At 40.6% G+C, this 57,671-nt stretch carries 49 protein-coding genes and 2 pseudogenes (2 of these 51 cut by a window edge); 44 read left to right on the forward strand and 7 right to left on the reverse strand.

Annotated elements, in window-relative coordinates; all coding sequences use genetic code 11:
- The 8 genes from prfB to A2G56_RS00295 all read left to right on the forward strand — a co-directional run.
- Positions 1-238, forward strand: a protein-coding gene (prfB, locus tag A2G56_RS00255) for a peptide chain release factor 2 (RefSeq protein ID WP_099091443.1); it begins 858 nt to the left of the window's first position. Within the gene, positions 1-238 belong to an annotated coding region that runs on past the window's edge; the region does not span the whole gene.
- A gap of 500 nt (positions 239-738) precedes the next feature.
- Positions 739-1,431 (forward strand): cell division ATP-binding protein FtsE, encoded by a 693-nt coding sequence (gene ftsE / locus A2G56_RS00265; RefSeq protein ID WP_062712278.1) that lies wholly within the window; start codon positions 739-741, stop codon positions 1,429-1,431.
- Positions 1,424-2,356, forward strand: coding sequence for a permease-like cell division protein FtsX (ftsX, locus tag A2G56_RS00270; RefSeq protein ID WP_062707408.1), 933 nt, complete (start codon positions 1,424-1,426; stop codon positions 2,354-2,356). Before ftsE ends, ftsX begins: the two co-directional genes overlap by 8 nt.
- Positions 2,357-2,601: 245 nt before the next feature.
- Positions 2,602-5,361, forward strand: coding sequence for a class I SAM-dependent DNA methyltransferase (locus A2G56_RS00275; protein WP_062707411.1), 2,760 nt, complete (start codon positions 2,602-2,604; stop codon positions 5,359-5,361).
- On the forward strand, positions 5,354-7,276 hold the full coding sequence (locus A2G56_RS00280; RefSeq protein ID WP_062707414.1) for a DEAD/DEAH box helicase: 1,923 nt from the start codon (positions 5,354-5,356) through the stop codon (positions 7,274-7,276). Before A2G56_RS00275 ends, A2G56_RS00280 begins: the two co-directional genes overlap by 8 nt.
- Positions 7,276-7,560 (forward strand): hypothetical protein, encoded by a 285-nt coding sequence (locus A2G56_RS00285; protein WP_062707417.1) that lies wholly within the window; start codon positions 7,276-7,278, stop codon positions 7,558-7,560. The genes A2G56_RS00280 and A2G56_RS00285 overlap by 1 nt, the downstream gene beginning before the upstream one ends.
- On the forward strand, positions 7,553-8,419 hold the full coding sequence (locus tag A2G56_RS00290; RefSeq protein ID WP_062707420.1) for a GIY-YIG nuclease family protein: 867 nt from the start codon (positions 7,553-7,555) through the stop codon (positions 8,417-8,419). Before A2G56_RS00285 ends, A2G56_RS00290 begins: the two co-directional genes overlap by 8 nt.
- Positions 8,420-8,765: 346 nt before the next feature.
- Positions 8,766-9,329 (forward strand): hypothetical protein, encoded by a 564-nt coding sequence (locus A2G56_RS00295; protein ID WP_062707424.1) that lies wholly within the window; start codon positions 8,766-8,768, stop codon positions 9,327-9,329.
- A gap of 211 nt (positions 9,330-9,540) precedes the next feature.
- Here the strand turns inward: A2G56_RS00295 and A2G56_RS00300 are convergent, their stop codons facing one another.
- Both A2G56_RS00300 and A2G56_RS00305 read right to left on the reverse strand, forming a co-directional pair.
- Positions 9,541-10,224 carry an alpha/beta hydrolase gene (locus A2G56_RS00300; protein ID WP_237334419.1) on the reverse strand — a complete coding sequence of 228 codons (684 nt, stop codon included), beginning with the start codon at positions 10,222-10,224 and terminating at the stop codon, positions 9,541-9,543.
- Positions 10,225-10,286: 62 nt separating this feature from the next.
- A complete protein-coding gene (locus A2G56_RS00305; RefSeq protein ID WP_062707431.1) occupies positions 10,287-10,922 on the reverse strand; it encodes an MBL fold metallo-hydrolase in 636 nt (211 codons plus the stop codon).
- A 139-nt stretch (positions 10,923-11,061) separates the two neighbouring features.
- Between A2G56_RS00305 and A2G56_RS00310 the strand changes: the two genes are divergently transcribed.
- The 3 genes from A2G56_RS00310 (at position 11,062) to A2G56_RS00320 (ending at position 14,196) form a co-directional block, all read left to right on the forward strand.
- Positions 11,062-12,240, forward strand: a complete 1,179-nt coding sequence (locus A2G56_RS00310; RefSeq protein ID WP_062707433.1) for an ATP-grasp domain-containing protein — start codon at positions 11,062-11,064, stop codon at positions 12,238-12,240.
- 95 nt (positions 12,241-12,335) lie between these two features.
- Positions 12,336-13,091, forward strand: coding sequence for an esterase family protein (locus A2G56_RS00315; protein WP_062707436.1), 756 nt, complete (start codon positions 12,336-12,338; stop codon positions 13,089-13,091).
- 148 nt (positions 13,092-13,239) lie between these two features.
- Entirely contained in the window at positions 13,240-14,196 is a 957-nt protein-coding gene (locus A2G56_RS00320) for an NAD(P)-dependent oxidoreductase (RefSeq protein ID WP_062707439.1), read from the forward strand.
- A 195-nt stretch (positions 14,197-14,391) separates the two neighbouring features.
- Here the strand turns inward: A2G56_RS00320 and A2G56_RS00325 are convergent, their stop codons facing one another.
- Positions 14,392-15,222, reverse strand: a complete 831-nt coding sequence (locus A2G56_RS00325; protein ID WP_062707443.1) for an alpha/beta hydrolase — start codon at positions 15,220-15,222, stop codon at positions 14,392-14,394.
- A 146-nt stretch (positions 15,223-15,368) separates the two neighbouring features.
- On the opposite strand from A2G56_RS00325, the gene A2G56_RS00330 reads away from it, so the two are divergent.
- The 6 genes from A2G56_RS00330 to A2G56_RS00355 all read left to right on the forward strand — a co-directional run bounded on the left by A2G56_RS00330 (position 15,369) and on the right by A2G56_RS00355 (position 31,416).
- Positions 15,369-15,662, forward strand: coding sequence for a rhodanese-like domain-containing protein (locus A2G56_RS00330; RefSeq protein ID WP_062707447.1), 294 nt, complete (start codon positions 15,369-15,371; stop codon positions 15,660-15,662).
- A gap of 59 nt (positions 15,663-15,721) precedes the next feature.
- On the forward strand, positions 15,722-18,169 hold the full coding sequence (locus A2G56_RS00335; RefSeq protein ID WP_082785076.1) for a bifunctional DnaQ family exonuclease/ATP-dependent helicase: 2,448 nt from the start codon (positions 15,722-15,724) through the stop codon (positions 18,167-18,169).
- Between the two features lie 109 nt (positions 18,170-18,278).
- Positions 18,279-19,460 carry a pyridoxal phosphate-dependent aminotransferase gene (locus A2G56_RS00340; protein ID WP_062707453.1) on the forward strand — a complete coding sequence of 394 codons (1,182 nt, stop codon included), beginning with the start codon at positions 18,279-18,281 and terminating at the stop codon, positions 19,458-19,460.
- Between the two features lie 131 nt (positions 19,461-19,591).
- A complete protein-coding gene (gene asnS, locus A2G56_RS00345) occupies positions 19,592-20,938 on the forward strand; it encodes an asparagine--tRNA ligase (RefSeq protein ID WP_062707456.1) in 1,347 nt (448 codons plus the stop codon).
- A gap of 912 nt (positions 20,939-21,850) precedes the next feature.
- A complete protein-coding gene (locus A2G56_RS00350; protein ID WP_062707458.1) occupies positions 21,851-30,991 on the forward strand; it encodes a GA-like domain-containing protein in 9,141 nt (3,046 codons plus the stop codon).
- Between the two features lie 239 nt (positions 30,992-31,230).
- Positions 31,231-31,416: a hypothetical protein gene (locus A2G56_RS00355; protein WP_062707461.1), complete on the forward strand. Its 186-nt coding sequence runs from the start codon at positions 31,231-31,233 to the stop codon at positions 31,414-31,416.
- A gap of 80 nt (positions 31,417-31,496) precedes the next feature.
- On the opposite strand, the gene A2G56_RS00360 is transcribed toward A2G56_RS00355, so the two are convergent.
- Positions 31,497-32,264 carry a MerR family transcriptional regulator gene (locus A2G56_RS00360; protein ID WP_062707466.1) on the reverse strand — a complete coding sequence of 256 codons (768 nt, stop codon included), beginning with the start codon at positions 32,262-32,264 and terminating at the stop codon, positions 31,497-31,499.
- Positions 32,265-33,399: 1,135 nt separating this feature from the next.
- On the opposite strand from A2G56_RS00360, the gene A2G56_RS00365 reads away from it, so the two are divergent.
- Positions 33,400-34,038, forward strand: coding sequence for an SDR family oxidoreductase (locus A2G56_RS00365; protein WP_062707469.1), 639 nt, complete (start codon positions 33,400-33,402; stop codon positions 34,036-34,038).
- Between the two features lie 621 nt (positions 34,039-34,659).
- On the opposite strand, the gene A2G56_RS00370 is transcribed toward A2G56_RS00365, so the two are convergent.
- A complete protein-coding gene (locus A2G56_RS00370; RefSeq protein WP_335339161.1) occupies positions 34,660-35,022 on the reverse strand; it encodes a DUF3397 family protein in 363 nt (120 codons plus the stop codon).
- Positions 35,023-35,194: 172 nt separating this feature from the next.
- On the opposite strand from A2G56_RS00370, the gene rplK reads away from it, so the two are divergent.
- The 8 genes from rplK (at position 35,195) to A2G56_RS00410 (ending at position 41,550) form a co-directional block, all read left to right on the forward strand.
- Positions 35,195-35,620 (forward strand): 50S ribosomal protein L11, encoded by a 426-nt coding sequence (rplK, locus tag A2G56_RS00375; RefSeq protein ID WP_018380860.1) that lies wholly within the window; start codon positions 35,195-35,197, stop codon positions 35,618-35,620.
- 101 nt (positions 35,621-35,721) lie between these two features.
- Positions 35,722-36,411: a 50S ribosomal protein L1 gene (gene rplA, locus A2G56_RS00380; protein ID WP_062707475.1), complete on the forward strand. Its 690-nt coding sequence runs from the start codon at positions 35,722-35,724 to the stop codon at positions 36,409-36,411.
- A gap of 388 nt (positions 36,412-36,799) precedes the next feature.
- Positions 36,800-37,525 carry a UMP kinase gene (gene pyrH, locus A2G56_RS00385; RefSeq protein WP_062707478.1) on the forward strand — a complete coding sequence of 242 codons (726 nt, stop codon included), beginning with the start codon at positions 36,800-36,802 and terminating at the stop codon, positions 37,523-37,525.
- Between the two features lie 18 nt (positions 37,526-37,543).
- Positions 37,544-38,101, forward strand: coding sequence for a ribosome recycling factor (gene frr / locus A2G56_RS00390; RefSeq protein WP_062707481.1), 558 nt, complete (start codon positions 37,544-37,546; stop codon positions 38,099-38,101).
- A 97-nt stretch (positions 38,102-38,198) separates the two neighbouring features.
- Complete coding sequence (gene cvfB, locus A2G56_RS00395) at positions 38,199-39,056, forward strand: RNA-binding virulence regulatory protein CvfB (RefSeq protein ID WP_062707484.1); 858 nt, start codon at positions 38,199-38,201, stop codon at positions 39,054-39,056.
- Between the two features lie 147 nt (positions 39,057-39,203).
- A complete protein-coding gene (msrA, locus tag A2G56_RS00400) occupies positions 39,204-39,713 on the forward strand; it encodes a peptide-methionine (S)-S-oxide reductase MsrA (protein WP_062707486.1) in 510 nt (169 codons plus the stop codon).
- Entirely contained in the window at positions 39,710-39,925 is a 216-nt protein-coding gene (locus A2G56_RS00405) for a YozE family protein (RefSeq protein WP_062707489.1), read from the forward strand. The genes msrA and A2G56_RS00405 overlap by 4 nt, the downstream gene beginning before the upstream one ends.
- 566 nt (positions 39,926-40,491) lie before the next feature.
- A complete protein-coding gene (locus tag A2G56_RS00410) occupies positions 40,492-41,550 on the forward strand; it encodes a PhoH family protein (protein ID WP_062707492.1) in 1,059 nt (352 codons plus the stop codon).
- 83 nt (positions 41,551-41,633) lie between these two features.
- Here the strand turns inward: A2G56_RS00410 and A2G56_RS00415 are convergent, their stop codons facing one another.
- Together A2G56_RS00415 and A2G56_RS00420 are read right to left on the reverse strand one after the other, a co-directional pair.
- Positions 41,634-42,893 carry an ISL3 family transposase gene (locus A2G56_RS00415; protein WP_062707495.1) on the reverse strand — a complete coding sequence of 420 codons (1,260 nt, stop codon included), beginning with the start codon at positions 42,891-42,893 and terminating at the stop codon, positions 41,634-41,636.
- A 181-nt stretch (positions 42,894-43,074) separates the two neighbouring features.
- A complete protein-coding gene (locus tag A2G56_RS00420; RefSeq protein WP_062707498.1) occupies positions 43,075-44,280 on the reverse strand; it encodes a mechanosensitive ion channel in 1,206 nt (401 codons plus the stop codon).
- Positions 44,281-44,484: 204 nt separating this feature from the next.
- Between A2G56_RS00420 and ybeY the strand changes: the two genes are divergently transcribed.
- From ybeY to A2G56_RS00505, 18 genes and pseudogenes are all read left to right on the forward strand, one after another.
- Entirely contained in the window at positions 44,485-44,982 is a 498-nt protein-coding gene (gene ybeY, locus A2G56_RS00425; protein ID WP_062707501.1) for an rRNA maturation RNase YbeY, read from the forward strand.
- On the forward strand, positions 44,963-45,364 hold the full coding sequence (gene dagK, locus A2G56_RS00430; protein WP_062712281.1) for a diacylglycerol kinase: 402 nt from the start codon (positions 44,963-44,965) through the stop codon (positions 45,362-45,364). The genes ybeY and dagK overlap by 20 nt, the downstream gene beginning before the upstream one ends.
- Positions 45,365-45,426: 62 nt before the next feature.
- Positions 45,427-46,326 carry a GTPase Era gene (gene era / locus A2G56_RS00435; RefSeq protein WP_062707503.1) on the forward strand — a complete coding sequence of 300 codons (900 nt, stop codon included), beginning with the start codon at positions 45,427-45,429 and terminating at the stop codon, positions 46,324-46,326.
- A 419-nt stretch (positions 46,327-46,745) separates the two neighbouring features.
- A complete protein-coding gene (locus A2G56_RS00440; protein ID WP_062707507.1) occupies positions 46,746-47,132 on the forward strand; it encodes a bleomycin resistance protein in 387 nt (128 codons plus the stop codon).
- 12 nt (positions 47,133-47,144) lie between these two features.
- Positions 47,145-47,537 (forward strand): annotated as a pseudogene (locus tag A2G56_RS00445) (NUDIX domain-containing protein).
- Between the two features lie 11 nt (positions 47,538-47,548).
- Positions 47,549-48,084 (forward strand): annotated as a pseudogene (locus tag A2G56_RS10015) (NUDIX domain-containing protein).
- A 450-nt stretch (positions 48,085-48,534) separates the two neighbouring features.
- Positions 48,535-49,365 (forward strand): DNA-formamidopyrimidine glycosylase, encoded by an 831-nt coding sequence (mutM, locus tag A2G56_RS00460; RefSeq protein ID WP_062712284.1) that lies wholly within the window; start codon positions 48,535-48,537, stop codon positions 49,363-49,365.
- On the forward strand, positions 49,362-49,964 hold the full coding sequence (gene coaE, locus A2G56_RS00465; protein WP_082785077.1) for a dephospho-CoA kinase: 603 nt from the start codon (positions 49,362-49,364) through the stop codon (positions 49,962-49,964). Before mutM ends, coaE begins: the two co-directional genes overlap by 4 nt.
- The gene (locus A2G56_RS10870; RefSeq protein ID WP_237334420.1) at positions 49,951-50,115 is read left to right on the forward strand and encodes a hypothetical protein; all 165 of its coding nucleotides are present in this window, start codon (positions 49,951-49,953) and stop codon (positions 50,113-50,115) included. Before coaE ends, A2G56_RS10870 begins: the two co-directional genes overlap by 14 nt.
- Before the next feature lie 42 nt (positions 50,116-50,157).
- Positions 50,158-50,601, forward strand: coding sequence for a DUF6198 family protein (locus A2G56_RS00470; protein ID WP_237334421.1), 444 nt, complete (start codon positions 50,158-50,160; stop codon positions 50,599-50,601).
- Positions 50,602-50,711: 110 nt separating this feature from the next.
- Positions 50,712-50,825 (forward strand): helicase HerA-like domain-containing protein, encoded by a 114-nt coding sequence (locus A2G56_RS11120; RefSeq protein WP_418080408.1) that lies wholly within the window; start codon positions 50,712-50,714, stop codon positions 50,823-50,825.
- A gap of 371 nt (positions 50,826-51,196) precedes the next feature.
- Positions 51,197-52,408, forward strand: coding sequence for a multidrug efflux MFS transporter (locus tag A2G56_RS00475; protein WP_062707519.1), 1,212 nt, complete (start codon positions 51,197-51,199; stop codon positions 52,406-52,408).
- Entirely contained in the window at positions 52,409-52,555 is a 147-nt protein-coding gene (gene rpmG / locus A2G56_RS00480) for a 50S ribosomal protein L33 (RefSeq protein WP_062707522.1), read from the forward strand.
- 44 nt (positions 52,556-52,599) lie between these two features.
- A complete protein-coding gene (gene secG, locus A2G56_RS00485; RefSeq protein ID WP_062707525.1) occupies positions 52,600-52,836 on the forward strand; it encodes a preprotein translocase subunit SecG in 237 nt (78 codons plus the stop codon).
- A gap of 78 nt (positions 52,837-52,914) precedes the next feature.
- Positions 52,915-55,248, forward strand: coding sequence for a ribonuclease R (gene rnr, locus A2G56_RS00490; protein WP_062707527.1), 2,334 nt, complete (start codon positions 52,915-52,917; stop codon positions 55,246-55,248).
- Positions 55,249-55,257: 9 nt separating this feature from the next.
- On the forward strand, positions 55,258-55,728 hold the full coding sequence (gene smpB / locus A2G56_RS00495; protein WP_062707530.1) for an SsrA-binding protein SmpB: 471 nt from the start codon (positions 55,258-55,260) through the stop codon (positions 55,726-55,728).
- Between the two features lie 685 nt (positions 55,729-56,413).
- The gene (locus tag A2G56_RS00500) at positions 56,414-57,385 is read left to right on the forward strand and encodes a LacI family DNA-binding transcriptional regulator (RefSeq protein WP_062712287.1); all 972 of its coding nucleotides are present in this window, start codon (positions 56,414-56,416) and stop codon (positions 57,383-57,385) included.
- A gap of 145 nt (positions 57,386-57,530) precedes the next feature.
- On the forward strand, positions 57,531-57,671 hold the 5' portion of the coding sequence (locus A2G56_RS00505; protein WP_062707533.1) for an ABC transporter permease. It continues 774 nt past the right edge of the window; only the first 141 of its 915 coding nucleotides appear in the window; the start codon lies at positions 57,531-57,533; the stop codon falls past the right edge of the window.

Below are 57,671 nucleotides of genomic sequence, written 5' to 3' on the forward strand. Positions count from 1 at the left end.
GATGCTGCAAGCTAAACTTTATCAAATGGAGCAAGAAAAGAAAGCTGAAGAAGTGGATGCCCTAAAAGGTGATAAAAAAGAAATTACATGGGGCAGTCAGATTCGTTCGTATGTTTTTACCCCTTATACCATGGTTAAAGATCATCGAACTAACTTTGAAGTGGCACAAGTCGATAAGGTTATGGATGGTGACATCGAAGGTTTTATCGATGCTTACTTGAAATGGCGTATGGATTAGTTGTTGGTAATGCTTAATGGTTGAAAGATGACTAGGAACTCGTCAAGAACTGTCCTTTGACATCTTATAGAAAGGCATTGAGCACAGTCTTTAGGCTTATTTATTGCTTCTTTGAACTTATAAAAAGGAAAAGATGCAAGTTCAAGTGAATTGAACTCGAGCGAAAAGCTAGTGAAAATAAGACAGCCCGTCTTATGTGCGAACACCTGTCGTTCTCCTGTTTTTCCTCTGCTTTTAACGCTCTTAGTATCTTTTAAAACGAATAAGGGACTAACTTCCTTCGAAAAAAGATAAAACCCCTATGACTCTACGAGTTATCGACAGTTTTCCTATTTTTCATCGGAAGTTTTCGAGGGATCGAATCATCCCCTTGTATTTTACGAAAGGAATTGAGCATAGCCCATAGGCTTGGAGTTTAGATAAATCAGTTTGTGTCTGGAACACTGAAGTGATTTTCTAAAATTCAGTTGCCTAATGATGGGCTTTTGCATCTTATTATTATGGCTTTAATTGAATTAAAGGATGTTTCTAAGAAATATCGTCGTTCCACAACAGCTCTTCGTCATGTCAGTGTCTCTGTGAATCAGGGAGAGTTTGTTTACATTGTTGGTCCTTCAGGAGCTGGTAAATCAACTTTTATCAAACTCTTGTACCGTGAGGAGAAGTTGTCCAGCGGATCTCTCAAAGTTGGCGAATTTAACTTGGCTAAAATGAAAAAACGCCAAGTTCCCCTCTTACGTCGTTCTATCGGTGTTGTGTTTCAAGACTACAAATTGTTAGAACGTAAAACCGTTTTTGAAAATGTTGCTTTTGCCATGGAGGTTATTGGTGAAAAGCGTAAACATATTAAAAAACGCGTGACTGAAGTTTTAGAACTTGTTGGTCTAAAACATAAAATGCGGTCTTTTCCCAATCAGCTATCTGGTGGAGAGCAGCAACGTGTTGCGATTGCGCGTGCGATTGTCAATAATCCTAAGGTTTTGATTGCAGATGAACCAACAGGTAACTTGGACCCTGAGATTTCTATGGAAATTATGCAGGTACTTGAGCGTATCAATCTTCAAGGAACAACGGTTTTGATGGCTACTCACAATGCACAGATTGTTAACCATTTACGTCATCGTGTCATTGCGATTGAAGATGGAAAAATTGTTCGTGACGAAGAAGAAGGAGAGTACGGCTATAATGATTAGAAACTTTTTCAGACATTTATGGGCATCTATCAAGAGTTTAAAACGTAATGGTTGGATGACCTTTGCAGCAATGTCAACAGTGTCTATTACTCTGATTTTGGTAGGTATTTTTGCTGGAGTTCTTCTTAACACCGAGAAATTAGCGTCAGGGATTGAGGATAACATTCAGGTCAACGTTTTCTTGAATGTGGATTCGACTGATGCTCAAGAAACGGTCAAAGATAGCTCAGGCAAAAAGATTGTGAATAAGGACTATCACAAGATTTATGACCAGCTTAAAAAAATTGAAGGTGTTCAGGCTATCGAATACTCAAGTAAAGATGAACAATTAGAGGATTTGAAGGCCAAGATGGGAGATTCTTTCTCAGAAGTCTTTGATGAAGAAGCTAACCCACTTTACGATGTTTATTATTTGAAAACCAAGTCACCTGAAGATGTAAAAAAAGTTGCTCGTGCAGCAGAACAGCTAGGCGGTATTGATTCTGTGGAATACGGCGGTGCAGATACAGAGCGTATCTTTAACCTTGCTAAAATGGTTCGTATTTGGGGACTTGTTGGGACAGGCATTCTCATTTTAGTGGCTATCTTCCTCATCTCAAATACCATCCGAGTAACAATCTTCTCACGTAGTCGTGATATCGAAATCATGCGTTTGGTAGGTGCCAAGAATTCTTATATCCGAGGTCCTTTCTTCTTTGAAGGCGCTTGGATTGGTTTGCTTGGCTCCATCCTACCAGCAGCCTTGGTGTCATACCTTTATATCATTGCTTATAACTACTTGATGAAAGGTCTTGTGCAGCAAAATCTAAGCCTGTATAAACCAGACTTAGCGATTCCTGTGGGTGTTGTTGCTATGGTTCTTATCGGAATTGTCATTGGATCACTCGGATCAGTTCTATCCATGAGACGGTTCTTGAAGATTTAACAGTTTGTTGTGATAATGATCACAAATATTTTAAAAAAGAAAGTGCATGCTAGAGTCGTGCACTTTTTTAATGTCTTAGAAATCGCGATATACTACACTATATCAGGTATATAGGGATATTGACATATCCCTATATACCTACTAATAACTAATCAGCAAAGAAAAAATATTTTGGGGCTCGGCCCTTATTGAGTTCAGCACCGCATCTGTTGGTGCTTTTTTGTTAGTAAAGTGTAGGAGCGAAAATGGCAAATAGATTAAATATTACTGTGATTGAAGATAAAACAAAAGAAATGTTAGAAACATTAAATCAAGAAACGTTTTTCTATGATTTTTTAGCCTTGTATCAGTTTCCTAAAGCGACTTTGACACGCTTGCGTAAGGAAAACGGCAATCATGTTAAAAATAAGGCTTTGTTCGAAGTGCTTAAGAGTGGTCAGTCGGTGGTTGCAAGAGTTGCTGAGATTGAAAAAGAGTTTCTAAGTAAAAGGTCTAAACCACGTTTTATTATCGTTACCGACTTTAAAGAATTGGCAGCAAAAGATACGAAGACAGGTGATAGTTTGTCAATTTCTTTTTCAGAACTTCCTGCTTATGTAGAATTCTTTTTACCTTGGAATGGGATCGAGAAAGTCGATTATGCTAAGGAAAATCCTGCTGATATCAAGGCAGCAGAACGTTTTACTAGGCTTTATGACGAGTTAAGAAAAATCAATCAGTTTGACGATCAGACTACTGAAGAAAAAGAATTCAACCTTTTTTTGATTCGTTTGCTTTTCTTGTTATTTGCAGAAGATACAGAAATCATGAAGAAAGGCATTTTCACCAATGCGATCAAAACTCGTTCCTATGAAGATGGTAGTGACTTGAATAACCTCTTTAACCAGATTTTTGCTAGTTTGGATGTAGAAAATCGTGAGTCGCAAGTTAGGTGGCTACAAGATTTTCCTTATGTTAATGGAAAATTATTCACCAAAGCCCATACCAATTTAAGATTTGACCGAAAAACCAGAAAACTTATCCTCGAAGCCGGCGAATTGCTCAATTGGAACGACATCAATCCGGATATCTTAGGTGCTATGATCCAAACTGTGGCCAATAAGGAGCATCGCTCTAGTGCAGGCATGCACTATACCAGTGTGGAAAATATCCTAAAGGTGATAAAACCTCTCTTTCTAGACGATTTAGAGAAAGCCTATGAAACGATTGCAACGAAAATCAATGACAATGAAGATAAGGACATCACAGATCTGACCCGTCAGTCTAATCGTCGAGACTATTTAAAAGAGCTAGAAGATCTTCATGACCGTATCGGTGCCATCAAGTTTTTAGACCCTGCCTGTGGGTCAGGTAATTTCTTGATTATCACTTACAAGGAAATTCGTCGTCTTGAAATAAAGTTGCTCAAAACAATGCGTGAACTCCGTCAAGATGGCACAATTGACTTCTTTGAGACTTCAAAAATTTCTCTTAATCATTTCTACGGTATCGAGTTAGATGACTTTGCTCATGAGGTGGCTCGTCTTTCCCTATGGATTGCTGAGTATCAGATGAATTTAGAAGCCGAAAAAGAAATCAATCTTCAAGCAGCCTTCCTACCTCTACGGGATGCTGGAAATATCACGCAAGGCAATGCTTTGCGGCTAGACTGGAATGAAGTTCTTCCGCATACAACTGATGACGAGATTTATATCATTGGCAACCCGCCGTATATTGGAAGTAGGTTACAGTCTAAGGAACAAAAAGAGGATTTACGACTATCTATCGGTGAGGAGTATCAATATAGAAGAATGGATTACATTGCTGCTTGGTTTTTCAAGGGAATTCACTTTATTCAAGGATTGCATGCCAAGTTAGCTTTTGTATCAACCAATTCTCTTTTTCAAGGAGAGCAGGTCGCCATTGTTTGGGAGTCTTTGCTGAATATTGCAGAAATTGAATTTGCCTATACTTCCTTTAAGTGGGGCAATAGCGCTGCCCATAATGCTGGAGTAACAGTTGCTATCGTTGGGATTAGTAATAAAACTCACAGCGAGAACAAAAAGCTCATCTTTACAGAAACGCAAGAAAGAATGGAAGCTGACCTCATCTCGCCTTATCTTACAAAAGCAAAGGAAACTGTGTTGGTGAGGAGTAAGAGACAGCCTATTTCAGATTTACCAGCTATGGTATTTGGTAGTATGCCACGTGATGGTGGATATTTGCTGATTGAAAATAAACAAAAATATTTGGAGATTATTGACAGAAATCCAGAACTCAAGTCTTTTATCAAACAGTATGTAGGGAGTGAAGAATTTATCAATAATAAAGTTAGATACTGTTTTTGGCTTAATGAATGTCAATACCAACAGGTTAAAGACAATTCTATTATTCAACAGAGGGTTTCCAATGTCCGAAATAGTAGATTAGCAAGTTCTGCTTTATCAACTCAATTAGCAGCAGAGTATCCATATGCGTTTGTACAAAAAGGAGAGTGGGAAAAGGCCTATCAAGATTATTTGAATTCAGATGAAACAGAATTTTTGCAAATCATCGTCCCAGCTGTGTCTTCTGAAAATCGTGATTATGTTCCTATGGGATTTGTAGGAGAAGAAACTATTGTATCTAACGCAACTTATGTGATTTACAACGCCCCTATCTATCTTCTAGGCTTACTTCAATCTCATCTCCACATGGTCTGGTTGCGTGCGATTGGAGGAAAATTAGAGACACGGTATCGTTACTCGGCAGGACTGGTCTATAATACTTTTCCAGTACCAGACTTATCAACCCATCGGAAGAATAGAATAGAAGATAAAGTCTGGGAGATTTTGGATTTACGAGAAGAGTTGGGAGGCACTCTTGCAGACTTGTATCATCGTGACACCATGCCTGAAGTGTTGAGGCAAGCACATCAAGAGCTGGACGAGCTGGTTGAAAAAGCCTACAAGGAAACACCATTTAGAAATGATGAGGAACGTCTTAGTCATCTTCTCAAGCGCTATAAGGAGATGACAGATGAGTAAAGTTTTTGAAGTTTCGTACGGTCAGAAAAAGACCTCCGTTAATACCAATGAACTAGGGATGCGGGAGATGCAGGCGCGTGTGTATGAAAAGCGTGCTAGCCGCCATCTCTTGGTCAAAGCACCGCCAGCTTCTGGCAAATCACGCGCTCTAATGTTTATCGCCCTTGATAAGCTGAAAAATCAAGGCTTAAAAAAAGCGATTATTGCAGTACCTGAACGGTCCATTGGTAAGTCCTTTCGATCAACCAAACTATCCCAGTACGGCTATTATTGGGACTGGGTCGTTAAAGAGGAGAATAATCTAACCACTGCAGGAACAGCTAGAAGCAAAGTGACTGCCTTTGTCAACTTCATGGACTCAGAAGATTCGACAGATGACGTTCTCATCTGTACCCATGCGACACTTCGCTTTGCTTCAGAGCAGCTAGATGTCAGTAGTTTTGATGGTTGCCTCCTTGCTATTGACGAGTTTCATCATGTGTCTCAAGATGATAATTCTGTTTTAGGTAATGTTCTTAGAGAAGTCCTTCAAAAGTCCACGGCTCACGTCTTTGCCATGACAGGTTCCTACTTTCGAGGAGATAGCATTCCTATTCTTGAGCCAGCTGATGAGGCACGTTTTAACCGTGTGACCTATACTTATTACGAGCAGTTGGAAGGCTATCAGTATCTTAAATCTTTTGGAATGACTTATAAATTCTATCGAGGACGCTATCTTGATGCTTTGCCTGATTTGGTAGCTGACTTTATTGATAAAAAGACAATTATCCATATTCCTAATGTTAATTCTGGCGAATCAACCAAAGACAAATATGGTGAAGTGGATGAGATTTTGGATCTTCTTGGGGACTATCTCAGAAAAGATGAACATGGCATTATCCATCTAAGAACATCTACTGGAAAGATTTTAAAAATTGCTGACTTAGTTACCGAAGAGGGGCGTGATATCGTGGCATCCTATCTCGATAGTATGACTGAACTGGATGATTTGGATATGATTATCGCTCTGGGTATGGCAAAAGAAGGATTTGACTGGCCCTTTGCGGAGTATGCCTTGACTATAGGATATCGGTCTAGCTTGACTGAAATTGTTCAGATTATCGGACGAGTGACTAGGGACTCAAGCAATAAGACAGAGGCTATTTTTACAAACCTCATAGCTGAACCAGATGCCGAAGATAGTGAGGTGCAATATTCTGTTAATAATATCATGAAAGCTATTACAGCTAGTCTTCTCATGGAAAATGTCTTATCCCCATCTTTTACCTTTAAAACTAAAGATCGAAAAGATCAAAAAGCTAAAGGAGCAGAGATTTTTATCAAAGGACTAGCCAAACCGTCAACACCTCAGGTGGAACAAATTATCCAACAGGATTTAATAGAGCTTAAGGCGTCAACCTTGCAAGATGAAGTGGTTCAGGCAGCTATCGCAGCTGGTGCTGATAGCAAGGTCATTAACAAACAGTTAATCCCTCGTGTGATCGCAACGCAATACCCTCAACTCACTCAAACTGAAGTTGAAGAAATCAGGCAGCATCTCGTTGCTGACCTTAACTTATCAAATGCGACACGAGATAAAGAGAACAATCAATTGCTTAAAATGGCAGATAAATTTGTCAATATTGATGAGTTAGACATTGATTTGATTGATAAGGTTAATCCCTTTCAACGGGCTTACGAGGTGCTTTCTCGTGGCGTAGATAGTAGGACCTTAAGTCTAATTGCCCGTGTTTTTGATAGTAAAAAGGTAGAGTTTACTGAAGATGAATTGCGCATGCTTTATCCTAAAATCAAGGCTTTTCAGGCAAAACATGGGCGCTCGCCACAGCGAAATGCCAAGGCAATAGATGAACAACGTCTCTATTTTGCCCTTGCCAAACTAGAGCAACTTCGTCAGGAAAGGAGAAATGGTTAATGACCAATTTTGCGACATTAGAGGATATCTTCACTGATCCTGATTTTGAAGGATTGGTGGCTGGAATTAAAACAGCCCCCATCAATCGTAGAGACCCTGAAATTGAAAAATTTATGGAAATCATTGATTGGGTTAAAAACAATGGTCGAGAACCACAGAAAACCATTAACATGGCAGAGCGCTCCCTTTTTTCACGTCTTAAAGGAATTCGTAACAGCGAAGAAAGACGGGCTAAGGTTTTAGCTTATGATACAATAGGTTTGTTGGGAGAAAACCATGATTGATTTGGATGACATTTTAAATGACGATAGTCTTTTCGAAGATTTTGAATCGGATGATAGCTTATTCAACACTAAACGTTATCGCCGAACAGTAACAGCTGCAGATAAAGTGGCAACACGTCAGCGGGTTAAGTCTGGTTTTGATTACTATCAGAGACTTTTTCAAGCCGTACAAGCTGATATTGCTAGTGGCAAACGACAGATTATCTCTATCTCAAAGGTTGAGATTAGTCAAAAAAGTCCGATTAAACAGGGCAATTTTTACATTGACAATGGTATCATGCTTTACGTCAATAAGATTTACAATCCCAAAAATGGTCAGGAAGTTTCCGAATCTACCAATCGAAAGTATAAGGTTCATACTGTCTATGCCAATGGAACAGAAAACCATATTTGGCTCTTGAGTTTGATTTCCTCTTTGTATGACAAAAAACGCTCTGGTCAATTAGTGACGGAGCGTTTGGAAGACATTTCACTATTGAGTAATCAAGAGACGGATTATCGGACAACAGGCTATATATACGTGGTGAAGTATGCTGGGCAAGATCAACAATTGTTGCAAATGAAAAATCTCTATAAAATTGGTGTTGCCACTAATATCAAGCAACGTTTGGCAAATACCGTTAATGAAGCAACTTACCTCTTTGCACCGGTTACTTTAGTAAAATCTTTTGAAATCCAAAATATCGATGCTAGAAAAATAGAAACATATTTGCATCATACTTTAGCTGACAAAAGAATTGAATTATCGACAATTTCACCGCGAGGAAAAGAAATTAAGATAAATGAGTGGTTTATTGTCAATTTAGATGAAATTGATTCGATTATCAATAAAATGATAGTTGAGGTGCAAAAGCAGTAAAAAGCTGAAAATAATAAAGTGGTATATAGCCAGTCTTAAGCATAAAAAACAAGGGGGAGAAATGAAAAAGGTGGATGTGGACAATTAAAACATAGAGTGGTTAAGCAATTGGAAATGACTAAAGATACGGTCCACAGTGTATGACGGAAAATCTTAGAAGAATAAACAGTGAAATGAGATGTTCAGCTACCTTGAACAAATACATATACTTTAATCAAGCGGCTAACTGACCAAGATGATTTGAATGGAGGTATGAAGAAGTGAAATACAAACTTTATGATGATGTTGATGATACTTTGACTATGGCTTTGAAGAATTTTATGATGATGAAGAATAGGGTGACACTATGGAATGGGATGTAATAATTATTGTAAGTATATGTTTATTTATATATAAAGGTATTATTTACCTTTTTCATCCACCAAAAAAGGTGGATGAAAAACCTTGGGAAAAGTATGGAATAGAAACCTTGCCAAATGGTGAACCCCCAGTGGGAATTTATGTTTCAGGCGACACTTGGCCATATGAAAGTGTATTTCCCTATTATTATAAAACTAAGGAAGAATTTTATGGGATTGATGGTCATTTTTTTAGCAGCTTACCTATGGATGGTAAGAAAATATATATAGATTTATCAACAGGGATGTCATATATAGAGCATGACCATAGGCTTATCGCAGGTAGGATTGAGAGACCTAAAGATTTTATGGCTATTGGTAGGGTTAAAACTGACTATGAACTAGAAAAAGAGAAAAGGAAACTAATTAAAAATTGGTATAAAGAGATGGATGCGATTAAAGATGAAATCCTTTACGATGAAGTTATAACTGAAAGAGATAAAGAAAAATTAATGAAACAATGGAAAAATAAATTGGGGAAAGGTAAATATGAATCTACTAAACTTGACTAGTCATGATATTGTGATTTTTGATTGGAACACTAACAAACCAATTAAGACTATTAAAAAGACTGAACATATTTTAAGCGCACAAAAACGTGTAGATTGGCACGCCCCCTAGAGGGGTAACTTAAAGATAAATTAGAGCTGTCCTCTATCTGTGCACACACTCAAAAAACCTTTTATGTATGGAAAGGATTTCCCCCCTCCAGAAATGATAGTATCAAAAAACGGCACCTAAGTGGGTGTCGTTTTTGCTTGTCTTAATAAAGGTGATGATGGCGTTGACGATTTCTTGTCGTTGTTTAGTATTGGAAATGCTAGCTTTGCCATCTTTGGCCTGCTTGCCGTAATCACCAAATCCAGCGTGATTACCCCTTTCAATGGTAGTGTAGCTAGTGTTTTTAGGTAAGCGTCTTTGAGCTTTTTGGTAGGATTTTTGATTGAGTACCTTGTCTTGACTGGCTCTAACAGATAAGACAGCTAAGTCCTTTTTGGACAAGTCCGTTTTATCAGAAGGGTAACTAGCCAGTAGGATCAAGCCTTTGGTATCTGTTGAAAAATCCTCTACTGTTTGCGCAGCAATCACACCACCTAAGGAATGACCAGCTAGATAGACTGGAGCATGGGCTAGCTTATCCTTTAGTTGTTTAGCGCGATTACCAGATAAGATAGCAAGATTGAGAGGGGAATCAAGCAAGTAGACATCAAACCTCTCTTTAGCAAGGTCAGCTGCGAGTGGCGCGTAAGCCTCTTCCTCAACAAGTGCCCCTTGAAAAAAGATTAGTGATGCTTGAGTTTTCCCTTTAGCCTTAAAATAAAGGCTGTGGTCAACTGGCTTGGCTTCTTGGGCCATTGTCTTAGCAGCTGGACTGGCTGTATAAGTTTTGTTTTGCAGTACAATCAAAAGACCAGCTAGTAGTACCAATATTAGCAAACAAATGCTTAGAAGGATGTTCTTAAATCGTCTCATCGAAAGTAGGGGTTAAGATTTTTTTCGTGGGCAATGGTTGTGCTTTGACCATGGCCAGGGTTGACGGCGAAGTGATTGGGTTGCGTGAAGAGTTCTTGACGAATACCTGTGATTAGGTCGTCAAAATTCCCAGTGGGCAAGTCTGTTCGTCCGATGGTTTCTTTGAAGAGGGCATCACCGGAGAAAATAGTTTCTTCCTCAGCGAAGATAAAAGAGACACTGCCCCAAGAGTGACCAGGTGTTGGAACAACTGTGAACGCAAACTCCCCAATCTGGTAAGGTTGACGCAATTGAAATATCTGCTCAGCAGGCGCTACCACAACATCTTCTAAATCATCATGACGAGGAAGTCCAGATAGGTTGTCTTCTGGGGATTGCAACCAAGAAGCTTCTTGCTCTGAGACATAAAGAGGCGGCTGGTTAAAATGCTCACGTACCGCTTCAACACTTAAAATATGGTCATAATGGGTATGAGTCAGCAGAATGGCTAGAACAGGCTTGTTCAAGTCTGTTAGGCGCTTCTCTATTTTTTCCCAATCGCTTCCAGGATCAATGACCAAAAGACCACTTTCAGTTTCTAATAAATAGGTATTTTCACCAGCTATGGTGTTAACAAGTTTGTGTGTTTTCATAGCAATAGTGTATCAAAAAAAGCCTTATCAGGGTATTTTGGACGATTATTTCTTTTGTTTTCTAAATTTTCAGAAAAATCAGTGGATTTTTCCAAGTGACTGTGTTACAATAACGCTAACACTTTTAAGAGGAGTTGTTATGGCAGATAAATTGAATTTTGTAATGATTTCACCGCATTTTCCCGCTAATTTTGAGACCTTTGCTCACCGTTTATATGAGAGCGGTATTAACACGCTGGGTATAGCGGATGTGCCCTATGAACAGTTATCAGAAGGTCTTCGACAACATTTGACTGAGTATTATCGTGTGGATGATATGCAGGATTATGATCAAGTTTACCGTGCGGTGGGTTATTTTGCTCATAAATATGGCCGGATCGATCGGGTAGAGTCGCATAATGAATTTTGGTTGGAGTTGGATGCTAGATTACGTACGGATTTTAATGTTTTTGGTTTTAAAAATGAGGACATGCTGGCGATTAAAACCAAACGCCAAATGAAGGAAGTCTTTCGTCGTCAAGGGTTAAAAGTGGCAGCTGGTGATACGTTTAAGACGGATCAGGAAGCTAAGGAGTTGGCTCAAAAACTTGGCTTTCCTATTATTGTCAAACCCAATTCAGGTGTTGGTGCCTCAGATACTTATAAGTTGACAAGAGCTGAAGAGTTGGCTCACTTTTTGGCTCAGCGCTCCTTGGATGTTGATTACATCATGGAGGAGTTTATAGCTGGTGATATTATTACTTTTGATGGTTTGGCGGATCACGATGGCAGGATTGTTTTTTACTCTAGCTTAGAGCATTCAGAAGCAGTCTTAGACACTGTTGTCAACGGTACGGATATGTATTATTTCCTCCCTCGTGACATCGATCCTGAACTGGTTGCACTAGGTAAAAAGTGTGTCTCAGCTTTTAACATCAAAGAACGTTTCTTCCATTTTGAATTTTTCCGTATCAAGGAAACTGAAGAAATCATCCCGCTTGAAGTGAATTGTCGTCCGCCTGGTGGTTTAACGATTGACATGTGGAATTATGCTAATGATTTTGATATTTTTAAAGAATACGTCAACGTGGTCAAGGAAAATCGTTTTAAAGCTGACAGTCATCGACCTTACAATGTTTTCTATATTTCACGTCGTGATGATATGACCTATAAACACAGTCTAGATGAGATTCGTCATTACTTTGGTCAGCATCTGGTTACGATAGCTTCTGTTCCCGGAGTTTTTTCGGCTATTATGGGGAAAGACGGAATCATTGGCCGTTGCCCTGATCGAAAAACCATGAGGGACTTGATCCGTTATGCCCAAGAAAAGGTTTAGGATTTTTCTAAAAGATGCTAAAACCTTGTTAATTGAACGCTTTGTCATTTAGTGATTGCTTTTTGACAACCATCCACACATTAGAAAGTCTTAATATGAAATTTGAACGTCGTAGTCAGTGGTCAAGAGAACTTGGTCAAGAAATGCCTTTTAATGTCTATGGACATGCCGGAAAACCTGTTGTCGTTTTTCCATCTTCGGGTGGCAGTCATGAGGAATATGCTGATTTTGGCATGATTGAAGCTTGCCAATCATGGATTGACCGCGGATTGGTGCAATTTTTTACGCCAGATTCTTATGATGCAGAGTCTTGGTTGCATTTTGGGAAATCAGGTCATGATAAGGCACTTGCCCATGAAGCTTATGAGCGTTATATTGTCAATGAGTTAGTCCCTCTTATCCGTAATGAGACGAGGTGGCAGGGTGGTCTTTTAGTGACAGGTTGTTCAATGGGCGGCTATCATACGGTTAATTTTGCTTTAAAACATCCTGATTTGTTTGATGTTGCTGTTGCCCTTTCAGGGGTTTATGATGCTAGATTTTTTACTGGTGAGTTTGGTGATGACCAAGCTGTTTATTTTAATTCACCAATTGATTACTTATGGCAGCAAAAAGATTCTTGGTTCTTGGACCACTATCGTCAAAATCGGATGATTGTTGCCGTAGGTCAGGGTGCCTGGGAAGAGCCTCATGTCTATGATACCAGACGTTTGGAAGAAGCTTTCGCAGCCAAAGACCTTCCAGCTTGGGTTGATTATTGGGGACAAGACGTTGCCCATGACTGGGAATGGTGGCGTAAGCAAATGCCTTTCTTTCTGGGCAAGTTAGAAGAAGAAGGTCGTTTGGCCTAGTCGGTGATTGAAGCGCAAAACTTGGAAGTGCAGTACCTTCAATGGCTAGATGACTAGGCTAAGCTTTGGAGTGCAGCTCAAAGGTTTCCGTTTGGGAAGCCTTTTCTTTTTTGATACAATAATGTGAAGAAGGAAGTGAGGTTTTGATATGAACAAAGCTAAAATCGTTATTTTGGGGCAACCCTTGGAAGAGGGGTTAAGAGACTTAAAAGAAAGCTTTCAAGTAGATCAAGCTCCTTTGGAAAACACACGGGACTGGCTTTTAGAACATCTATCAGACTATGATGGTCTCTACACGACTCAGCTGCCAGTTGACAAGGAAATCATCGATGCGGGAACCAATCTAAAAATCATCTCGACTCATAGCGTTGGTTTTGACCATATTGACATTGATTATGCTAGGGAAAAGGGGATCGTAGTGGCAAATTCGCCTAAGGCTGTGATGGTTCCGACAGCTGAATTAGCTGTAAGCTTGATGCTCGCTTGCATGCGCAATGTTGCCTTCTTAGACCGTCGCTTACGTGATGGGGAGTGGGTGAATACTTCTCTGCCAGCTGGACTGAGTCATGGATTAAATGGAAAAACGGTTGGTATTTTTGGTTTTGGTCGTATTGGTCAAGAAGTGGCAAAAATGGTGCAAGCTTTTGGAGCAAAGGTTATTTACAATAAACGCAGCCCATTATCCAAAGCCGAGGAAGAGGCTTTACAGGTTTCTTATCGCGATTTTGAAGAGTTGTTGGCAGAAGCTGATGTCATTAGTCTCCATGCGCCAGCAACTGATGATACCAAAGGCCTCTTTAATGCAGAAACCTTTAGGAAGATGAAAAAAGGTGCCTTTTTAGTCAATACGGCTCGTGGGTCACTAGTAGATGAAGACGCTATGATAGCAGCTCTTGCATCAGGCCAATTATCCGGTGCTGGTTTAGATGTCTATGAGGTTGAAGGACAATCGCATCCAGAACTTAGCAGATTAGATAATGTGGTCATGACCCCTCACTCTGGCTCAGCTACCTGGGATGCTCGTCTCAAGCTTTCTCGAGAAACCGCTCAAAACATCATTTCCTATCTAGAAGATGGAAAGATTATTAATCAAGTCAATACCTAACGAAAAGCACTGAATCAAAAAGCCGACTCAACCCTGTGGTCAAGCCGGTTTTTTGATGTCGAGCGCTAGCTACTTTGTTTATAGGCCCTAACTTTGCAAGGTGATACTCAATAACAATCAAAAGTCGAGCAGGCGATGCTGATACAGATAGAACCGAGGTTCATCACATCCAGTCGACAATGTCTACTTTTGATTTTAGAGGAGCATAAATTGCAAGAATTCTGGGAAATGATCAGCCCAGCACTTTTCGTGATGTATTTCATTGGCCATGATGTTGAGTTTGATATTGTCCATACTGGTTCCCGTTTTGAGTAGGGATTGATAGTAATGAAGCGTGCAGTCAATGTAGCGTTGGTTCATGTTAGAAGCAAACGTTTCATCAACCTCATCGCCTTCAAGTGTCCCGACTTGGATATAAACCTTGCTGGATTTTGCTAAGGGATGATGGTCACAAAAACGTAAAAAATCACGTTCGCTAAACCAAGAAGCTAAGGAAAAAACACCGAGATTGCCAAAGATATCCGGATAGGCAGCCCCCATGTAGGCAGTGATAATACCACCCATAGATGAGCCAGCAAGGAGGGTGTGTTCAGAGTCTGTCATGGTACGATAGGTCTTATCAATAAAGGGTTTAACGGTATTAACCACCCACTCGCCGTAGGCCATACCGTCTCCCCCCACACTAGCTGTTTCAGGGGTTGTTCCAACATCAGTCATCCATGGCGCATACTCGTTAAGACGATTGTCACCACCGTTATCAATGCCTACCACGATTAGCTTGGGTAGTTCTTTGTGGTTTTTAATAGTGGGGATGACCTTCCAAGAATAGCCAGAAAAGGATTCCTTACTGTAAAAGATATTTTGCCCATCGTGCATATATAAAACGGGGTAAGAAGCCCAATCTTCCTTGTGATAGTCTTTTGGCAGAAGCACACGGATACGACGTTCTTCATCGTAATAGGGCACATGGAGATAGTGTTCTTCCATTTCTAGATAATAATTGTTAAGTCGGGTTTGTTTGGTCATGGCAGCCTCTTTTTCAGAATAATCTTGAAACTAATTATACCATATTTCCAGGTTGAAAGACTGGTAACGCTTTTTCTTGGTGGTGGGTGAGGATGTTAAAATCTTGGTTCATTTGCTACAATGGAAGAGAAGAAATGAGGAGAAAGATGACATTAAAAGATGCTATTGTAAATGGACAGGCGCTCTTAATCGACGTTCGTCGTTCAGAAGAATTTAGGGAAAAGCACATTAAAGGTGCTCGACATATTCCTGTTGATCAGATTGAAGCAGGCCAACTGGATGTGGACAAACATCAAAAGATTTACCTGCATTGCATGTTAGGGCCGAGGGCAGATCGAGCTGAAGCAGCGCTAAAAGCAGCAGGTTATACAGATGTTCACAACTTAAGGACCTTGGCAGCAGTGGAAAAATTGGGATTGGAAACGGAGTCTCAAGAATAAAGGTTTTAAGTGACCTTCCTTCCCAATACTAGCTTATTTTTTGGTATAATTTTACTGTTATGACTAAGTCCAAGCAAAAATATGCCGTGATTGATTTGGAAGCAACAGGTGCTTCTATCACGGCTCAAATTATTCAAGTAGGGATTGTGATTATCCAAGGGGATAAGATCATCGACACTTATCAAACAGATGTGAACCCACATGAACCCTTGTCTGAACACATTGTTCAATTAACAGGGATTACAGACCAGCAGTTGGCCAAGGCTCCTGATTTTTCGCAAGTGGCGCGTGACATTTATGAGCGCATCCAAGACTGCGTTTTTGTAGCGCATAATGTTAAGTTTGATGCGAATCTGCTATCAGAGCAGCTTTTTATGGAAGGATTTGACTTGTACACGCCCAGGGTTGACACCGTCGAGTTGGCACAGGTCTTTTTCCCAACTATGGAGAAGTATTCTCTAGGAGAATTGACCAAAGCCTTAGGCATTCCTTTAAAAGATGCCCATACGGCTATCGCGGATGCCCAAGCAACAGCCCAACTTTTTTTCAAAATTCGCGAAAAGATTGCCAGCCTTCCAAGTTTAACCCTTGAGAAGATCAAATCTTATGCTGATCACTTAATCTTTGAGTCGCGTCTTGTGATTGACGAGGTTGCTTTGGATAAGGATTTTGATCAATCCCTCTATCAAGAAGTCGCAGGCATCTTGATACGAAAACCACAATCAGGTATCGTAGAGAGAAGATACTCTCAGGATTTTGCGACAAACATGGCCTTGTTAGGGCTCGACAGTCGTCCTAAGCAGGAAGCTTTTGCTGAAGCAATGTTACAAGAAGATAACGATGTTCAGTTTATTCAGGCGCAAGCAGGCATAGGAAAAACCTATGGCTATTTGGTATCCTTACTGGCGAAAAATGAGCAACAAAAGGTAGTCGTTTCTGTACCAACGAAATTGCTGCAAGATCAAATAGCCGCCCAAGAAGCTAAACAGTTGCATGAGATTTTTGGTACCCCCTACCAGAGTTTAAAGGGCCCTGCCAATTATCTGAAATTGGATGCTTTCAAAGCTTCCTTGGAACAAGAAGACGACAATCGCTTAGTCAATCGGTATAAGATGCAACTATTGGTCTGGTTATTGGAAACTAAAGACGGCGATCTTAATGAAATCAAACAGCAGCAGCGTTTACAGTGGTATTTTGACAGCCTTCGACACGATGGCAATCTCAGCGCTCACTCGCTTTTTGCCCAGGATGATTTTTGGTTCAGATCTTATGAGAAAGCAAAAGCAAGTCGTCTCGTCATTACCAATCATGCCTATCTGTTGACACGTCTGGAAGATGATCCTAGTTTGATTAAAGGAGCTCATTTGGTGATTGATGAGGCCCAGAAATTCTTTTTAGCATTGGAAGACTTCTCTCATGCCCAAGTGAATCTTTTAGAGACGATGACCAAACTAGAGGACCTCTTGCAGGAAACAGACGACCTGCTGACGCGCCGCTTAATCGAAAGTTTACAATTTGAATTTAGCCAGCTAGTGGTTGATTATCACCAGTCTCATGAACAACTTATTCCAAAAGAAAAATGGGAAAAAATTCGTCGTGATATCACGGAATTAAGGCATCTTAATTTAGAAGAACTCTATCAAATAGCAGATGATCGTTATGATTCTGTTTGGGTTGACAGTCGTCAGGAGAGTGACAAACGGTCTGTCTTTCTCAAGGGAGCCAGTCAGCTCCTCTTAGATTTTTCAGCATTTTTACCAGAAAATCAAAAAACGACCTTTGTCTCCGCCACGCTGCGTATTAGTCCTCAGGTGTCTTTACCAGACCTTTTGGGCTTTGAGGATTATCAAGAAACAGTTATTGAAGATTCTGCTAATACCCAACAAGCCATCTGGATAGATAAAGAAGGTGTCTCACCTGCTCTGCCAAAAGAGGTCTATCATAGAGCATTAGCCAATAAAATCTATCGGATAAGTCAACTAAATCTTCCCACCTTAGTCCTTTTGACCTCCAAGGATGCTTTGAAGCAAGTCTCAGACCACCTAGAAGAGGCTGGTTTACCGCATCTGGCTCAAGGTAAAAATGGGACAAGTCACCAAATGAAGCGACGATTTGAAGCAGAAAATGCTCCGGTCCTACTGGGAACAGGAAGTTTCTGGGAGGGGGTTGATTTTACCACCCATGATCGCATGATTCTTGTTATTACCCGACTGCCTTTTGAAAATCCCCAAGATTTTCTGAACCAGAAAATGGCCAAACGTCTGTCACATGAAGGGAAAAATCCTTTTACAGCCTATAGCTTGCCAGTTATGATGATGCGCTTAAAGCAAGCATTAGGTCGTACGAGCAGGAGGCTTGACCAGAAATCAGCAGTCCTTATTTTAGACCCACGCTTGGTCGAAAAATCCTATGGACCAGCTAGTTTGGAAATGCTAAGACAGACTCATCAGCTGTCGCTTGAAAAAAATGATAAAATCCTGTTAGATATGCTTGATTTTCTGCTATAATAGGTGGTATTGAAAAGAAAATCCTTTAAAGTGTGGTGTTTGATGGATAGCAATCGCTCTTTTAAAAGAGGAAACATGCATTGTGAGAGGATGAGATGAGGGAGGTAAGATGAAACTATCTGATCGGATATTGAAGATGCAAGAGAGTGTGACCTTAGCGTCAGGAGCTCGTGCCAAAGAGTTGAAAGAACAGGGACGTGATATCTTGAATTTGACCCTTGGTCAACCTGATTTTCAGACCCCTGCGCACATTAATCAAAAAGCAATCGAAGCCATTCAAGATAATCAGGTTAGTTTTTACACACCTGCTAGTGGCCTACCAGAACTCAAAGATGCTATTGCTAGCTATATGAAAAACTTCTATGGTTATGATGTCAAGCGACATCACATTTTAGCAGCAACAGGAGCTAAATTTGTCCTCTACGCCTACTTCATGACGGTTTTAGATCCCGGTGATGAGGTCATTATTCCGACACCTTACTGGGTATCTTATTCAGATCAAGTAGAGCTGGCTGAGGGGGTTCCTGTTTTTGTTGAAGCCAAGGAAGAAAATCACTTTAAGGTGACCATCGAGCAGTTAGAAGCAGCTAGAACCGACAAAACCAAGGTCTTCTTACTGAATTCTCCGTCAAATCCTACTGGGATGATTTATACAGAGGAAGAATTGTTGTCTATTGGTAACTGGGCTGTTGAGCACGATATCTTAATTTTGTCTGATGATATTTACGGCCGTTTGGTTTATAATGGCAATACCTTTATACCGATTTCAAGCTTGTCTCAAGCCATTCGTCAGCAAACCATGGTCGTTAACGGTGTCGCTAAAACCTATTCAATGACAGGGTGGCGCGTTGGATTTGCGGTTGGAGATCCTGACATCATTGCTGGCATGTCCAAGATACTGAGTCAAACCACTTCTAATTTGACAACGGTGGCCCAATACGCTGCTATTGAAGCCTTGACTGGCTCGCAAGATTCTGTTGAGGAGATGCGTCAAGCCTTTGAACATCGTCTTAATACGATTGAACCGCTCATCAATGCTATTCCAGGTTTTACACTTGTGAAACCTCAGGGAGCTTTCTATTTCTTTCCTAACGTTAAGGAAGCGATGGAAATGAAGGGGTTTGACGATGTAACAGACTTTACCAATGATATTTTGGAAAAAGCCGAAGTCGCCCTAGTCACAGGTCAAGGTTTTGGTGCACCTTATAGCCTTCGCATGAGTTACGCTTCTGATTTGGAAACCTTACAAGAAGCGGTTAAACGCCTCAACAAGTACATGTCTGAGCCGTAAAGGAAAAGAGGGCTCTTTCTTAGCTCAGCGAAAAGAAACAAGCCCTAAAACATAACAGGAGACCTTTTTTGTATAGTACTGAACTGACGAAAAGGGTGCTCTTTATTTAAGAAAGGATTGGGAAAGTTATTATGTCACGTCAATTAATTACCATTAAACAAGTCAGCCAATATGTTGGCGAGGAAGTTACTATCGGTGCTTGGGTTGCTAACAAATCAGGAAAAGGGAAAATCGCCTTTTTACAACTCCGCGATGGAACAGCCTTTTTCCAAGGCGTTGCTTTCAAACCAAACTTTTTTGAAAGATTTGGTGAGGAAGAAGGTGCCGAAAAATTTGACACGATTAAACGTCTAAGTCAAGAAACGTCAGTCTATGTGACAGGTGTTGTCAAAGAAGATGCGCGTTCTAAATTTGGTTACGAGTTGGATATTACAGATATTGAAGTGATCGGTGAGTCACATGATTACCCTATTACACCAAAAGAGCATGGAACAGATTTCCTAATGGATAATCGTCACCTTTGGCTTCGTTCTCGCAAGCAAAATGCGGTGCAACAAGTTCGTAATGCTATTATTTATGCTACTTATGAATTCTTCGATAAAAACGGCTTTATTAAGTTTGATAGCCCAATCCTTTCTGGTAATGCGGCAGAAGATTCAACGGAACTCTTTGAAACTGACTATTTTGGTCAACCAGCTTATCTTAGTCAATCAGGACAGCTTTACCTTGAAGCGGGTGCGATAGCACTTGGTCGTGTCTTTGACTTTGGTCCTGTTTTCCGTGCTGAAAAATCAAAAACACGCCGTCACTTGACAGAATTTTGGATGATGGATGCTGAGTATTCTTTCATTACCCATGAAGAATCCCTTGACCTTCAAGAAGCGTATGTCAAGGCACTGATCCAAGGGGTTATTGATCGTGCACCGCAAGCACTTGAAACCTTGGAGCGTGATGTAGAAGCTTTGAAACGTTATATTGCTGAGCCTTTCAAACGCGTTTCTTACGATGATGCGATTTCCCTTCTTCAAGAGCACGAAGCGGATGAAGATACGGATTATGAACACCTTGAACATGGGGATGACTTTGGGTCACCACATGAAACTTGGATTTCAAATTACTTTGGGGTGCCAACCTTTGTCATCAACTACCCAGCCAGCTTTAAAGCCTTCTACATGAAGCCTGTACCAGGAAATCCAGAGCGCGTGCTTTGTGCGGACTTGCTTGCGCCAGAAGGCTATGGTGAAATCATTGGTGGTTCGATGCGTGAAGACGACTACGATGCCCTTCTTGCCAAAATGGATGAGCTTGGCATGGATAAGTCAGAATATGACTTCTACCTTGACCTTCGTAAATACGGTACCGTACCACATGGTGGTTTCGGAATTGGGATAGAGCGTATGGTGACCTTCGTCGCTGGTACCAAACATATCCGTGAAGCCATCCCATTCCCACGTATGCTCCACAGAATTAAACCATAAGGACCGCGCCTTTCTTCTTAGAAACGATGATAGTTTTGAGAAGAAAGAAGGATAACATAAACCATCAATATCAAAAACTAGTTGATCTCATCGTGGTTCAGCTAGTTTTTTTGATGCCTTGTCAACCGTTGCGAGAGACTGATGGAACAGCTCGAGAATATCTTCCTTTGGTGTGTTAAAGGTGATGACGCGGGTTATGGATTGCAATGTTAATACTCTTTGACAATCCAAAGCGGACCTTGTTAACTTGATTTGATGACCTCCACTTCTATCTAAAGCGTCGCCGCCTAGTCTGCTTTTGAATGTGATTGAGGCTAACTAGCGGATGTCTAATAAGTTTATTGAATTATCAGTTTTATTTAGTTTTATTAGTGATTTCAGGTTATTTCTAATGCTTGATTTGTTTGTAAAGCCATTGAAAGAAGGTAAAAAACCAGTGTTGGGTCGGGTTTAGTGGACTTGTGACTAGCTAGAAATTGCTTGTAAAATGTGTTTTGATTTGCTGATAAATGCAATCATCGAATTAACGGAATTATTTGAATTCATTATATAAATTTTATTTTATTAATATATTGTTCAATGAAGATATGGTGAAGTATCTGTGGCAGTTACATCTTATCGGTTAAAATGTTTCAATAATATTACGATAGGGTTAAGAAACAATTATGTCAAGAGGTTTGTCTAAAAAAGGAGTATAATGGAGGTGATAGGATTAAAACTGTCAGTTAATAACACAATTAGAATTTTTTAGAATCTAAATACAAAGAATGCCAGGCTAAAATCACCAAAAGAAAGGTTAGAATTGCTTTGTATTGTCTTGTTAAGATGTCAAAAAATCACATCATTAGTTGCATTATTAAAAGATAGTGGAATCTTACGAACAGTCAATTACATATAGATTAGGAGAAAATCATGTTTCATAAACAAAAAGACCGTTTTTCAATACGGAAGTTTAAAATAGGTGTTGGCTCAGTGTTCTTGGGGTCATTCTTATTGGTGGCACCGCAAGTTTACGCTGAGGAAACAGTAAATGCAAACTCAGAAGTCATTGCTAAACCAGACGCACCCCTTGCCGAGCAAACTCCCATTGCAAAGGAGTCCTTGCAACTAGTTGGAGAAAATGCAGATGCGACTAAATTGGAAAATGAAGAATCGCAACCTGCACAAGAACTTAAGCTAACAAATCCAGAAGTATCACAACCAGCTGAAGTTGAGACACCAGAAGTATCACAACCAGCTGAAGTTAAGGCACCAGAAGTATCAGCAGCTGCTACTCCAGCAGAGAGTAAATCAGCAGATTCTACTGAAAAAACACCAGAAAATAAACAGCATGAAACAGTAGAAGTTAACGAACAGCCAACCAATACGAATCAAATTGGAGCTTCTTTTAGATCTGTTGGAAGTGACCGCAGTGCCTCTGACAATAGAGAAAGTCAACCATTTGAATTAGGAAATGCTGAGTACAATAATAAAGCTCGTCTAGAAGTAACCAAAAAGAACATGGTTGATTACTTCATCGTGGGCGGTAATGCAAAAGGTGACGATGTCAATCCAACGACCTTAACAGATGATGTAAGTGGACAAGCAGGAAGCCTTGGACTCAAGAACAAGATCAACATGAATGAAGACTTCACCCTCATCGGGAAGTTGAATTTGGGAGATAAGTATGAAGGCTACAGCCCAAATGGCCGTAAGGGTGGTGATGGAGTTTCTCTCGCCTTTACGACAGCAAACCCAGGTGTTGTAGGTCTATCTGGAGCTAGTATTGGTTTAGGAGGCATTCCAAATTCATTCGGATTTAAGCTAGATACGTGGCATAATACTTCCAATCCAGATGCTAGTCAAAAAGCTTCTAGAGACCCAAAAATTAATAGAACTGAAGATGCGGCATTTGGAGCATTTTATAGCACAAATGGTGCAGGGGTAGCAACTACTGATGCAAAAGATGCCCAAAAACTCAATAATCCACCAATGAATAATGAATTCAAGGATTTAGCTGTTAGCTACAATGGTAGTACCAAAGTAATGACGGTGACCTATGCTGGTCAAACTTTTTCAAGAAATATTCAAAATTTTTTAGATAGTACAAGAAGAACAACACGCCAAAAAGCTGGAGAAGAAGAACTAGCTTTTGCGATTTTTGCTTCAACAGGTGCAGGAACAAACTTACAGCAATTTGATTTAACTAAATTTGAATATTCAACTGGTGGAAATTATATAAAAGTTCTTTATAAAGATGACGTCACTGGAGAGATTATTAAAGAAAAAATTTACTCTGGAACGACTCGTGATACACTAAATTTGAGTGATAAATTATCATTGCCAAATTATGTCATGAAGAGAACTAATGCTGATACTGCAGAAGGCTATCAAGATGAAAATAACATCGCTTTTAGATCAGGTATTCAGACGATTACATACACCTATGCAAAGGCAGATAAGACAGAGCTTAAAAAACTTGTCGATGGAGATGCTGCGTTAAAAGCATCAAGTGATTACACCACTGCAAGTAAAGAAACGCAAGATGCTTACAATGCCGCAATAACTGAAGGTAACAAAGTATTAGCAGATACAAAAGCTGAACAACCAGCTATTGATGCCAGCGTCAAAAATATTAATGATGCAATTACAGCACTGAAAGCGTCAGCCAAGGAAGCCGCAGATGCCGCAGCCGAAAAAGCTGCAGCCTTGAAAGCAGCGCAAGACGCCGTCAAAGCCGCAGAAGACGCATCAGACGCTGGAAAAGCTAAGAAGGCCGACGCAGAATCAGACCAAATTGTCAGTCAACAAGAAAGTGACGACTTGGATGTCTTGAATCAGGCAACCACTGATAAGAAAGCAACCGCAACAGACTTAGTGAATGCCTTGGAAGATGGTCCTGAGAAAGATGCGTTGAAAGAACGGTTAACCAATGTTGTCCCATCAGAAGTAACCGTTAATGACAAAAATAACAACGGCAAAGACGATGCCCAAGAAGAGGCCGAAAAAGCTGCAGCCTTGAAAGCAGCGCAAGACGCCGTCAAAGCCGCAGAAGACGCATCAGACGCTGGAAAAGCTAAGAAGGCCGACGCAGAATCAGACCAAATTGTCAGTCAACAAGAAAGTGACGACTTGGATGTCTTGAATCAGGCAACCACTGATAAGAAAGCAACCGCAACAGACTTAGTGAATGCCTTGGAAGATGGTCCTGAGAAAGATGCGTTGAAAGAACGGTTAACCAATGTTGTCCCATCAGAAGTAACCGTTAATGACAAAAATAACAACGGCAAAGACGATGCCCAAGAAGAGGCCGAAAAAGCTGCAGCCTTGAAAGCAGCGCAAGACGCCGTCAAAGCCGCAGAAGACGCATCAGACGCTGGAAAAGCTAAGAAGGCCGACGCAGAATCAGACCAAATTGTCAGTCAACAAGAAAGTGACGACTTGGATGTCTTGAATCAGGCAACCACTGATAAGAAAGCAACCGCAACAGACTTAGTGAATGCCTTGGAAGATGGTCCTGAGAAAGATGCGTTGAAAGAACGGTTAACCAATGTTGTCCCATCAGAAGTAACCGTTAATGACAAAAATAACAACGGCAAAGACGATGCCCAAGAAGAGGCCGAAAAAGCTGCAGCCTTGAAAGCAGCGCAAGACGCCGTCAAAGCCGCAGAAGACGCATCAGACGCTGGAAAAGCTAAGAAGGCCGACGCAGAATCAGACCAAATTGTCAGTCAACAAGAAAGTGACGACTTGGATGTCTTGAATCAGGCAACCACTGATAAGAAAGCAACCGCAACAGACTTAGTGAATGCCTTGGAAGATGGTCCTGAGAAAGATGCGTTGAAAGAACGGTTAACCAATGTTGTCCCATCAGAAGTAACCGTTAATGACAAAAATAACAACGGCAAAGACGATGCCCAAGAAGAGGCCGAAAAAGCTGCAGCCTTGAAAGCAGCGCAAGACGCCGTCAAAGCCGCAGAAGACGCATCAGACGCTGGAAAAGCTAAGAAGGCCGACGCAGAATCAGACCAAATTGTCAGTCAACAAGAAAGTGACGACTTGGATGTCTTGAATCAGGCAACCACTGATAAGAAAGCAACCGCAACAGACTTAGTGAATGCCTTGGAAGATGGTCCTGAGAAAGATGCGTTGAAAGAACGGTTAACCAATGTTGTCCCATCAGAAGTAACCGTTAATGACAAAAATAACAACGGCAAAGACGATGCCCAAGAAGAGGCCGAAAAAGCTGCAGCCTTGAAAGCAGCGCAAGACGCCGTCAAAGCCGCAGAAGACGCATCAGACGCTGGAAAAGCTAAGAAGGCCGACGCAGAATCAGACCAAATTGTCAGTCAACAAGAAAGTGACGACTTGGATGTCTTGAATCAGGCAACCACTGATAAGAAAGCAACCGCAACAGACTTAGTGAATGCCTTGGAAGATGGTCCTGAGAAAGATGCGTTGAAAGAACGGTTAACCAATGTTGTCCCATCAGAAGTAACCGTTAATGACAAAAATAACAACGGCAAAGACGATGCCCAAGAAGAGGCCGAAAAAGCTGCAGCCTTGAAAGCAGCGCAAGACGCCGTCAAAGCCGCAGAAGACGCATCAGACGCTGGAAAAGCTAAGAAGGCCGACGCAGAATCAGACCAAATTGTCAGTCAACAAGAAAGTGACGACTTGGATGTCTTGAATCAGGCAACCACTGATAAGAAAGCAACCGCAACAGACTTAGTGAATGCCTTGGAAGATGGTCCTGAGAAAGATGCGTTGAAAGAACGGTTAACCAATGTTGTCCCATCAGAAGTAACCGTTAATGACAAAAATAACAACGGCAAAGACGATGCCCAAGAAGAGGCCGAAAAAGCTGCAGCCTTGAAAGCAGCGCAAGACGCCGTCAAAGCCGCAGAAGACGCATCAGACGCTGGAAAAGCTAAGAAGGCCGACGCAGAATCAGACCAAATTGTCAGTCAACAAGAAAGTGACGACTTGGATGTCTTGAATCAGGCAACCACTGATAAGAAAGCAACCGCAACAGACTTAGTGAATGCCTTGGAAGATGGTCCTGAGAAAGATGCGTTGAAAGAACGGTTAACCAATGTTGTCCCATCAGAAGTAACCGTTAATGACAAAAATAACAACGGCAAAGACGATGCCCAAGAAGAGGCCGAAAAAGCTGCAGCCTTGAAAGCAGCGCAAGACGCCGTCAAAGCCGCAGAAGACGCATCAGACGCTGGAAAAGCTAAGAAGGCCGACGCAGAATCAGACCAAATTGTCAGTCAACAAGAAAGTGACGACTTGGATGTCTTGAATCAGGCAACCACTGATAAGAAAGCAACCGCAACAGACTTAGTGAATGCCTTGGAAGATGGTCCTGAGAAAGATGCGTTGAAAGAACGGTTAACCAATGTTGTCCCATCAGAAGTAACCGTTAATGACAAAAATAACAACGGCAAAGACGATGCCCAAGAAGAGGCCGAAAAAGCTGCAGCCTTGAAAGCAGCGCAAGACGCCGTCAAAGCCGCAGAAGACGCATCAGACGCTGGAAAAGCTAAGAAGGCCGACGCAGAATCAGACCAAATTGTCAGTCAACAAGAAAGTGACGACTTGGATGTCTTGAATCAGGCAACCACTGATAAGAAAGCAACCGCAACAGACTTAGTGAATGCCTTGGAAGATGGTCCTGAGAAAGATGCGTTGAAAGAACGGTTAACCAATGTTGTCCCATCAGAAGTAACCGTTAATGACAAAAATAACAACGGCAAAGACGATGCCCAAGAAGAGGCCGAAAAAGCTGCAGCCTTGAAAGCAGCGCAAGACGCCGTCAAAGCCGCAGAAGACGCATCAGACGCTGGAAAAGCTAAGAAGGCCGACGCAGAATCAGACCAAATTGTCAGTCAACAAGAAAGTGACGACTTGGATGTCTTGAATCAGGCAACCACTGATAAGAAAGCAACCGCAACAGACTTAGTGAATGCCTTGGAAGATGGTCCTGAGAAAGATGCGTTGAAAGAACGGTTAACCAATGTTGTCCCATCAGAAGTAACCGTTAATGACAAAAATAACAACGGCAAAGACGATGCCCAAGAAGAGGCCGAAAAAGCTGCAGCCTTGAAAGCAGCGCAAGACGCCGTCAAAGCCGCAGAAGACGCATCAGACGCTGGAAAAGCTAAGAAGGCCGACGCAGAATCAGACCAAATTGTCAGTCAACAAGAAAGTGACGACTTGGATGTCTTGAATCAGGCAACCACTGATAAGAAAGCAACCGCAACAGACTTAGTGAATGCCTTGGAAGATGGTCCTGAGAAAGATGCGTTGAAAGAACGGTTAACCAATGTTGTCCCATCAGAAGTAACCGTTAATGACAAAAATAACAACGGCAAAGACGATGCCCAAGAAGAGGCCGAAAAAGCTGCAGCCTTGAAAGCAGCGCAAGACGCCGTCAAAGCCGCAGAAGACGCATCAGACGCTGGAAAAGCTAAGAAGGCCGACGCAGAATCAGACCAAATTGTCAGTCAACAAGAAAGTGACGACTTGGATGTCTTGAATCAGGCAACCACTGATAAGAAAGCAACCGCAACAGACTTAGTGAATGCCTTGGAAGATGGTCCTGAGAAAGATGCGTTGAAAGAACGGTTAACCAATGTTGTCCCATCAGAAGTAACCGTTAATGACAAAAATAACAACGGCAAAGACGATGCCCAAGAAGAGGCCGAAAAAGCTGCAGCCTTGAAAGCAGCGCAAGACGCCGTCAAAGCCGCAGAAGACGCATCAGACGCTGGAAAAGCTAAGAAGGCCGACGCAGAATCAGACCAAATTGTCAGTCAACAAGAAAGTGACGACTTGGATGTCTTGAATCAGGCAACCACTGATAAGAAAGCAACCGCAACAGACTTAGTGAATGCCTTGGAAGATGGTCCTGAGAAAGATGCGTTGAAAGAACGGTTAACCAATGTTGTCCCATCAGAAGTAACCGTTAATGACAAAAATAACAACGGCAAAGACGATGCCCAAGAAGAGGCCGAAAAAGCTGCAGCCTTGAAAGCAGCGCAAGACGCCGTCAAAGCCGCAGAAGACGCATCAGACGCTGGAAAAGCTAAGAAGGCCGACGCAGAATCAGACCAAATTGTCAGTCAACAAGAAAGTGACGACTTGGATGTCTTGAATCAGGCAACCACTGATAAGAAAGCAACCGCAACAGACTTAGTGAATGCCTTGGAAGATGGTCCTGAGAAAGATGCGTTGAAAGAACGGTTAACCAATGTTGTCCCATCAGAAGTAACCGTTAATGACAAAAATAACAACGGCAAAGACGATGCCCAAGAAGAGGCCGAAAAAGCTGCAGCCTTGAAAGCAGCGCAAGACGCCGTCAAAGCCGCAGAAGACGCATCAGACGCTGGAAAAGCTAAGAAGGCCGACGCAGAATCAGACCAAATTGTCAGTCAACAAGAAAGTGACGACTTGGATGTCTTGAATCAGGCAACCACTGATAAGAAAGCAACCGCAACAGACTTAGTGAATGCCTTGGAAGATGGTCCTGAGAAAGATGCGTTGAAAGAACGGTTAACCAATGTTGTCCCATCAGAAGTAACCGTTAATGACAAAAATAACAACGGCAAAGACGATGCCCAAGAAGAGGCCGAAAAAGCTGCAGCCTTGAAAGCAGCGCAAGACGCCGTCAAAGCCGCAGAAGACGCATCAGACGCTGGAAAAGCTAAGAAGGCCGACGCAGAATCAGACCAAATTGTCAGTCAACAAGAAAGTGACGACTTGGATGTCTTGAATCAGGCAACCACTGATAAGAAAGCAACCGCAACAGACTTAGTGAATGCCTTGGAAGATGGTCCTGAGAAAGATGCGTTGAAAGAACGGTTAACCAATGTTGTCCCATCAGAAGTAACCGTTAATGACAAAAATAACAACGGCAAAGACGATGCCCAAGAAGAGGCCGAAAAAGCTGCAGCCTTGAAAGCAGCGCAAGACGCCGTCAAAGCCGCAGAAGACGCATCAGACGCTGGAAAAGCTAAGAAGGCCGACGCAGAATCAGACCAAATTGTCAGTCAACAAGAAAGTGACGACTTGGATGTCTTGAATCAGGCAACCACTGATAAGAAAGCAACCGCAACAGACTTAGTGAATGCCTTGGAAGATGGTCCTGAGAAAGATGCGTTGAAAGAACGGTTAACCAATGTTGTCCCATCAGAAGTAACCGTTAATGACAAAAATAACAACGGCAAAGACGATGCCCAAGAAGAGGCCGAAAAAGCTGCAGCCTTGAAAGCAGCGCAAGACGCCGTCAAAGCCGCAGAAGACGCATCAGACGCTGGAAAAGCTAAGAAGGCCGACGCAGAATCAGACCAAATTGTCAGTCAACAAGAAAGTGACGACTTGGATGTCTTGAATCAGGCAACCACTGATAAGAAAGCAACCGCAACAGACTTAGTGAATGCCTTGGAAGATGGTCCTGAGAAAGATGCGTTGAAAGAACGGTTAACCAATGTTGTCCCATCAGAAGTAACCGTTAATGACAAAAATAACAACGGCAAAGACGATGCCCAAGAAGAGGCCGAAAAAGCTGCAGCCTTGAAAGCAGCGCAAGACGCCGTCAAAGCCGCAGAAGACGCATCAGACGCTGGAAAAGCTAAGAAGGCCGACGCAGAATCAGACCAAATTGTCAGTCAACAAGAAAGTGACGACTTGGATGTCTTGAATCAGGCAACCACTGATAAGAAAGCAACCGCAACAGACTTAGTGAATGCCTTGGAAGATGGTCCTGAGAAAGATGCGTTGAAAGAACGGTTAACCAATGTTGTCCCATCAGAAGTAACCGTTAATGACAAAAATAACAACGGCAAAGACGATGCCCAAGAAGAGGCCGAAAAAGCTGCAGCCTTGAAAGCAGCGCAAGACGCCGTCAAAGCCGCAGAAGACGCATCAGACGCTGGAAAAGCTAAGAAGGCCGACGCAGAATCAGACCAAATTGTCAGTCAACAAGAAAGTGACGACTTGGATGTCTTGAATCAGGCAACCACTGATAAGAAAGCAACCGCAACAGACTTAGTGAATGCCTTGGAAGATGGTCCTGAGAAAGATGCGTTGAAAGAACGGTTAACCAATGTTGTCCCATCAGAAGTAACCGTTAATGACAAAAATAACAACGGCAAAGACGATGCCCAAGAAGAGGCCGAAAAAGCTGCAGCCTTGAAAGCAGCGCAAGACGCCGTCAAAGCCGCAGAAGACGCATCAGACGCTGGAAAAGCTAAGAAGGCCGACGCAGAATCAGACCAAATTGTCAGTCAACAAGAAAGTGACGACTTGGATGTCTTGAATCAGGCAACCACTGATAAGAAAGCAACCGCAACAGACTTAGTGAATGCCTTGGAAGATGGTCCTGAGAAAGATGCGTTGAAAGAACGGTTAACCAATGTTGTCCCATCAGAAGTAACCGTTAATGACAAAAATAACAACGGCAAAGACGATGCCCAAGAAGAGGCCGAAAAAGCTGCAGCCTTGAAAGCAGCGCAAGACGCCGTCAAAGCCGCAGAAGACGCATCAGACGCTGGAAAAGCTAAGAAGGCCGACGCAGAATCAGACCAAATTGTCAGTCAACAAGAAAGTGACGACTTGGATGTCTTGAATCAGGCAACCACTGATAAGAAAGCAACCGCAACAGACTTAGTGAATGCCTTGGAAGATGGTCCTGAGAAGGCTTCCCTCAAAGCTCGTCTTGACCAAGTGAAGACGTCAGAAGTTATTGTCAACGATGCTAATAGCAATGGCAAATCTGATAGTCAAGAGATCGAGAAGCCTGAATTGGATCCAAAAGTTGATGATTCAGAAAAAGGCAACTCCGCTAAGACAGGTCACAAAGTTGTCCCAATGGGAACAAAACCTGCTGGACGGATAGTGTCGTCTCAATCAGTTAAGACATCAACGCCATCTCAAACGAAGAGTGACGAGAGTCTGCCAAGGACAGGTGAAAGAAGCAATTCATTAGCTACCATTTATGGTGGTGTGACCATTGCCTTAGCCGCCTTGTTTGCCTCTAAAAAACGTAAAAGAGATCGTGAAGAATGATGACTGACTATCCCACAAACTAAGTTTTGATGAATCGACTGAATCAAAATGAAAAATTATGGGTAGGTCCCGTCGAAGCTGAAAAAGCACCTCAAAGTTAGGTATTCCTAGCTATTGGGGTGCTTTTCATTATAGTGTTTTTGTAAGGTAAGCGGTAAGCGCTCCATACCAAGGTATCTAGTCATCCTCTTACTCCTCCAGTATACTGTTAGTAGAAAACAGAATCGGAGATTATTGTGATGACACAACCTATCGTTCCTTTGGAAACACCACAAACTCGTCGCTTTGAGAAGAAAAAGAAAAACGAGATAATGCTGAAAATGCGTATTGGAAAAGTTGAACTAAGCTTGTTCCAATCGCTTCATCAAGAAACACTGGAAACTATTTTAGATAAGGTATTGCGCTATGACAATGCATCTCGGTGATTTGGGACAAGTCTACATGGCAGATGATAACATATCATCAATAAAAACTGATAGTAGCAGTTAAGCCACTATCAGTTTTTTTAATCAATTAATGTTGCCCAGTAGCTAATGCTAGCCGTCAAAAAAGCAGCGCAGCCTTTTGTAGTGTCATCATAGTAAGTTGTAAAACGTTCATCAGCTATGTACAATTGAGCAATGCCGATATGTTTTTCTACTGAGTAATGCTTGTCTGCCATTTGTAGCCACTTTTTATGAAGTTGGGCAATTTCTTTGCTTCTTTCATCTTCCACCGTCCATCCTTCCACTATCGCGTGATGAAGTAAGCTTTTAATGTCTTGATCTAGCTTTTGCCACTCTTTATAAGTTTCTTCAGTCATCTGAGCAAAGTGTTGGTTAGATTGGCGAATGGCGTCTTCTCCGTAGGTATTCCGAAGTTCAGCTCCATATTTTGCGTCATTTTCTGCTATCTTTTTTTCTTTAAATGCTTGAAATTTTTCTTGTGTCGTCATTGTTGATTTTCCTTTCTGTGCTTGAATAGTGTGTTCGAGATTATCAATCATGGCTTCCAATCTAGCCTTTTTAGCTTTTAAATCTAGTAAGTGGTCTTCTAAACGAGTCATCATATCAAGATTTTCTTGAATGAGTAATTCCTTAATTTGCTTGAGTTCAAAACCTCGCTCCTTATAAAAAAGAATTTGTTGCAGGATGTCGACCTCCTTTTCACCATAAAAGCGGTAGCCACTGTCATTTTTACGAGAAGGCAGAAGTATCCCAATAGCTTCATAGTACCTAAGAGTACGCGTGCTAATCCCGGAGAGTTCAGCCAACTGCCCAATCGAATAAATCATGTTCGTCTCCTCCCTATGTCATTTCTTACAAAATACATGAGTGAACAAAATGTTTCCCGTTCACTACCTTAGTATACAAATTAACGTAAGGTTAATGTCAAGTGCTTTTGAGCATTTTTTTCTAGATAATACTACTAGCAGCTGTTTTGAAAAATTAAGAGAACACAACTAATGAGATGATTACGATGAAGCGGCGAAGTCTACTCGACTGATAACGCCTTAAAGAAACGAAATGAAATGGTGTGCTTGATAAGTGGTCAGAAAACTTTTGCACAAATTATACGATAATAATTGTGAGGACACTGTGGTTCAATCATGATGAAGTCGCTGTAACAAATGTGGGTTTGAATTGCTACCATTGGTTACCAAGTCTATCAAAAGAAAATCACCACTTATGCTTACAATTTTTTATGCCCCTGAGCGCAAGCGAGAAGCCTTATAATAGTTGTGTAACATCTTTATTTGTGAGGGATCATGATGAGACTGATAATGCCAGTCAATTCTTTTTAAGAGCAAGGATTCGGTGATCTAGAAATACGAGCAGGACAAAAATATTTCTAGACAAGTCTCATAATGTGACATTATTTTTGGGGTCTGTTTTACACTAATTTAGTGAGTATGTTGTATCAATACTATGTCACGATTGTACTGTTTTTGTTTCCTTTCACTATACTTGGGGATGAGGACCGTCTTGAGCTGAAACAAGTAGCCAAGGGTCTTGACTATGATTGATTGTGTTTCAAATCTTTGAATTGTGTCAAAATGAACTGTATAATGAAAGTGTGCGTAAATGATTAAAAGAATCTAACCTGTTCGAACAATCGTTAAGGGGTTAGCGAGAGCATGAGCGTTTAAAAATTAGGTTAGAGCGCTTTTTCCTCACGTATGGCATCAATCTTAATACGTTTACTGCTTGCTATACCCTAAAAGAACAAACCAATCTTGAATTGCGAGTGAGTGACTTGCGTTAAAAGAACAAGCTTTTTTAGAGAAGATTGAGCAAGACTTGCAGCCTTTTTTGGTTGAAAAAGAGGTTTGTCAATCATATTTGTAACAAGACCACTAGTCGATTTCGTCGTTCTCTATTTTATCTTTTAATGGCGTGCGCAAACAACTAGATAATAAGGAGGAAGTTATGCGTGTATTTGTAGCGGGAGCAACAGGACGAGTTGCGGAGCAGTTGATAAAGGAATTGATTGGAAAAGGGCATACCGTAGTTGCTGGGGCAAGAAAGCCAGGTAACGTTATTCATTTGGCAGGAGTTGAACCAGTTGCCATGGATCTACATGAAGATTTAACAAAACTAGCATCTCTAATCAAAGGAAGCGATGCGGTTTATTTTACAGCTGGATCGCGTGGAAAAGATTTGTTGCAAACGGATGCCTTCGGAGCAGTGAAACTCATGCAAGCAGCAGAAGCAGCAAATGTATCGCGTTTTGTTCTGCTTAGCTCTATATTTGCAACTGAGCCTGAAAAATGGTCAGATCCGAATTTAGCCAAGATTATGAATTATAATATTGCTAAATTTTTTGCCGATCATTGGCTGATGCATCAGACTAAGTTAAACTATACGATTGTCCAATCAGGAAATCTGGTCGAGGCAGAATCAGGTTCAGGAAAGATTGCGATCCATGTTTCACAGCCAAAACCTAACACTATTCCAAATGTTGCTAAGGTATTGGCAGAGGTTTTGGAGTTTCCAAATACTATCGGTAAAATCATTCAGATGAGTGATGGAGAAACACCAATTACAGATGCTTTGAACAGCCTTTAAACGAACAAGCATCCTTTCGAGCCAAAACTACAAAAATAATGGCTATTTTGGTAAAAAGATGTTAATAATGCTCTTCATCAGACCTGACAAGGACACGGCTATATCCTTGATTCTAACCAGCTATTGAAAAGTGATATCTTGGAAAACCAGTCAACTTTTAAAACTGTTTCGTCACAAGATATGGGGACTTAAAATCGTAAGAGTAAGCAAAGCAATGATTGCAGTATGAAGTCTCCTAGTTTTTAAACCAGTGGTATATCATGTAGAATCAACTAGCTAAAGAAGGTAGTCTATGGTAGGTATTGTGGGTCTGAATTGCCATCTTCCCCTAAATCCCTTTCCTCTTTTACTACCACTTGCTATAGACACTAAGGCGACTCGGTAGTGAAGGAATTACTGTTTAGAAAAGGGAGAAGTTGTGTATAATTGAGCGATTGCAATAGCAGTTATATTGCTGAAAAACGGTAGCCAAAATAAAAAACTAGTTTTCAATAATCATTACTAGATTGGCCTTAAAATGAGATAAATGTATTAAATCATCGAACAGGTGACATTAAAAAGGCAAATCCTTTGAATAGCAGGATTTGCCTTTTTACGCATTATAAAACACAGATTGCTCCATTAGGAAGAGTACTGAAATAGAAGAATGAGGGTAACTAAGAAGAAAAAAAAGGTTAAAAAGAAATTGAGACGCCAAAAAAATTTGAACCATTTCTTATAAGTGAATGTTTTGGTTCTTAGAAATTGCCAAGTAGCAGCAACAATGGCAAGAATAGCAATTGCTATTAAGTAATAATAGATAAAACTGTGTTTAAAAAATTGTGAACTGGCTACGATTATCTCAAAGATATATAAAGGAATGGTGATATCTGGGAATTTGATACCAAGTCGCGCTAACTTGAAAAACTTGCAAATAATATAGGTAAAAATAGGGGTTAAAATGAGTAAACTCGCACTGAGTACTTTAAACATGAATACTGACATATGCTTATTTTAACGATTATCTTGAGTAAAGTAAATCATTTTTAGAAAAAAAGCATAAAAAACTTGAAATTTTATTTAAAACAAGTATAATAGATGAGTATGCTATTGGCATGCTTGTGGGAGGTAAAAATCTTTAAATTACCGACATAACCACAATAGGAGGATTTTATTCATGGCTAAGAAAGTCGAAAACATTGTAAAACTTCAAATTCCTGCCGGTAAAGCGACACCAGCTCCACCCGTTGGACCAGCACTTGGTCAAGCCGGTATCAACATTATGGGATTCACTAAAGAGTTTAACGCTCGTACAGCTGACCAAGCTGGTATGATTATCCCAGTTGTTATCTCAGTATACGAAGACAAATCATTTGATTTCGTTACAAAAACACCACCAGCTGCTGTTCTTTTGAAAAAAGCTGCAGGTGTTGAAAAAGGTTCTGGTGAGCCAAACAAAACGAAAGTTGCATCAGTTACTCGTGCACAAGTACAAGAAATTGCTGAAACTAAAATGCCAGATTTGAACGCAGCATCAGTTGAGTCTGCTATGCGTATGATCGAAGGTACTGCTCGTTCTATGGGATTCACTGTTACTGATTAATCAGTAAGAGACCCTGAACCCGCTAAACTTCATCGTCTATTTCGATGAGTGACGTGGGAGATGAAAATCGCTATTACCACATTACAAGGAGAAATTTTATAATGGCTAAAAAAAGTAAACAAATGCGTGCTGCGCTTGAAAAAATCGACAGCACAAAAGCTTACAGCGTTGAAGAAGCTGTAGTGCTTGCTAAATCAACAAACTTCGCAAAATTTGATGCAACTGTAGAAGTATCATACAACCTTAACATCGACGTTAAGAAAGCTGATCAACAAATCCGTGGTGCAATGGTATTGCCTGCTGGAACTGGTAAAACTTCTCGCGTTCTTGTTTTTGCACGTGGTGCTAAAGCTGAAGAAGCTAAAGCAGCTGGTGCAGACTTCGTGGGTGAAGACGACCTTGTTCAAAAAATCCAAGGTGGTTGGTTAGATTTTGATGTTGTTATCGCAACACCTGATATGATGGCAGTTGTGGGTCGTCTTGGACGTGTCCTTGGACCTCGTAACCTTATGCCAAACCCTAAAACTGGTACAGTAACTATGGATGTTGCTAAAGCAGTTGAAGAGTCTAAAGGTGGTAAAATCACTTACCGTGCTGACAAAGCTGGTAATGTTCAAGCTCTTATTGGTAAAGTATCATTTGAAGATGACAAATTGGTTGAAAACTTTAGAGCTCTTAACAACGTTATCGTTAAAGCAAAACCATCAACAGCTAAGGGTACTTACATCACAAACTTGACACTTACTACAACTCAAGGTGTTGGTATCAAAGTTGATCCTAACTCATTTTAATCAGTAGTTTATAAAAGGTGCTTACTTCGGTAAGCCTTTTTTATTGGCGTTAGATTGATATGTTGACTGAATACATACTCTGCCAAAAGAAAAGACTAAGAATGGGACTAATGTCTTTAGATGATAAAAGAATGGAAACTATAAGATCGAATGGCCAATGAATTCGGGTCTTAGAAACGTTTTCTGATTAAGTCTTTTGAGAGCTTTTCTTTACCATATAAAATGAAAAGAGAGGATAAAATAATTTCAAAAGACCTTTTTCATCAAGCTAAATTGACCAAAAAGTACAAAATCACAGTACAATGAGACTATTAAATTAAGCTTCTTTATGATAAAATGGTAAAGATAATGATGTGTTATCATGTTAATTAGCATTGAGGAGAAGAACATGGTTCAACCAAAATATAAACGTGTTTTGATTAAATTATCTGGAGAAGCTCTTGCTGGAGAGCGTGGTGTCGGTATTGACATCAAGACAGTTCAAGAGATGGCAAAAGAAATTGCTGAGGTTCATGCATCAGGCATACAGATTGCCCTTGTTATTGGTGGTGGAAACCTTTGGCGTGGGGAGCCGGCTGCAGAAGCTGGGATGGATCGTGTTCAAGCGGATTATACGGGTATGCTTGGTACGGTTATGAATGCTCTTGTTATGGCTGATAGTCTTCAACAAGAAGGAGTTGATACACGTGTTCAAACAGCTATTGCCATGCATAATGTAGCCGAGCCTTATATTCGTGGACGAGCGCTTCGTCATCTCGAGAAAAATCGTGTGGTTATTTTCGGCGCTGGAATTGGTTCTCCCTATTTTTCAACTGATACGACAGCTGCTCTTCGTTCTGCTGAAATTGAAGCAGATGCCATCCTTATGGCTAAAAATGGTGTAGATGGTGTCTACAATGATGACCCCCGCAAAAATGCTGATGCCGTGAAGTTTGATGAATTGACCCACGGTGAAGTGATTAAACGCGGTTTAAAGATTATGGATGCCACAGCATCAGCGATTTCGATGGATAATGATATTGATTTGGTAGTCTTTAATATGAATGAGCCAGGCAATATTAAGCGTGTGGTTCTTGGAGAGCCAATCGGTACGACAGTATCAAATAAAGCATAAAAGGATAAAGGAAACAAAATGACAAAAGAAATTATTACAAAAGCTAAAGAACGTTTTGAACAATCTCACCAATCGCTTGCTCGTGAATTTGCTAGTATTCGTGCTGGACGTGCTAATGCCAGTCTTTTGGACCGCATTCAAGTGGAATACTATGGAGCACCAACGCCTCTTAACCAACTAGCATCAATCACTGTACCAGAAGCTCGTGTCCTTTTGATTTCACCATTTGATAAATCTTCTATTAAGGATATTGAACGTGCGATCAATGAATCTGATCTTGGCATTAACCCTGCAAATGATGGTTCGGTTATTCGCTTGGTAATCCCACCACTTACGGAAGAAACTCGTAAAGAGCTTGCTAAAGAAGTGAAAAAAGTTGGGGAAAACTCAAAAGTTGCTATCCGTAATATTCGTCGCGATGCTATGGATGAAGCTAAAAAGCAAGAGAAGGATAACGAAATTACTGAAGACCAATTGCGTAGCCTTGAAAAAGATATTCAGGCAGCAACGGATGAAGCGGTTAAACATATCGACAGCATGGTTGCCAATAAAGAAAAAGAACTATTAGAAGTTTAAGTTTAAACCATTATAAAATAAGAGGCGGTGTGATGAAAGACCCGAGTTGGGCGATTTGTCCCACGGCCTTTTTCTTAAAAGAAATAGAGAAACCAATATGAATGAACTATTAGGAACTGTTATCAGTGGTTTGGTAACAGATGAAAATACACAAGCCTATTTTGTACAAAAAGATGGCATCACCTTTTCCCTTTCTAAAGAAGAGGGAACACATCAATTAGGCGACATGGTTAAAGGATTTGCTTATACTGATATGAAGCAAAAGCCACGTTTAACAACCAAAGAAGTGGCTTCGACCAGAACTAGCTATGGTTGGGGAACAGTGACAGATGTTCGTCGTGATTTAGGTGTTTTTGTGGATGCTGGAATTCCAGATAAGGAAATTGTTGTTTCGTTGGATGTGCTTCCAGAAATGAAAGAATTATGGCCTAAAAAGGGAGACCGTTTGTACATAAAGCTTGATGTTGACCGTAAAGATCGTATTTGGGGCTTGCCCGCTGAAGCTGACGTTTTTCAGAAAATGGCTGGACCAGCTTACGATAATATGCAAAACCAAACTTGGCCAGCTATTGTTTACCGTCTCAAACTGTCAGGTACTTTTGTTTATCTACCAGAAAACAATATGTTAGGATTTATCCATCCAAGTGAGCGCTATGCTGAGCCGCGTCTCGGTCAGGTTTTAGATGCTCGTGTTATTGGGTTCCGAGAGATTGACCGCACTCTGAATCTATCGATTAAACCGCGTTCTTTTGAAATGTTGGAAAATGATGCTCAGATGATTTTAACTTATTTAGAGGCTAATGGAGGGTTTATGACGCTTAATGACAAATCCACCCCAGAAGATATCAAGGCAACTTTTGGGATTTCTAAAGGGCAGTTTAAAAAAGCTTTAGGTGGTTTGATGAAGGCTAACAAAATCAAACAAGATAGGTCAGGAACAGAGTTAATTGATTAATGCTCAAAAGACAGAAAAAAATCTCAGACATTCCGAGATTTTTTTGTTATACTCAAACAATCAACAGGAGACTATTATTGGCTAAGGTTGTTATTGACAGCCTTCTATCTGATGGTAAAATAAGACATAATAGGAAGAGGTACAAGTATGGAAAGAGCAATATTTGCAGGCGGTTGTTTCTGGTGTATGGTCCAACCATTTGAAGAACAAGAGGGGATTTTATCTGTTCGTAGTGGTTATACAGGCGGTCATGTCCCAAATCCAACTTATGAACAAGTTTGCAGTCATACGACTGGTCATACAGAAGCTGTGGAAATTATCTTTGACCCTGAAAAAGTGTCTTACAAGGATTTGGTAGAACTCTACTGGGCGCAAACCGATCCAACGGACGCTTTTGGTCAGTTTGAAGATCGAGGAGACAATTATCGTCCAGTGATTTATTATTTTGATGAGCGTCAAAAAGAAATTGCTGAGAAATCTAAGTCTGCTCTTGAAAAATCGGGACGTTTTGATAAACCAATCGTGACAACAATTGAACCGGCTGAGACCTTTTACGAAGCAGAAGATTATCATCAAGGGTTCTATAAAACTAATCCGGAGCGTTATGCGGCTTCAAGTGCTATTCGTCATCAGTTTCTAGAGGAGAATTGGCAGTGAGAAAATCCTTTTACACATGGTTGATGACTGAGCGAAATCCTAAGTCAAATGCGCCAGTAGCTATCTTGGCTGATTTGGCCTTTGAGGATACAACCTTTCCCAAGCATACAGATGACTTTGACCTTATCAGTCGTTACTTGGAAGATGAAGCTAGTTTTGCTTTCAATCTGAGTCATTTTGACCAGATTTGGGAAGATTATTTGGCGCATTAGTCTAATGAAAAATTCCCATTTTATACTGATCCCCAAAAGTTAGACAGAACATCTAGCTTTTGGGGTTCTTTTTTGATGACATTAAGTAACGACGATCACTGAAGCCTATATGAGCAAAGAAAAATGGGGGACCTTGTTTTCGACTTAGTCAACAGTATGATGTTATTATTGCTACCATCAAATACCTAATCAAAGGCATGAATAGGCATGGTGTTGATGCGGTTAGAAAAGGCAAGGACAGTTATTATCCTCCAAATTAAAGAAAGCAATGATAGATAAGGTTCTGGTTGATGGTCACTCACGAAAGTAGGTTGCCTTAGACGATGCTTTACCAAGCTTTAGTATGCTTTTTAGCCTATCAATGATTCGTATGTTTTCTGTCACAGGCTGGATGATTGCACCGCTTGGTTTTGCCAATAGTGTTGTCCATCTTGAAAACTTTTTCTTCTAGCGACAGTCTTTTTGAGATTCCAAAAGAAATCAACGGTTTAAGAATAGTAGAAATCCCTATTTTTGGGGATTTTTTGATATAATGAAACTAATTTAACAAAGAAAAGGATTTAAGTTTGCAAGAGTATTCTGTAGAAATCACCCTTAACCATCCCGACGATGTCTTGGCACTTTTCGGGACTAACGAACGTCATTTACGTCTTATTGAAGAACATCTTCAGGTTATTATTCATGCTAGAACTGAGCGTGTTCAGATTTTGGCTGATGAGGAAGAAGCGGTAGAACTAGCACGTATCACTATCCAAGCCCTTCTTGTACTTGTAGAGCGCGGTATGACGATTAACACGTCTGATGTGGTAACTGCCCTATCTATGGCTGAAAATGGAACAATTGATAAATTCGTGGCTCTTTATGAAGAGGAAATCATCAAAGATAGCTATGGCAAACCCATTCGCGTAAAAACACTTGGTCAAAAAGTGTATGTGGATAGCGTTAAGAAGCACGACGTGGTTTTCGGTATTGGTCCTGCTGGTACTGGTAAAACCTTCCTTGCGGTGACCTTGGCTGTAACAGCTCTCAAGCGTGGACAGGTAAAACGGATTATTTTGACCCGCCCTGCGGTTGAAGCTGGTGAGAGCTTAGGATTTTTACCGGGAGATTTGAAAGAAAAGGTTGATCCTTATCTTCGACCGGTTTATGATGCTCTTTATCAAATTTTGGGTAAGGAGCAGACAGCTCGCCTTATGGAGCGCGACATCATTGAAATTGCTCCCTTAGCTTATATGCGTGGTCGTACGCTGGATGATGCTTTTGTCATTTTAGATGAGGCGCAAAATACGACCATCATGCAAATGAAGATGTTCTTGACCCGTCTTGGCTTTAATTCTAAGATGATTGTTAATGGGGATACTAGTCAGATTGACTTGCCTCGTAATGTAAAATCGGGCTTGATTGATGCTTCTGAAAAGTTGAAGGCTATTAAGCAGATAGATTTTGTGCATTTCTCAGCTAAGGATGTGGTTCGCCATCCAGTAGTAGCAGAAATTATCAATGCCTATGAAACGAAGCTTCGCGCAGAAGATATTCAAAAATCATCTGAAGGATCACAAGCTGCTAAAAAATCAGGCTTAACGACCTATGAAGTGATAGGGGAATTACCTGAGGATAAGGATTGAGTTTAGTGTTAAAGTAAAGACTCTCTGATGATTCGGAGAGTCTTTTTCTGGCTCTTTGTCAACTGTAGTGGGTTGACTTATAGTTAACACCGAGAGAGGACCAGTTTGGTCTTCTCTTTTGTTGTATTCAAAGCAAGATAAATCCGTTTTTTGAAGTTTTCGAAGTTCCTAAAGCCAAAAGCATTTCGCTTAATGACTTTAATAAGGTTGTTGGTCGCCTCTAGTTTGGCATTGGAATAAGGTAGTTTCAGGGCGTTGATAATCTTTTCCTTGTCTTTTAGAAAGGTTGATAAGACGGTCTTGAAGATGGGATGGACTTGTTTGATGGTATCAGAAATGAGTTCAAAGAAGTGTTTCTCCTGCTTTTCTTGGAAATGAAAGAGAAGGCATTGGAAGAGTTCATAGTGGTGACGTAGCTCATCAGAGTAGCTCAAAAGACGTTGCACAATCTCTTGATTGGTCAAGTGCATGCGAAAAGTTGGACGATAAAACCGTTTATCGTTTAGGTTACGACTATCTTGTTGGATGAGTTTCCAGTAACGTTTCAAGGCCTTATATTCGTGAGATTGACGCTCAAATTGGTTCATGATTTGGATACGGAGACGGTTCATAGCGCGAGATAAATGTTGAATAATGTGGAACCTATCGAGAACAATCTTCGCCTTAGGAAACAGTGTCTTAGCGATGTCATAGTAGGGACTAAACATATCCATGGTGATGACTTTAACACGACTGCGCACCTTGTGAGAATACCGCAAAAAATGATTTCTGATGACAGCTTGCGTCCGACCATCAAGGATAGCGATAATCTTGTTAGCATCGAAATCTTGGGCAATAAAGCTCATCTTTCCCTTCTTAAAAGCATACTCATCCCAGGACATGTTCTCGGGTAACCAGGTTAAATCGGTCTTGCACTCAAAGCGGTTGAGCTGCCGATAGACGGTTGACACAGAGACAGACAGGTCTTCAGAGATTTTTGTCATTGCCTCACGACTCATGAGTTTGTCGGTGATTTTGTGGTTAATGATGTTGGGAATCTGGTGATTTTCTCTGACCAGAGAGGTCTTAGCAACAGCCATTTTCCCACACGCTTGACATTTGAAGCGACGCTTTTTGAGACGAATCAGTACTTTACAACCCGCCATTTCCAGATAGGGAATTTTGCAAGGCTTTTGGAAATCGTACTTTGTCATTTTTCCTTGACAAACAGAGCATTGAGGGGGATCATAATCTAACTTGGCATGATACTCTCTGTGAGTGAAGAACTTGTCAAATGTCTTTTCAAAAGTGATGTTAGGGTCTTTAATGTCGAGCGAATCTTTGATATAATCTAGTTGTTCCATATGAGTCTTTCTAATGAGTGGTTTAGTCGCTTTTCATTATAAGTCATATGGGACTTTTTTGCTATATTCAAAAAGACTCCATAATCTCCGAGAAGAATTTACCCACTACAGAAATTATAGAGCCCTTTTTCTTATGTAAAAAGAGCACCTCGCTTTGAGATGCTTTTGATGTTTTTAGGAATTATTTCTTGTTAAGGAAGTTTTCCAATTTTTCAAGTTGACGGGCTGCGAAGGCTTTACCACCAAGACCAAAGGCGAGGGCGAAAGCAACAGCAACAGCTCCAAGAATAATGGTGAATGTTGTTTGAACAATCGTTTGAGCAATGTTTAATTGATCGAGTGCCATGAAGATAGCTAGGGCAATTAGTCCATAGCGCACAACTTCGCCAAGTGCCTTGCTGCTAGTTGATTTAGCGATAAAGCCAGCAAGCACGTTGCCAAGAATGACGGCAAGTCCGAGAATAGCGAGTGAACTAATAACGGCTGGGAGATAAGCAATGACAGCAAGACCAATTGTGTTGAGGACAGAAAGGTTAAGTGTTGCTAATGCTTGAACAAAGAAGAATACTAAGATGATAGCACTGACGATGTTAGCAAGTACCGTTGAGATTTGGTACTCTGCTTGTCCTTTAACACTAAGGTATTGTGAATAGCGATCGATACCTGATGCTTTAAGGACTTTTTCAAGTAAGTTACTGAGCAATTTAGCAATAAAGCCACCAATTGCCAAGAGAACAACGGCAACCAAGATGTTGGGGATAAAGCTAATCACTTGGTTAAGCAATCCAACGATTGGCTCTGATAGTGATCTGATTCCAAGGGTTTCAAGCGCAAGCGTTAAGATTGGAATGAAAAGAAGAACGTAAACGATAGATGCTAGTGCATCAGCGATTTTAACTTCATTCACCTTAGCCTGAGTCATATCTTGATCAAAGAGTTTGCTCATCCATTTTTCAAATGGTAATTTAACCAGGAGGTTGCTGACGATGTTTTTAACGAATTTGCAGAGGAAGACACCGACGAAGAGGATAAGACCAGCAGCTACGGCGTTTGGCAAGAAACCAAAGAATTTAGCAAACATGTTTGAGATAGGGTCAACAACACTTGAAACGCCAAGACCAGAAAGAATAGCTGGCAAGAAGAACAAGATGACTAAGAAATAAGCGAATTGACCGCAACCTTTAATAAGTGATTTTTCATCTTGAGTTGGTTTAACCAATCCCCATTTTGATAATTTAGCCACAGGCGCTAACTTGGTTAGGCCTTTAACGACAAGTTTTTTGACAATGGCAGCAACAACAAGTGCAACCAGAATCAAAACGATAATACGAATGGCGCCTGGCACAGCTCCAAAGATAGATTCAGTGAATCGTGAATATGTATCCATAATGATACCTCCTAAAAATTTCTTTCAGTATTAGAATAGCATGATGTTGCTATTTTCACAAAGAAAATGATTTCGTCATCAAAGTATCTGTTGGCTTGGCAGAAGAGCTTAACTAGGATTTATGGTATAATAAAAAGACTGTAAGAATTTGAAAGAAAGGATAATTAGTCACTTCACAAGGAGTGATGATTACTATCTAAAAATATGTATGTAGAGATGATTGATGAGACTGGACAGGTTTCTGAAGAGATCAAGAAGCAAACACTTGATTTGCTTGAATTTGCGGCTGAAAAAACTGGAAAAGCGGACAAGGAAATGGCTGTTACATTTGTGACCAATGAACGAAGCCATGCCTTAAATCTGGAGTATCGAGATACCGATCGTCCGACAGATGTGATTAGTTTGGAGTATAAGCCAGAAAATCCTATTGTTTTTGATGAGGAGGATTTAGCAGAAAATCCTGAGATAGCAGAAATGATGGAAGAATTTGACGTTTATATCGGCGAGCTTTTTATCTCTATTGATAAAGCCAAAGAGCAAGCCCAAGAGTATGGACATTCCTATGAGCGTGAAATGGGCTTCTTGGCAGTTCATGGATTCCTTCATATCAATGGTTATGATCATTACACACCAGAAGAAGAAGCAGAGATGTTCGGACTACAGGAAGAGATTTTGAATGCCTATGGACTCACAAGACAATAAGCAAAATAAATGGAAAAACCGGACTTTGACAGCCAGTATGGAGTTTGCTGTGACTGGGGTGGTCAATGCTTATAAAGAAGAGCGCAATATGCGTAAGCATATGATTTCTGCTCTTCTAGCAGTGATAGCCGGATTTGTTTTCCAAATTTCAGCACTGGAGTGGTTATTTTTACTTCTTAGTATCTTTTTGGTGATTTCTTTTGAAATTGTCAATTCGGCCATCGAAAATGTAGTGGATTTGGCTAGTGATTACCATTTCTCCATGTTGGCCAAGAATGCGAAAGACATGGCTGCTGGTGCTGTTTTAGTGATCTCAGGATATGCTTTATTAACTGGCCTTATCATCTTTGTACCTAAGATGTGGCAACTAGTTTTTGGATGAATAACAATCCCTAACAAACACCTGTTAGGGAACTAAAGAATTGAAGAAAGTGAATCAAATTTATGTCATTTAAAAGTGGTTTTGTGGCGATTTTAGGTCGTCCTAATGTTGGAAAATCAACCTTCTTGAATTATGTCATGGGGCAAAAGATTGCCATCATGAGTGACAAGGCACAAACAACACGTAATAAAATTATGGGCATCTATACCACAGATGCGGAGCAAATTGTCTTTATTGACACACCAGGTATTCATAAACCTAAGACAGCCTTGGGTGATTTCATGGTGGAATCAGCTTACAGCACACTTCGTGAAGTGGAGACGGTCCTTTTTATGGTACCAGCAGACGAAGAGCGTGGTAAGGGTGATGATATGATTATTGAGCGCCTCAAAGCTGCTAAGGTGCCTGTTATTCTAGTTATCAACAAGATTGATAAAGTGCATCCGGATCAGCTTTTAGCACAGATTGATGACTTTAAAGATCAAATGGACTTTAAAGAGATTGTGCCGATTTCAGCAACTCAAGGAAATAATGTTAATCGTCTGATGGAAATTCTTAAAGATAATCTCGAGGAAGGTTTTCAGTATTTCCCAGAGGATCAAATCACCGATCATCCAGAACGTTTCTTGGTTTCTGAAATGATCCGCGAGAAGGTGCTTCATTTAACGCAGCAAGAAGTACCGCATTCTATCGCTGTTGTGATTGAGTCTATGAAACGGGATGAAGAAACGGACAAGGTGCATATCCGTGCAACTATTATGGTTGAACGCGACAGCCAAAAAGGGATTGTCATTGGTAAACAAGGTGCTATGCTCAAGAAAATAGGAACCATGGCTCGCCGTGATATTGAACTCATGCTAGGAGATAAGGTCTTCCTCGAAACCTGGGTCAAGGTCAAGAAAAACTGGCGTGATAAAAAACTTGACCTCGCCGACTTTGGTTATAATGAGAAAGAATATTGATCATTAAACGGGTTGGTAGTCTGATTGGTCAGGCCTAGCATCGATAATTTGGTAGGTAGAAAGATCGCAGTTGGGGCGGGCTTCAAGAGGGAGCTTTCCCCAGATGAATACCTTTTATGGCAAAGTGGCAGGGTGTTGGCTTTTACCATTCTATCTATTCCAGAAGGACTAGGCTGAGGGGACAAAGACCAGTCCAGTTGCTTATCTGAAGGGATTGCTGTCCTTGATAACTGCCGTAGGTAAGACATTGCTGAACGGCTAGTTGTCTTTGCGTGCCAATGGGTAAATGAGCGGAGCATCAGCTAGCTGGCGTCAAATGGTAAATAAATAACCTGACTAGCCAAGTTTTTGTAGCGCAATAGGTTTCAAAGAAGGCAATCGAACTGTCAATGTCGTGATAGGTTGTTAAGGAGAACCCTATGGAATACAGTACACTCATACCAGAATTGATTGTCTCAGACATTGAAAAAACTTATGTCTTCTACGTTGACCTTTTAGGTTTTCAAGTAGAATACGAGCGTCCTGAGGACAAGTTTTATTTTCTGTCCTATGGTGATGCCCAGTTGATGATTGAGGAAGCAAGTGAGGAAGAACTCAGCCAGCTGATCTATCCTTTTGGGTATGGGCTTAATTTTTCTCTGGGTGTTGATGATGTATCTGCTACTTATCAAGCATTTCAGACTGCTGGTTATCCGATTCGTCGAGAACTTGAAGTCAGAGAGTTCCGTGTGGGCGATGACGTGGTTCGACCCAAAGAATTTGCGGTTCTGGATCCTGATGGCTACTATTGGCGGATTAGTGATTGAGGAGGAGAACACATGAACCAAGACTATATTTCCTATATCCGTTCCAAAGTTGGACAGGGTAAGATTATTTTGAATTTTGCTGGAGGCATTTTAGCTAATGAAGAGGGCACGGCTGCTCGTGAGTTCTAGGAAGAAACGGGCATTAAGGTTGAGGCGAAGCGTCTGTTGAATGTTTATACCAACTTTGATGAAGTTTATCCAAATGGTGACCAAGTTCAAACAGTTGTCTTTATCTATGAAATGACAGCGACAGAGATGGGAAATATTAGTGATTTCCATAATGAAGAAACCTTGAAGATAGCTTTTTTTACAAAAGACGAGATTGACCAGTTAGGGAGTGTTTCTGATAAACATCGCTTGATGCTAGAAGAGTATTTTTCAGGAGATTTTCAAATAGGACGATAAAGGAGAGTAGTATGCCACGTAGTGAAGATGTGATTTTAACCAATATGTGCCTGATTGAGGATAAAGATGGCAATTGTGTTATTCAAATCAGGGATCCAAAACGCTACGACTGGTCTGGAGCAGTATTTCCAGGTGGCTAAAATAGTCTGGGAAGAGACTACTTTAGGTTGGAAATAGAAAAAGCGAAGCTTTTTATCTTTCGTCAGAAAAAGGTGAGAGCCTGCATGATGCCGTTGTTCGTGAGGTCTTAGAAGAGACTGGGTTAAGGATCCAACATCCGGAATTGGTGGGTATCAAACATTTTCATACACGAGGAGATGGAATTCGGTATTTGGTATTTTTGTATCGGACGTCTGAGTTTACTGGCACTATTCGTTCTTCAAATGAAGGTGAGGTCAAGTGGGTCTCTCGTCAGGATTTGTTGTCAGGGAAGATCGATTTGGCTGAATCTATGGATGAAATGTTTCCTATCTTTTTTGAACAAATGTCATCGGAAGTTTTTTATGAACGTGATAATCATGATGACTTAGTAAGGAAGTATTTTTAATATTTCCTTTTTCTATAGACGACTTAGAAGAGATGATGCATCTGACTTAGAAATAAAAAGACTTTAGTCAGGTTAATCATGTGACAACAGTTGTTAGCAAGGTAGGTTGGTGTTCAGACTCGAACAGGGGCCAAGAATGGTATCAAAAATCAGTCTCGCTCTTTTCTGCTGTTTAGATTAATCATATTGGACAAAAGAGAGGTTGCCAAGAGGTGAGCTTGAACTCGCCTGTGACACTTTGAAACAAAGATAATACCTTCTAGATGCCGGAGCGCTGTCTTTAGTATTTCTATTACAAATAATTATCATTTTAAGAAAGGATAGGGTGTTGAAAGCTGACCTGAATCTGAGCGAAAAGCTCGGAAGTTAGATAGAACTTCTTGTGTGGTGGCAGACTTCGGTCGTTCTCCTAAATTTCAGTCGCTTTTTGTCGCTCTTGGTATCGCAAATATGCCTGAATTGCCTGAGGTTGAAACGGTGCGTCGCGGTTTGGAGAAGCATGTGGTTGGGAAGTCGATAAAGGCTATTCGTTTTGCTTTTCCTAAGATTGCAGTAACGGGTGTGGATTCTTTTAGGCCTCTGATAGATGGACAGATGACCATCCACGCTATGCGACGTCGTGGGAAATATTTGATTTTTGATTTTGGGGATTTATTGCTTATTTCGCATTTGCGGATGGAGGGCAAGTATCTTATCTTTGATAGGCAAGAAAAGGTACCCGAAAACAAGCATTTTCATGTCTTTGTGACATTTGCGGATGACTCTGTCTTGGTTTATCAAGATGTGCGAAAATTTGGGACTATGGAGATTCTGTTGCCATCGCAAGAAGCAACTTATTTTGCATTCAAGAAATTAGGTCCTGAACCTACTCGAGAAACGTTCAAGCTAGCGCCTTTTGAACGATCTCTGAAGTCTTCCTCTAAGAAAATCAAGCCCTACCTCTTAGATCAATCTTTGGTAGCTGGTTTGGGTAACATCTACGTTGACGAAGTGCTTTGGGCGGCTAAGGTTCATCCTTTGCGACTTAGTTCCAGTCTTAAAAAGACGGAAATCAAGCGTCTACATGACGAGACCATTCGTATCTTACAATTAGGGATTGAAAAAGGTGGTTCCACTATTAGGACTTATCGCAATGCATTGGGAGAAGATGGTACCATGCAGCGCTATTTACAAGTTTATGGATTGACAGGACAACCTTGTCAACGCTGCGGAACAGCTATTGAAAAAATGCAAGTAGGAGGAAGGGGCAGCCATTATTGTCCCAAGTGCCAGAGACAATGAAACAAGTGATTGGGATTACAGGTGGTATTGCGTCAGGTAAATCGACTGTGACTAACTATATCAGACAAGAAGGTTTTGAAGTTATCGATGCGGATGCTGTTGTTCATGAGCTTCAAACAAAAGGAGGCAAATTGTATCAGGTTTTGTTGGATTTTTATGGATCTAAAATCCTAGCTCCTGACGGAGAGCTCGATAGACAAGCGCTATCTGAGCAATTTTTCTCGGATGAAAAAGTTCGAGTTGAGGTTTCAGCTTTGCAGGATACGATTATTCGGCAGGAATTGCTGGCGAGAAGGGATGTTTTATTGGAAAAATATGACTTGGTCTTCATGGATATTCCCCTCTTGTTTGAATTAGACTATCAAAGCCAGCTCAATCAAGTCTGGCTTGTTTACCTTGATCCAGCGCAGCAACTGCAACGTCTGATGCAACGAAATGGTTATACTAAGGAGCAGGCTAAGCAACGTATGGCAGCGCAGCTTTCTTTAGAGGAAAAGAAAAAACGGTCAGATAGGGTAATTGACAATAGCGGTCCTTTGGAGGATACTTATGCGCAAATCGATTGTTTATTAAAGGAAGTGAGTCATGTCAAAACGTAAAGTCATTCCTCTCATGCCTTGGACGGCTAGGGGATTCTGGGATTATAATCCAAAATCTTTGCTAGTGTTAGTGATTGGTTTGGTCTTATTTGGCTTGGGGGAAGCTTGTTTAGTTCTAGCTAATCTGGGTTCGACACCTTGGACTGTTTAATCTCAAGGATTATCGCAACAATGGCATCTTCAGTTAGGAGTTATGACCTTTATCATTTCTGGTTTGGCCCTCTTATCTTGGGTGCCACTTAAGATTAAGCTGGGCATCGGTACGGTTTTGAATATGATTATTATTGCTTGGGTTTTGGGGATGGTTGTAGCCATGGTTGATGGTCCGAAACTCTTGATTAGTCGCATTGTCTTAACCATTCTAGGTATCTTTTTAGTGGGGTTGGCTTCAGCTATTTACCTGACTTGTCACATGGGGGCAGGTCCTAGGGACGGTCTGATGGTTGGTCTTTGTCAAATGACAGGATGGCGTGTCTCAGTGGTTAGAACAGGTATTGAAGCGGCTGTTAGTCTATTGGGCTGGCTACTAGGCGGTACTTTAGGTATTGGGACTGTTTTATTTGCTGTCGGTGTTGGTTGGGCGATGCAGTTTTCGTTAAATGGTCTTCTCATCTTTTTTGGAAAGGCTAATCCCTAATTTGGCAATCAATGTGCTAAGATGAGTATGATCTGATGATGAGCATAGGAGACATAAGATAACCGAAATGCAAGCTGGTATAGGAAAAGCCAGCGATGCTGCTGTTAACTATGCTCAATTGTTACGGTATCATTACAGGAGCAATAGGAATTAGTAACACAGTAAGTTTGACAGTATTAGCCGAGTCGTTGAGATTCGCTGCTGTGCCTGCTTTTTTTGAGTGATACTAAGGATAATTTGACTCATTAAAGCTGGCGCTTTAAGCGATGAACTTGGTTCATAACGGTCAGAGAGCTTGCTTTAAACGGTGATGATAAGCACGCCAAATAACATGAAAAAACTGTCCTTTTCGAAAAAACAGTTTTTCGTTTTAAATGCCATTTTTTAAATAGAAACTGTTCTATAATCTGCCTGAAAATGAGGAATTGACCGTACAGTTTTATAAGTGTTGTGACATTATTTAAAAAATGTGTATCTAGACAATGGTTACCTACATTTTCAGTATGTTTACGGCATAAAAGATGAGTTGATTTCATCGTTTTTTGCGGCGTTTTATGATATAATAATGGGCATTGTTATAACAAATAGAGAGAAGATGATTAGGATTCCTATAGAAGTTGATTGGAAAAAGAACCTCAAAATAGCTTGGTTTGGTAGTTTTCTTGCTGGAGCAAGCTTTTCGCTTGTCATGCCATTCATGCCACTTTATGTTGAGCAACTAGGGGCTAAGCCAGGTCTGGTAGAACTATATTCTGGTTTGGCCGTTTCACTATCAGCGCTAGCCTCTGGCTTATTTGCTCCGATGTGGGGGAGATTGGCCGATCGCTATGGGCGTAAACCCATGATGATTCGTGCTAGTTTTGTCATGACCCTAACTATGGGGGGACTAGCCTTTGTCCCTAATGTTTTTTGGTTACTGGTTCTCCGTGTTTTAAATGGTATGTTTGCTGGCTTTATTCCCAATTCGAATGCTCTAATTGCTTCGCAAGCGCCACAAGAAAAAACAGGTTATGCTTTGGGAACCTTGGCAACAGGTGTTATCGGAGGGAGTTTGATTGGTCCGCTTTTTGGTGGTTTTTTAGCAGAATTAGTGGGTATCAAAATGGTTTTCCTCTTAGTGGGCTTTCTTCTCTTTACCGTCTGTCTGATGACGATTTTTATGATTGAAGAAGACTTTAAACCAGTTGCTCGTATTGATGCCTGGTCGACAAAAGAATTATTTGACCGTATTAAAGATAAACAAATGTTAGTCGGTCTTTTCGTGACTAGCATGATTATCCAAATTGCAGCCCAATCCGTAGCGCCAATCTTGACGCTTTATATACGGCATTTGGGACAAACAGAGAATCTCATGTTTGTTTCAGGAGCTATCGTTTCGGCGATGGGATTTTCTAGCATGATTTCAAGCTCGCGTCTTGGAAAAGCAGGAGATAAAATCGGAAATCACCGCCTCATTCTCATGGGTCTGCTTTATTGTTCAGTCATCTACCTTTTCCTAGCTAGGTCTGAGACCAGCTTAGAGTTGGGGATTTGGCGCTTTCTTTTTGGTTTTGGTACTGGTGCCTTGATGCCTAGTGTTAATTCGCTGTTGACGCATTTGACCCCTAAACAAGGGATTTCTCGAATCTTTGCCTACAATCAAATGTTTACTAACTTTGGTCAGGTTATAGGTCCTTTTGTTGGGTCTGCCGTTGCGGCTGGTATGGGTTATCGTTCTGTTTTCTATGTAACCAGTGCTATTGTCTTTTTCAATTTTATTTGGAGTCTTGTTAACTTCAGAAAATATCTCACAAAAAAGGAAATCTAAGTGCGCGTTAAAATTCATTTAAAATGCAGTGAGTGTGGTAGTAAAAATTATTTGACTAGTAAAAATAAGGTGACGCATCCAGAAAAAATTCAGGTGCCAAAATATTGTCCAAAAGAGCGTAAAGTGACTTTACACCTTGAATCTTAAAGGGAATTATGGTAATCTTGTAAGGACAGTATTGGAGGAAAAAGATGTACAATTTGCTTTTAACAGCACTCTTGGTGATTTCGGTTGTTTTGGTTATTGCGATTTTCATGCAACCGCAGAAAAATCCAGGAAGTAATGTATTTGATAGTGGCGGCTCTGAAGCCCTTTTCGAACGTTCTAAAGCACGCGGTTTTGAAGCTTTTATGCAACGTTTTACAGGTATTCTCGTCTTCTTTTGGCTATTAATTGCATTTTTACTTGTATTACTATCAAGTCGTTAAGAACTTTGGGCCGTGACAATTGTCAGGCCCTTTTTAAATCGTCGCTAGAGGCGACAAATCAACTAAAGTAAGGAAACTATGAAAGAACACATTTTTAATTATTTAAAGGAGCATGGAAAGTCAAATATCAATGATTTGGCTGCCAGCTTGGACATGGCTGGCGCGAAGAAATTTCCGCTTCTGATTAAGGAAATTTCCAAAATGGAAAGTCAGCGAGAACTTCGTTTTAATGATGATGGTATGCTGTCGCTCCGCAAACCCCAAGCAAAAAAAGAACAGATTACCATTCAGGGTATTTTTCGTGCTAATAAAGCAGGTTTTGGGTTCCTCTTTGTGGATGACAATGAAGATGACATGTTTATTGGACGCAATGACGTTGGTCATGCTATTGACGGAGATACTGTCGAAGTCGTTGTCAAAAAGCCGGCTGATCGTCTCAAAGGAACAGCTGCAGAAGCACGTGTGGTCAAGATTGTCGATCACGCTTTAAAAACAGTGGTTGGTCAATTTATTTTAGATGATGAGAAACCTAAGTACGCCGGATACATCAAGTCTAAAAATCAAAAAATTCAGCAAAAAATCTATATCAAAAAAGAACCTGTTCTTCTTGATGGGACTGAAATCATCAAGGTTGACATTGACAAATACCCAATCCGTGGTCATGACTATTTCGTCGGTGTGGTTCGTGACATTGTTGGTCACCAAGGGGATGTTGGTATCGACGTTCTTGAAGTGCTGGAGTCCATGGACATTGTTTCTGAATTTCCAGACGATGTTATAGCAGAAGCTAATGCAGTAGCAGATGCGCCTAGTGACAAGGACTTAGTGGGACGTGTTGACCTTCGTAAGGAAATTACCTTTACTATTGATGGTGCTGACGCCAAAGATTTGGATGATGCCGTTCATATCAAACGTTTGTCTAATGGGAATTTTGAACTAGGAGTTCATATCGCAGATGTATCTTACTATGTGACGGAAGGTTCGGCCCTTAACCGTGAAGCAGTGGCGCGTGGGACTTCAGTTTACGTGACAGACCGTGTGGTACCAATGTTGCCAGAACGTTTGTCTAATGGTATCTGTTCGCTTAACCCAAATGTTGATCGTTTGACCCAATCTGCCATCATGGAAATCAATCCTCAAGGGAAAGTGGTGGATTACCAAATCTGCCAATCGGTCATCAATACTACCTATCGGATGACCTATAGCGATGTCAATGAGATGATTGCTAGTAATCAAGAAATTCTCAAGGAATATGAAGCTATTGCGGATTCCGTCCACGATATGGCTGCCCTGCATAAGATTTTAGAAGACATGCGTGTGCGTCGTGGGGCGCTTAACTTTGATACCTCAGAAGCCAAAATCATTGTCAATGATAAAGGTATGCCTGTGGATATCGTGGTACGCAGTCGAGGAATTGCTGAGCGTATGATTGAATCCTTCATGTTAGCGGCAAATGAATGTGTTGCAGAGCATTTTTCCAAAAATGACTTACCTTTTATCTATCGTATTCATGAAGAGCCTAAGGCAGAAAAATTACAGAAATTCATCGATTATGCGAGCGTCTTTGGCGTTCAAATCCGAGGAACAGCTTCAAAAATAACGCAGTCAGCTTTGCAAGATTTTATGGCTAAAATGGAAGGTCAGCCTGGATCAGAAGTGCTTAATATGATGCTGCTTCGTTCCATGCAACAAGCACGTTATTCAGAGCATAATCACGGTCACTATGGTTTGGCTGCCGAGTACTATACTCACTTTACCAGCCCTATCCGTCGTTACCCTGACCTCCTGGTACATCGCATGATTCGCGAATACTCTCAAGGTGCCACTCCTGAAAAACAAGAGCATTTTGCAACTGTGGTTCCAGAATTAGCCACCTCTTCTTCCCAACTTGAGCGTCGCGCCATTGATGCTGAACGCATTGTTGAGGCTATGAAGAAAGCTGAATACATGGAAGAGCACGTGGGTGAAGAATTTGACGGTGTTGTAGCTTCTGTGGTCAAATTCGGCCTCTTTGTTGAGTTGCCAAATACCATTGAAGGTTTGATACACGTGACAACCCTACCTGAGTTTTATCACTACAATGAGCGTAGCATGTCCCTTAAAGGTGAAAAATCAGGTAAGGTCTTTAAGGTAGGCCAACCTATTCGTATCAAATTAACACGCGCGGATAAAGAAACGGGCGATATTGACTTTGAATACCTGCCGAGTGATTACGATGTTATCGAAAAAGTTGATAAATCAGACCGAAAAGAGGGACGACGTGGTCGCCACTTTGAAAATGGTCGTGGAAAATCACATGATAACTCTAAAACTGGGGGCAAGCGTCGCCAATCTAGCAAAGGTAAAACAGACAAGAAACCTTTTTATAAGAAAGTGGCTAAACAGTCGCAAACATCTAAAAAACGTAAATAGGAGGATTCCATGCCAAAAGGTACAGACTCCAATGTCTTAGCCCAAAATAAGAAGGCAAGACATGATTATTCTATTGTAGATACGGTTGAAGCAGGCATTGTTTTGACAGGAACTGAAATCAAATCGGTTCGTGCTGCTAGGATTCAACTTAAGGATGGCTTTGCCCAAATCAAAAATGGGGAAGCCTGGTTGGTCAATGTTCATATTGCTCCCTTTGAACAGGGAAATATTTGGAATCAAGATCCAGAACGTACACGTAAACTGTTGCTCAAAAAACGTGAAATTGATCGATTAGCAAATGAATTAAAAGGTAGTGGGATGACACTGGTCCCCCTCAAAGTTTATCTCAAAAATGGTTTTGCCAAAGTTTTAATTGGACTTGCAAAAGGGAAACATGATTATGATAAACGCGAAAGCATCAAGCGTCGAGAACAAGACCGTGACATTAAACGAGTCATGAAGAGTATCAATCAGAGATAAGTCCCAATATGGCTAGAAGTTCTGTTTGGTTAGAGTGTATCCTCTTAAAAACGAGAGTAATAGCATTTATTCTGTAACGATAAGCTTAAGATAAGTATTTAATGGACAAGTAGTGAGCCTATTAGAACACTTTTTATCCAATAGAGCAGCACAAAGAAAGATTGAAAAGTGAAAATATCAAGGCAACGTACTTTGTTAAAAAGATAGATTGCTAACAGCAAATATCATCTCTTGTTTTGTCCATCTTACTAATGGTTTAGAGCTTGTTTGTTGTACCTACAAAGACAGTTACTGAGGAGATTGCTTGGGCTTCTTGCTTATGTCATTATGGATTTTAAATGGGTTAAGCTAACAGACGTCTCTAAAAATATGGAATGCATTAATAGACAAGAAAGAATCGATCAGCTATTCTTGCTGATACAATGATGCACCGAATGAATTAACGTCAAATAGTAGAAGAAAACGATTGTTTTTTGTGAGTTTAACTCTTCTTAATCAAGACTGTCGATGGATATGTTACTGTTTTATCGAGATGGTTTTGACTGTTTACAGAGACTCGATACTTAGCTAATTGTTGAATCACTTTACAACAATTAGCTTTGTTTCATAGTCGTTTATTTACAGAAAAAGCATTTTGTTTAGCGGATGAAATTGGATATAAAGAAAGGAAAGGTGGTCAATATTGGTGAAAGCAACAATGAAGGAAGTTGCAGAATTGGCTGGTGTCGGTGTTGGGACAGTTTCTCGTGTGGTTAATGGTATTAAAGTTAAGGATTCGACACTAAAAAAAGTTGAGGAAGCGATTAGAGAGTTAAATTATCAACCAGATGAATATGCTCGCGGCTTAAAAACAAACAGAAGTAATATTATTGCATTGATCATTCCAACGATATGGCATCCTTTTTTTTCAGAATTCGCTTATCATGTTGAAAAAGAACTAACCAAGAGACGCCATAAACTGTTTATTTGCAATGCTGAGGAAGATGGTCAAAAAGAATTTGAGTATCTTCAAATGCTCGAAAAAAATAAAGTGGATGGTATCATTGGAATTACTTATTCAGATATTGATCAATATGTTTCGTCTAAGTTACCATTTGTCAGCATTGACCGTCATTTTTCTGAAAAAATTCCGTATGTGACTTCTGATAATTATGGTGGAGGAAAGCTGGCGGCTGAAGTGTTGATGGCAAAAGGTGCGACTCGCTTTGCTTATATTGGTGGAACCAATCAATTTGAAAATGAAACCGTATTACGAAAAGTAGGTTTCTCCGAGACCCTTCAAAAGCATGGATTGGTCGTTAAAAAATTAGATATGTTAGAACCCATTGATGATTTGCATGGCAAAATAGAAAAATTTTTGTTAGCGAATCCTGACATTGATGGTATTTTTACTGTTAACGATTTCATGGCTACTAATGTGATAAAAGTGAGTCAAGCTCTCAATAGGTATGCACCTGAGGACTACCAAATTATTGGTTTTGATGGCTTGAAGTCAGCTGTGGATCAAAATTATTATGTATCAACGATTGCTCAGCCTATTGAACTAATGGCTAAAGAGTCAGTTGAACTCTTGATGAGAGTTATTGACAATAACGTTGAAGAAAGTAGGATTGTACTCCCGATTCGATTTGAAGATGGTGGGACTACAAAAGGGTAACTTTTTTTAAAAATTCGCTTGACAACGGAATAGAAACCGATTACAATATAGATAAACAAAATTGAAACGTTTCCAAAATATGGGTTCGTACTTATTCTTTTTTAAAAAAACAAAAATTGAAACGTTTCCAAAACAGGAGGGGACTATGTCTCAAGTAAAACAATCAAGTTTTTTGACAAAATTAAAAAAACAAAAACTCTTACTTTTGATGTTATTACCGGGTTTACTACTGACCTTTATTTTCAAATATGTTCCTATGTATGGGGTGTTGATTGCGTTTAAAAAT

It is taken from the genome of Streptococcus halotolerans, assembly GCF_001598035.1.
In the GTDB taxonomy this organism is placed as follows: Bacteria; Bacillota; Bacilli; order Lactobacillales; family Streptococcaceae; genus Streptococcus; species Streptococcus halotolerans.

Bases quoted from the DNA above. Each gene is read 5' to 3' on its own strand.
- A2G56_RS00280 (WP_062707414.1), top strand. From the start codon at position 5,354: ATGAGTAAAGTTTTTGAAGTTTCGTACGGTCAGAAAAAGACCTCCGTT.
- A2G56_RS00440 (WP_062707507.1), top strand. From the start codon at position 46,746: ATGGAATACAGTACACTCATACCAGAATTGATTGTCTCAGACATTGAA.
- A2G56_RS00475 (WP_062707519.1), top strand. From the start codon at position 51,197: ATGATTAGGATTCCTATAGAAGTTGATTGGAAAAAGAACCTCAAAATA.
- frr (WP_062707481.1), top strand. From the start codon at position 37,544: ATGACAAAAGAAATTATTACAAAAGCTAAAGAACGTTTTGAACAATCT.
- A2G56_RS00470 (WP_237334421.1), top strand. From the start codon at position 50,158: ATGACCTTTATCATTTCTGGTTTGGCCCTCTTATCTTGGGTGCCACTT.
- A2G56_RS00295 (WP_062707424.1), top strand. From the start codon at position 8,766: ATGGAATGGGATGTAATAATTATTGTAAGTATATGTTTATTTATATAT.
- A2G56_RS00415 (WP_062707495.1), bottom strand. From the start codon at position 42,893: ATGGAACAACTAGATTATATCAAAGATTCGCTCGACATTAAAGACCCT.
- smpB (WP_062707530.1), top strand. From the start codon at position 55,258: ATGCCAAAAGGTACAGACTCCAATGTCTTAGCCCAAAATAAGAAGGCA.
- cvfB (WP_062707484.1), top strand. From the start codon at position 38,199: ATGAATGAACTATTAGGAACTGTTATCAGTGGTTTGGTAACAGATGAA.
- secG (WP_062707525.1), top strand. From the start codon at position 52,600: ATGTACAATTTGCTTTTAACAGCACTCTTGGTGATTTCGGTTGTTTTG.
- A2G56_RS00315 (WP_062707436.1), top strand. From the start codon at position 12,336: ATGAAATTTGAACGTCGTAGTCAGTGGTCAAGAGAACTTGGTCAAGAA.
- rnr (WP_062707527.1), top strand. From the start codon at position 52,915: ATGAAAGAACACATTTTTAATTATTTAAAGGAGCATGGAAAGTCAAAT.
- A2G56_RS00320 (WP_062707439.1), top strand. From the start codon at position 13,240: ATGAACAAAGCTAAAATCGTTATTTTGGGGCAACCCTTGGAAGAGGGG.
- msrA (WP_062707486.1), top strand. From the start codon at position 39,204: ATGGAAAGAGCAATATTTGCAGGCGGTTGTTTCTGGTGTATGGTCCAA.
- A2G56_RS00350 (WP_062707458.1), top strand. From the start codon at position 21,851: ATGTTTCATAAACAAAAAGACCGTTTTTCAATACGGAAGTTTAAAATA.
- A2G56_RS00275 (WP_062707411.1), top strand. From the start codon at position 2,602: ATGGCAAATAGATTAAATATTACTGTGATTGAAGATAAAACAAAAGAA.
- A2G56_RS00305 (WP_062707431.1), bottom strand. From the start codon at position 10,922: ATGAAAACACACAAACTTGTTAACACCATAGCTGGTGAAAATACCTAT.
- A2G56_RS00325 (WP_062707443.1), bottom strand. From the start codon at position 15,222: ATGACCAAACAAACCCGACTTAACAATTATTATCTAGAAATGGAAGAA.
- coaE (WP_082785077.1), top strand. From the start codon at position 49,362: ATGAAACAAGTGATTGGGATTACAGGTGGTATTGCGTCAGGTAAATCG.
- pyrH (WP_062707478.1), top strand. From the start codon at position 36,800: ATGGTTCAACCAAAATATAAACGTGTTTTGATTAAATTATCTGGAGAA.
- A2G56_RS00310 (WP_062707433.1), top strand. From the start codon at position 11,062: ATGGCAGATAAATTGAATTTTGTAATGATTTCACCGCATTTTCCCGCT.
- asnS (WP_062707456.1), top strand. From the start codon at position 19,592: ATGTCACGTCAATTAATTACCATTAAACAAGTCAGCCAATATGTTGGC.
- A2G56_RS00365 (WP_062707469.1), top strand. From the start codon at position 33,400: ATGCGTGTATTTGTAGCGGGAGCAACAGGACGAGTTGCGGAGCAGTTG.
- A2G56_RS00370 (WP_335339161.1), bottom strand. From the start codon at position 35,022: ATGTCAGTATTCATGTTTAAAGTACTCAGTGCGAGTTTACTCATTTTA.
- mutM (WP_062712284.1), top strand. From the start codon at position 48,535: ATGCCTGAATTGCCTGAGGTTGAAACGGTGCGTCGCGGTTTGGAGAAG.
- rplA (WP_062707475.1), top strand. From the start codon at position 35,722: ATGGCTAAAAAAAGTAAACAAATGCGTGCTGCGCTTGAAAAAATCGAC.
- era (WP_062707503.1), top strand. From the start codon at position 45,427: ATGTCATTTAAAAGTGGTTTTGTGGCGATTTTAGGTCGTCCTAATGTT.
- A2G56_RS00420 (WP_062707498.1), bottom strand. From the start codon at position 44,280: ATGGATACATATTCACGATTCACTGAATCTATCTTTGGAGCTGTGCCA.
- A2G56_RS00355 (WP_062707461.1), top strand. From the start codon at position 31,231: ATGACACAACCTATCGTTCCTTTGGAAACACCACAAACTCGTCGCTTT.
- ybeY (WP_062707501.1), top strand. From the start codon at position 44,485: ATGTATGTAGAGATGATTGATGAGACTGGACAGGTTTCTGAAGAGATC.
- A2G56_RS10870 (WP_237334420.1), top strand. From the start codon at position 49,951: ATGTCAAAACGTAAAGTCATTCCTCTCATGCCTTGGACGGCTAGGGGA.
- A2G56_RS00290 (WP_062707420.1), top strand. From the start codon at position 7,553: ATGATTGATTTGGATGACATTTTAAATGACGATAGTCTTTTCGAAGAT.
- ftsE (WP_062712278.1), top strand. From the start codon at position 739: ATGGCTTTAATTGAATTAAAGGATGTTTCTAAGAAATATCGTCGTTCC.
- A2G56_RS00285 (WP_062707417.1), top strand. From the start codon at position 7,276: ATGACCAATTTTGCGACATTAGAGGATATCTTCACTGATCCTGATTTT.
- ftsX (WP_062707408.1), top strand. From the start codon at position 1,424: ATGATTAGAAACTTTTTCAGACATTTATGGGCATCTATCAAGAGTTTA.
- A2G56_RS00340 (WP_062707453.1), top strand. From the start codon at position 18,279: ATGAAACTATCTGATCGGATATTGAAGATGCAAGAGAGTGTGACCTTA.
- dagK (WP_062712281.1), top strand. From the start codon at position 44,963: ATGGACTCACAAGACAATAAGCAAAATAAATGGAAAAACCGGACTTTG.
- A2G56_RS00360 (WP_062707466.1), bottom strand. From the start codon at position 32,264: ATGATTTATTCGATTGGGCAGTTGGCTGAACTCTCCGGGATTAGCACG.
- A2G56_RS11120 (WP_418080408.1), top strand. From the start codon at position 50,712: ATGCTCAATTGTTACGGTATCATTACAGGAGCAATAGGAATTAGTAAC.
- A2G56_RS00330 (WP_062707447.1), top strand. From the start codon at position 15,369: ATGACATTAAAAGATGCTATTGTAAATGGACAGGCGCTCTTAATCGAC.
- A2G56_RS00335 (WP_082785076.1), top strand. From the start codon at position 15,722: ATGACTAAGTCCAAGCAAAAATATGCCGTGATTGATTTGGAAGCAACA.
- rplK (WP_018380860.1), top strand. From the start codon at position 35,195: ATGGCTAAGAAAGTCGAAAACATTGTAAAACTTCAAATTCCTGCCGGT.